Source organism: Variovorax jilinensis, from assembly GCF_030316885.1.
Lineage (GTDB): Bacteria > Pseudomonadota > Gammaproteobacteria > Burkholderiales > Burkholderiaceae_C > Variovorax > Variovorax jilinensis.
Genome location: NZ_JASZYQ010000005.1, coordinates 109988 through 163420, shown reverse-complemented (window position 1 = coordinate 163420; position 53433 = coordinate 109988). Strand labels below are relative to the sequence as shown.

Annotated in this window: 62 protein-coding genes (2 of these 62 only partly in view); 30 read left to right on the top strand and 32 right to left on the bottom strand. The window is 69.2% G+C overall.

Annotation, left to right across the window (positions count from 1 at the left end; translation table 11 throughout):
• The 3 genes from QTH87_RS19090 to QTH87_RS19080 form a co-directional block, all read right to left on the bottom strand.
• A protein-coding gene (locus QTH87_RS19090) for an urease subunit gamma (RefSeq protein ID WP_286611524.1) crosses the window boundary here: on the bottom strand, positions 1-2 show a 2-nt sliver of it. 301 nt of this gene lie to the left of the window's left edge; a 2-nt sliver of its 303-nt coding sequence is all that appears in the window; only part of the start codon is in view: it crosses the left edge, with 2 bases visible at positions 1-2; its stop codon lies off the left edge, out of view.
• Positions 3-117: 115 nt separating this feature from the next.
• Complete coding sequence (locus tag QTH87_RS19085; protein ID WP_286611522.1) at positions 118-1404, bottom strand: DUF1576 domain-containing protein; 1287 nt, start codon at positions 1402-1404, stop codon at positions 118-120.
• Entirely contained in the window at positions 1391-2428 is a 1038-nt protein-coding gene (locus QTH87_RS19080) for an urea transporter (RefSeq protein WP_286611520.1), read from the bottom strand. Before QTH87_RS19080 ends, QTH87_RS19085 begins: the two co-directional genes overlap by 14 nt.
• A 153-nt stretch (positions 2429-2581) precedes the next feature.
• Between QTH87_RS19080 and QTH87_RS19075 the strand changes: the two genes are divergently transcribed.
• Positions 2582-3103 (top strand): GNAT family N-acetyltransferase, encoded by a 522-nt coding sequence (locus tag QTH87_RS19075; protein ID WP_286611518.1) that lies wholly within the window; start codon positions 2582-2584, stop codon positions 3101-3103.
• 34 nt (positions 3104-3137) lie between these two features.
• Here QTH87_RS19075 and QTH87_RS19070 read toward each other — a convergent pair whose 3' ends face one another.
• The 3 genes from QTH87_RS19070 to QTH87_RS19060 form a co-directional block, all read right to left on the bottom strand.
• Positions 3138-4475 carry a lytic murein transglycosylase gene (locus tag QTH87_RS19070; RefSeq protein WP_286611516.1) on the bottom strand — a complete coding sequence of 446 codons (1338 nt, stop codon included), beginning with the start codon at positions 4473-4475 and terminating at the stop codon, positions 3138-3140.
• Positions 4476-4578: 103 nt separating this feature from the next.
• Positions 4579-4872, bottom strand: a complete 294-nt coding sequence (locus tag QTH87_RS19065; protein ID WP_286611514.1) for a hypothetical protein — start codon at positions 4870-4872, stop codon at positions 4579-4581.
• Between the two features lie 118 nt (positions 4873-4990).
• Positions 4991-6013, bottom strand: a complete 1023-nt coding sequence (locus QTH87_RS19060; RefSeq protein WP_286611512.1) for a DUF2272 domain-containing protein — start codon at positions 6011-6013, stop codon at positions 4991-4993.
• A gap of 102 nt (positions 6014-6115) precedes the next feature.
• Here QTH87_RS19060 and QTH87_RS19055 point away from each other — a divergent pair, with 102 nt between their 5' ends.
• Positions 6116-6601 carry a GNAT family N-acetyltransferase gene (locus tag QTH87_RS19055; protein WP_286611509.1) on the top strand — a complete coding sequence of 162 codons (486 nt, stop codon included), beginning with the start codon at positions 6116-6118 and terminating at the stop codon, positions 6599-6601.
• On the opposite strand, the gene QTH87_RS19050 is transcribed toward QTH87_RS19055, so the two are convergent.
• From QTH87_RS19050 to QTH87_RS19040, 3 genes are read right to left on the bottom strand one after another with little or no spacing between them, the layout of a single operon-like run.
• Complete coding sequence (locus QTH87_RS19050; RefSeq protein ID WP_286611508.1) at positions 6559-7140, bottom strand: nucleoside 2-deoxyribosyltransferase; 582 nt, start codon at positions 7138-7140, stop codon at positions 6559-6561. The genes QTH87_RS19055 and QTH87_RS19050 overlap by 43 nt on opposite strands.
• A gap of 35 nt (positions 7141-7175) precedes the next feature.
• The gene (locus QTH87_RS19045) at positions 7176-7568 is read right to left on the bottom strand and encodes a nuclear transport factor 2 family protein (protein ID WP_286611506.1); all 393 of its coding nucleotides are present in this window, start codon (positions 7566-7568) and stop codon (positions 7176-7178) included.
• 29 nt (positions 7569-7597) lie between these two features.
• The gene (locus QTH87_RS19040) at positions 7598-8191 is read right to left on the bottom strand and encodes a DUF4124 domain-containing protein (protein WP_286611505.1); all 594 of its coding nucleotides are present in this window, start codon (positions 8189-8191) and stop codon (positions 7598-7600) included.
• Positions 8192-8325: 134 nt separating this feature from the next.
• Here QTH87_RS19040 and ydiK point away from each other — a divergent pair, with 134 nt between their 5' ends.
• The gene (gene ydiK / locus QTH87_RS19035) at positions 8326-9441 is read left to right on the top strand and encodes an AI-2E family transporter YdiK (protein WP_286611504.1); all 1116 of its coding nucleotides are present in this window, start codon (positions 8326-8328) and stop codon (positions 9439-9441) included.
• Positions 9438-10028, top strand: coding sequence for a BRCT domain-containing protein (locus QTH87_RS19030; RefSeq protein ID WP_286611502.1), 591 nt, complete (start codon positions 9438-9440; stop codon positions 10026-10028). The genes ydiK and QTH87_RS19030 overlap by 4 nt, the downstream gene beginning before the upstream one ends.
• On the opposite strand, the gene QTH87_RS19025 is transcribed toward QTH87_RS19030, so the two are convergent.
• The 5 genes from QTH87_RS19025 to QTH87_RS19005 form a co-directional block, all read right to left on the bottom strand.
• Positions 10025-10393, bottom strand: a complete 369-nt coding sequence (locus tag QTH87_RS19025; protein WP_286611501.1) for a hypothetical protein — start codon at positions 10391-10393, stop codon at positions 10025-10027. The two genes, QTH87_RS19030 and QTH87_RS19025, sit on opposite strands and share 4 nt — an antisense overlap.
• Positions 10394-10541: 148 nt before the next feature.
• Positions 10542-10754: a hypervirulence associated TUDOR domain-containing protein gene (locus tag QTH87_RS19020; protein ID WP_286611500.1), complete on the bottom strand. Its 213-nt coding sequence runs from the start codon at positions 10752-10754 to the stop codon at positions 10542-10544.
• A gap of 106 nt (positions 10755-10860) precedes the next feature.
• A complete protein-coding gene (locus QTH87_RS19015; RefSeq protein ID WP_286611497.1) occupies positions 10861-11283 on the bottom strand; it encodes a PaaI family thioesterase in 423 nt (140 codons plus the stop codon).
• A gap of 34 nt (positions 11284-11317) precedes the next feature.
• Positions 11318-12202 (bottom strand): DMT family transporter, encoded by an 885-nt coding sequence (locus tag QTH87_RS19010; RefSeq protein WP_286611494.1) that lies wholly within the window; start codon positions 12200-12202, stop codon positions 11318-11320.
• An 81-nt stretch (positions 12203-12283) separates the two neighbouring features.
• On the bottom strand, positions 12284-13435 hold the full coding sequence (locus tag QTH87_RS19005) for an HPP family protein (protein WP_286611492.1): 1152 nt from the start codon (positions 13433-13435) through the stop codon (positions 12284-12286).
• A gap of 363 nt (positions 13436-13798) precedes the next feature.
• Between QTH87_RS19005 and nirB the strand changes: the two genes are divergently transcribed.
• Both nirB and nirD read left to right on the top strand, forming a co-directional pair.
• On the top strand, positions 13799-16318 hold the full coding sequence (gene nirB / locus QTH87_RS19000; protein WP_286611491.1) for a nitrite reductase large subunit NirB: 2520 nt from the start codon (positions 13799-13801) through the stop codon (positions 16316-16318).
• Positions 16319-16335: 17 nt separating this feature from the next.
• On the top strand, positions 16336-16683 hold the full coding sequence (gene nirD / locus QTH87_RS18995; RefSeq protein ID WP_286611490.1) for a nitrite reductase small subunit NirD: 348 nt from the start codon (positions 16336-16338) through the stop codon (positions 16681-16683).
• Between the two features lie 5 nt (positions 16684-16688).
• Here the strand turns inward: nirD and QTH87_RS18990 are convergent, their stop codons facing one another.
• Positions 16689-17150 carry a GAF domain-containing protein gene (locus QTH87_RS18990; protein ID WP_286611487.1) on the bottom strand — a complete coding sequence of 154 codons (462 nt, stop codon included), beginning with the start codon at positions 17148-17150 and terminating at the stop codon, positions 16689-16691.
• Positions 17151-17292: 142 nt separating this feature from the next.
• Between QTH87_RS18990 and QTH87_RS18985 the strand changes: the two genes are divergently transcribed.
• From QTH87_RS18985 to QTH87_RS18975, 3 genes are all read left to right on the top strand, one after another.
• Entirely contained in the window at positions 17293-17709 is a 417-nt protein-coding gene (locus QTH87_RS18985) for a DUF1801 domain-containing protein (protein WP_286611486.1), read from the top strand.
• 97 nt (positions 17710-17806) lie between these two features.
• Positions 17807-18553 (top strand): dienelactone hydrolase family protein, encoded by a 747-nt coding sequence (locus QTH87_RS18980; protein ID WP_286611485.1) that lies wholly within the window; start codon positions 17807-17809, stop codon positions 18551-18553.
• A 4-nt stretch (positions 18554-18557) separates the two neighbouring features.
• A complete protein-coding gene (locus QTH87_RS18975; protein ID WP_286611484.1) occupies positions 18558-19040 on the top strand; it encodes a cyclic nucleotide-binding domain-containing protein in 483 nt (160 codons plus the stop codon).
• A 30-nt stretch (positions 19041-19070) separates the two neighbouring features.
• On the opposite strand, the gene QTH87_RS18970 is transcribed toward QTH87_RS18975, so the two are convergent.
• Positions 19071-19820, bottom strand: coding sequence for a metallophosphoesterase family protein (locus QTH87_RS18970; RefSeq protein ID WP_286611483.1), 750 nt, complete (start codon positions 19818-19820; stop codon positions 19071-19073).
• A 167-nt stretch (positions 19821-19987) separates the two neighbouring features.
• On the opposite strand from QTH87_RS18970, the gene QTH87_RS18965 reads away from it, so the two are divergent.
• Positions 19988-21115 carry a PKD domain-containing protein gene (locus tag QTH87_RS18965; RefSeq protein ID WP_286611481.1) on the top strand — a complete coding sequence of 376 codons (1128 nt, stop codon included), beginning with the start codon at positions 19988-19990 and terminating at the stop codon, positions 21113-21115.
• Positions 21116-21130: 15 nt separating this feature from the next.
• On the opposite strand, the gene QTH87_RS18960 is transcribed toward QTH87_RS18965, so the two are convergent.
• The gene (locus tag QTH87_RS18960) at positions 21131-22135 is read right to left on the bottom strand and encodes a Solitary outer membrane autotransporter beta-barrel domain (RefSeq protein ID WP_286611479.1); all 1005 of its coding nucleotides are present in this window, start codon (positions 22133-22135) and stop codon (positions 21131-21133) included.
• 81 nt (positions 22136-22216) lie between these two features.
• Between QTH87_RS18960 and QTH87_RS18955 the strand changes: the two genes are divergently transcribed.
• Together QTH87_RS18955 and QTH87_RS18950 are read left to right on the top strand one after the other, a co-directional pair.
• Positions 22217-22636, top strand: a complete 420-nt coding sequence (locus QTH87_RS18955) for a DUF1801 domain-containing protein (protein WP_286611477.1) — start codon at positions 22217-22219, stop codon at positions 22634-22636.
• Between the two features lie 64 nt (positions 22637-22700).
• Positions 22701-22928: a hypothetical protein gene (locus QTH87_RS18950; protein WP_286611469.1), complete on the top strand. Its 228-nt coding sequence runs from the start codon at positions 22701-22703 to the stop codon at positions 22926-22928.
• On the opposite strand, the gene QTH87_RS18945 is transcribed toward QTH87_RS18950, so the two are convergent.
• Entirely contained in the window at positions 22925-23677 is a 753-nt protein-coding gene (locus tag QTH87_RS18945; RefSeq protein WP_286611467.1) for an alpha/beta fold hydrolase, read from the bottom strand. The genes QTH87_RS18950 and QTH87_RS18945 overlap by 4 nt on opposite strands.
• Positions 23678-23749: 72 nt before the next feature.
• Here QTH87_RS18945 and QTH87_RS18940 point away from each other — a divergent pair, with 72 nt between their 5' ends.
• Positions 23750-24934, top strand: a complete 1185-nt coding sequence (locus QTH87_RS18940) for an amylo-alpha-1,6-glucosidase (protein ID WP_286611465.1) — start codon at positions 23750-23752, stop codon at positions 24932-24934.
• Positions 24935-24954: 20 nt separating this feature from the next.
• On the opposite strand, the gene QTH87_RS18935 is transcribed toward QTH87_RS18940, so the two are convergent.
• Positions 24955-25923, bottom strand: a complete 969-nt coding sequence (locus QTH87_RS18935; RefSeq protein WP_286611463.1) for a LysR family transcriptional regulator — start codon at positions 25921-25923, stop codon at positions 24955-24957.
• A 162-nt stretch (positions 25924-26085) separates the two neighbouring features.
• Between QTH87_RS18935 and paoA the strand changes: the two genes are divergently transcribed.
• From paoA to QTH87_RS18885, 10 genes are all read left to right on the top strand, one after another.
• The gene (gene paoA / locus QTH87_RS18930) at positions 26086-26727 is read left to right on the top strand and encodes an aldehyde dehydrogenase iron-sulfur subunit PaoA (protein WP_286611462.1); all 642 of its coding nucleotides are present in this window, start codon (positions 26086-26088) and stop codon (positions 26725-26727) included.
• Positions 26724-27674, top strand: coding sequence for an FAD binding domain-containing protein (locus tag QTH87_RS18925; RefSeq protein WP_286611460.1), 951 nt, complete (start codon positions 26724-26726; stop codon positions 27672-27674). The genes paoA and QTH87_RS18925 overlap by 4 nt, the downstream gene beginning before the upstream one ends.
• Positions 27675-27677: 3 nt before the next feature.
• Positions 27678-29870: an aldehyde oxidoreductase molybdenum-binding subunit PaoC gene (paoC, locus tag QTH87_RS18920; RefSeq protein WP_286611459.1), complete on the top strand. Its 2193-nt coding sequence runs from the start codon at positions 27678-27680 to the stop codon at positions 29868-29870.
• A gap of 31 nt (positions 29871-29901) precedes the next feature.
• Complete coding sequence (locus tag QTH87_RS18915; protein ID WP_286611457.1) at positions 29902-30459, top strand: flavodoxin; 558 nt, start codon at positions 29902-29904, stop codon at positions 30457-30459.
• On the top strand, positions 30456-31295 hold the full coding sequence (locus QTH87_RS18910) for a formylglycine-generating enzyme family protein (RefSeq protein WP_286611455.1): 840 nt from the start codon (positions 30456-30458) through the stop codon (positions 31293-31295). Before QTH87_RS18915 ends, QTH87_RS18910 begins: the two co-directional genes overlap by 4 nt.
• Positions 31296-31424: 129 nt before the next feature.
• Positions 31425-31910 (top strand): (R)-mandelonitrile lyase, encoded by a 486-nt coding sequence (locus QTH87_RS18905; RefSeq protein WP_286611453.1) that lies wholly within the window; start codon positions 31425-31427, stop codon positions 31908-31910.
• Positions 31907-32305 (top strand): carboxymuconolactone decarboxylase family protein, encoded by a 399-nt coding sequence (locus tag QTH87_RS18900; RefSeq protein WP_286611452.1) that lies wholly within the window; start codon positions 31907-31909, stop codon positions 32303-32305. Before QTH87_RS18905 ends, QTH87_RS18900 begins: the two co-directional genes overlap by 4 nt.
• Positions 32302-33294: an aldo/keto reductase gene (locus QTH87_RS18895; RefSeq protein WP_286611451.1), complete on the top strand. Its 993-nt coding sequence runs from the start codon at positions 32302-32304 to the stop codon at positions 33292-33294. Before QTH87_RS18900 ends, QTH87_RS18895 begins: the two co-directional genes overlap by 4 nt.
• Before the next feature lie 18 nt (positions 33295-33312).
• On the top strand, positions 33313-34296 hold the full coding sequence (locus QTH87_RS18890) for an aldo/keto reductase (RefSeq protein WP_286611449.1): 984 nt from the start codon (positions 33313-33315) through the stop codon (positions 34294-34296).
• Positions 34297-34305: 9 nt separating this feature from the next.
• The gene (locus QTH87_RS18885; protein ID WP_286611447.1) at positions 34306-35127 is read left to right on the top strand and encodes an SDR family oxidoreductase; all 822 of its coding nucleotides are present in this window, start codon (positions 34306-34308) and stop codon (positions 35125-35127) included.
• Positions 35128-35154: 27 nt separating this feature from the next.
• Here the strand turns inward: QTH87_RS18885 and QTH87_RS18880 are convergent, their stop codons facing one another.
• Positions 35155-35946 (bottom strand): SDR family NAD(P)-dependent oxidoreductase, encoded by a 792-nt coding sequence (locus QTH87_RS18880; RefSeq protein ID WP_286611446.1) that lies wholly within the window; start codon positions 35944-35946, stop codon positions 35155-35157.
• A 131-nt stretch (positions 35947-36077) separates the two neighbouring features.
• On the opposite strand from QTH87_RS18880, the gene QTH87_RS18875 reads away from it, so the two are divergent.
• The gene (locus QTH87_RS18875) at positions 36078-37133 is read left to right on the top strand and encodes an NAD(P)-dependent alcohol dehydrogenase (RefSeq protein WP_286611445.1); all 1056 of its coding nucleotides are present in this window, start codon (positions 36078-36080) and stop codon (positions 37131-37133) included.
• Here the strand turns inward: QTH87_RS18875 and QTH87_RS18870 are convergent.
• On the bottom strand, positions 37130-38644 hold the full coding sequence (locus tag QTH87_RS18870) for an FAD-dependent monooxygenase (protein WP_286611443.1): 1515 nt from the start codon (positions 38642-38644) through the stop codon (positions 37130-37132). The two genes, QTH87_RS18875 and QTH87_RS18870, sit on opposite strands and share 4 nt — an antisense overlap.
• A gap of 187 nt (positions 38645-38831) precedes the next feature.
• Between QTH87_RS18870 and QTH87_RS18865 the strand changes: the two genes are divergently transcribed.
• Positions 38832-39443 (top strand): Dps family protein, encoded by a 612-nt coding sequence (locus QTH87_RS18865; protein WP_286611442.1) that lies wholly within the window; start codon positions 38832-38834, stop codon positions 39441-39443.
• Positions 39444-39452: 9 nt separating this feature from the next.
• Here the strand turns inward: QTH87_RS18865 and QTH87_RS18860 are convergent, their stop codons facing one another.
• Genes QTH87_RS18860 through QTH87_RS18825 form a run of 8 tightly spaced genes read right to left on the bottom strand, consistent with a single transcriptional unit; the run spans position 39453 to position 47540 of the window.
• Entirely contained in the window at positions 39453-40604 is a 1152-nt protein-coding gene (locus tag QTH87_RS18860) for an acyl-CoA dehydrogenase family protein (protein ID WP_286611835.1), read from the bottom strand.
• An 11-nt stretch (positions 40605-40615) separates the two neighbouring features.
• The gene (locus tag QTH87_RS18855; RefSeq protein WP_286611440.1) at positions 40616-41446 is read right to left on the bottom strand and encodes an SDR family NAD(P)-dependent oxidoreductase; all 831 of its coding nucleotides are present in this window, start codon (positions 41444-41446) and stop codon (positions 40616-40618) included.
• Positions 41447-41493: 47 nt separating this feature from the next.
• A complete protein-coding gene (locus QTH87_RS18850) occupies positions 41494-41913 on the bottom strand; it encodes a MaoC/PaaZ C-terminal domain-containing protein (protein ID WP_286611438.1) in 420 nt (139 codons plus the stop codon).
• Positions 41914-41927: 14 nt separating this feature from the next.
• Complete coding sequence (locus QTH87_RS18845) at positions 41928-42368, bottom strand: MaoC family dehydratase N-terminal domain-containing protein (protein WP_286611435.1); 441 nt, start codon at positions 42366-42368, stop codon at positions 41928-41930.
• Positions 42369-42381: 13 nt separating this feature from the next.
• Complete coding sequence (locus QTH87_RS18840) at positions 42382-43566, bottom strand: lipid-transfer protein (RefSeq protein ID WP_286611433.1); 1185 nt, start codon at positions 43564-43566, stop codon at positions 42382-42384.
• A gap of 25 nt (positions 43567-43591) precedes the next feature.
• On the bottom strand, positions 43592-44410 hold the full coding sequence (locus QTH87_RS18835; protein ID WP_286611431.1) for an enoyl-CoA hydratase/isomerase family protein: 819 nt from the start codon (positions 44408-44410) through the stop codon (positions 43592-43594).
• Positions 44407-45969 (bottom strand): class I adenylate-forming enzyme family protein, encoded by a 1563-nt coding sequence (locus QTH87_RS18830; RefSeq protein ID WP_286611429.1) that lies wholly within the window; start codon positions 45967-45969, stop codon positions 44407-44409. Before QTH87_RS18830 ends, QTH87_RS18835 begins: the two co-directional genes overlap by 4 nt.
• Positions 45966-47540 (bottom strand): acyl-CoA synthetase, encoded by a 1575-nt coding sequence (locus QTH87_RS18825; RefSeq protein ID WP_286611427.1) that lies wholly within the window; start codon positions 47538-47540, stop codon positions 45966-45968. The genes QTH87_RS18830 and QTH87_RS18825 overlap by 4 nt, the downstream gene beginning before the upstream one ends.
• Positions 47541-47664: 124 nt before the next feature.
• Here QTH87_RS18825 and QTH87_RS18820 point away from each other — a divergent pair, with 124 nt between their 5' ends.
• On the top strand, positions 47665-48675 hold the full coding sequence (locus QTH87_RS18820; protein ID WP_286611425.1) for an AraC family transcriptional regulator: 1011 nt from the start codon (positions 47665-47667) through the stop codon (positions 48673-48675).
• 93 nt (positions 48676-48768) lie between these two features.
• The gene (locus tag QTH87_RS18815; protein ID WP_286611423.1) at positions 48769-49659 is read left to right on the top strand and encodes an alpha/beta fold hydrolase; all 891 of its coding nucleotides are present in this window, start codon (positions 48769-48771) and stop codon (positions 49657-49659) included.
• 4 nt (positions 49660-49663) lie between these two features.
• On the opposite strand, the gene QTH87_RS18810 is transcribed toward QTH87_RS18815, so the two are convergent.
• Positions 49664-50368, bottom strand: coding sequence for an SDR family oxidoreductase (locus tag QTH87_RS18810; RefSeq protein ID WP_286611421.1), 705 nt, complete (start codon positions 50366-50368; stop codon positions 49664-49666).
• 206 nt (positions 50369-50574) lie between these two features.
• Between QTH87_RS18810 and QTH87_RS18805 the strand changes: the two genes are divergently transcribed.
• The 3 genes from QTH87_RS18805 to QTH87_RS18795 are packed head-to-tail and all read left to right on the top strand — an operon-like array spanning position 50575 to position 52189.
• Positions 50575-50835 (top strand): hypothetical protein, encoded by a 261-nt coding sequence (locus QTH87_RS18805; RefSeq protein WP_286611419.1) that lies wholly within the window; start codon positions 50575-50577, stop codon positions 50833-50835.
• A gap of 51 nt (positions 50836-50886) precedes the next feature.
• Entirely contained in the window at positions 50887-51222 is a 336-nt protein-coding gene (locus QTH87_RS18800) for a YnfA family protein (RefSeq protein ID WP_286611417.1), read from the top strand.
• Positions 51223-51277: 55 nt separating this feature from the next.
• A complete protein-coding gene (locus QTH87_RS18795; RefSeq protein ID WP_286611416.1) occupies positions 51278-52189 on the top strand; it encodes a hypothetical protein in 912 nt (303 codons plus the stop codon).
• Here QTH87_RS18795 and mnmH read toward each other — a convergent pair.
• Together mnmH and phnE are read right to left on the bottom strand one after the other, a co-directional pair.
• The gene (gene mnmH, locus QTH87_RS18790; protein ID WP_286611414.1) at positions 52179-53246 is read right to left on the bottom strand and encodes a tRNA 2-selenouridine(34) synthase MnmH; all 1068 of its coding nucleotides are present in this window, start codon (positions 53244-53246) and stop codon (positions 52179-52181) included. The two genes, QTH87_RS18795 and mnmH, sit on opposite strands and share 11 nt — an antisense overlap.
• A protein-coding gene (gene phnE / locus QTH87_RS18785) for a phosphonate ABC transporter, permease protein PhnE (protein WP_286611412.1) crosses the window boundary here: on the bottom strand, positions 53239-53433 show its 3' end. It continues 615 nt past the right edge of the window; the window shows 195 of its 810 coding nt (coding positions 616-810); its start codon lies beyond the right edge, outside the window; the stop codon is at positions 53239-53241. The genes mnmH and phnE overlap by 8 nt, the downstream gene beginning before the upstream one ends.

Sequence of the window (53433 nt, the reverse complement as noted above, 5' to 3'; positions counted from 1 at the left end):
ATGGGATTGGGTCTCGGAAGAAGGGTTTGCGGCGAACTCGAGCGCAGCAAAATCCCGATCGAATGTAGGAAGGTGCTTGCAGTCCGTCAAGCGATTCGACTGGGAGTGTACGAAGCCTCATCGCTTCGGGTCGCCGGACGGCGGCTCGCGACGCAGCGCAACGATCACCGGGGTCAGCACCGCCGCCACCAGGCCGGCCGCAAAGCCGTTGTTGTAGAGCACGAGGCCGCCGTGCAGATCGCCCACGCTGTGCGCCGCCGACGAATGGATGAATCCCGCGACGATGCCCCAGTGCCAGCCGAAGCGGCCGGCGATGGGCGCCAGCGTCGTGCCGAACAGCGCGGCCAGCACCATCGAAGGCGCATCCACCGCCCAGGGCTTGAACAGCGAGCCGGCGAAGACGCCGAGCATGACCGGCAGGATGTTCCTCGCGTGCTTGCCGGCCGCGGCGAAGCCGGCCACCGACAGGATCGCACCGAGGGTCGGACCGTTCAGGTCGCCGCCGACCAGCAGGACGTAGGCGGTCGCGATCACGCCCGCCACGCCCATGTTCAGCAGCGCCGGACCCAGGCCCTCGGTGCCGATGAAGTCCGAGGGCGCCTGGCCGGCCTGTTTCATGATGCGCCCCACCCCGGCCAGCGCATGGCGGTCCAGCCGGAACGCCCAGCCGGCCAGTCCGGCGAAACCCGCGAAAAGGAAGATCGCCAACGGCAGGTTGTGGCCGGTGGTCCAGATGAAGACCGGCTCGGGCACGAAGCCGTAGGCGCGATAGAGCGCGACCACCAGCGTGCCGAGGATGCCGGCCGTGAAACCCATGTTGTAGAGGCTGTAGCCCTCGTGGGCCCTGAACAGGCGGGCCGCGACCGGCGCCAGCACGAAGCCCATGACCAGGCAGGTCAGTGCCGCGAGCGGCAGGCTCAGCGTGCGCGGCAGGTAGGTGCTGAACGCGATCTCGGAAAAGATCGGCGCCAGCGCCGTGCCGAAGAAGGCGGTGTTGATGTGCGTCGCGAAGCGCTCGCGCCTGAACCGTGCATAGAGCCACACGCCGGCGACGATGAACCACACGTTGGCGACGTTCTTGCCGAACAGGCCGAAGCCGAGCACCAGGAACAGCGCCGCCATGGCGGAACCGTTCATCGCGGCGCCCGCGCGCCAGTACACCCCGCAGCTCATGAGCGTCAGCAGGCCGGCGTTCACGAGCGCCGCGCCGATGCCGCCGACCCCCATGTAGTCGGTGATCAGCGTGTCGCGCGAGAGCAAGATATCGGCCAGTCCGTCGAGGATGCGGGCCGGCGAATCGAACAGGAAGCCGGCCGCCACGAAATAGGCCGCATAGAGCGCGACGATGCGCAGCACGCGCCGGTCGGCCGCATCGACGGCACGGGTCGGATCAGCCGCCGTCATGGCCGCCCGACATACGGCGCCGGTTGTCCTCCGCGGTGGTCGCCTCGGCCGGCGGCACCGGCACCAGGGCCTTGAAGCCGTGCTGGCCGATCAGCATCGCCCAGGTGACGATCACGAAGGTGGAGGTGAACACCGGCATGCCGATGGGCGACAGGAAGATGGCGACCGAGGCCCAGAGCCAGGTGCTCACCACGATGCCGAAGACCGCATAGAAGAAGCTGCGCACGGTGAGCACCAGGAAGAAGCCGCCGAGCGCCATGGCCGTGAGCACGGCGTTGTAGCCGTAGAGGCCATCCCGGATCGCGCCCTCGGGGGCGCCGAAGGCAACCGCCACGAGCTCGGAAACGATGGCCCCGATCAGCGCCATGCCGGCGCTGATGCGCGAGTTGATCGCGATGCCGATGAGGATCAGGTAGCCCGCGATCCAGTTGTCCTGGAAGAAGATCTGGCCGATCGAGTTGCCGATGCCCATGTACCAGGTCGGCAGCACGTAGTCGGTCACCATCGCGTACTGCTCGGGCGATACCGGCTTGGCCAGCGGCCCGGCGTCGATGCTGCTGAACTTGAGGACCGCGAACAGGAACAGCCAGCCCACCAGATTGAACGGCATCGTGAGTGCCGCCACCTTGTGCGGACCCATGAGCGCCGAGATGCTCGAGAACGCGATCGCCGCCAGCGCCGCCGCGCACGCGATGTAGACCAGCATGTGCGCCGAGGGAAAGCTGCCGCTTCGGAAGTCCTCGCTGGTGAACGCGACCAGAGCGACGCCCACCAGCGCGCTGTTGAAGCCGAACAAGCCGTTGCGGATCAGTGAACGGTCGGCCTGCAGCAGGCAGGCCGTCGCGGTGCCGACTATGACGCCGATCACCAGGATGGTCCCGTAGACCCACGAGTTGTAGAAGATGGCGCCCACGATCACGAGGCCGGACAGCGGGTTGTTCTGGAACACCACCTGCCCCACGCCGCGCAGGGCCCAGTCGATGAACCCCCACGTCGGATGGTCCTGGAATCTGGAGAGCTTCATGGAGGTTCCGGTAAGGCGCACCGGTACGGCGCGCGGGCGGCGGGAAGTGTTCGACGGGGTCGCCGGGTTGTCAATGCCTACGCACAAGTCGGGCCCCCGCGAGCGACCTATATTCGAGCCTCCGCAAGCCCGTCGGAACAAGGGACTTCAACCATGCGCCTGCTCCACTGCACCGAAGAACTCCACTCGGACGCGATCCTCGCGATCCTCAACGACGCCATCGTCAACTCCACCGCGCTGTACGACTACAAGCCGCGCACCGCCGAGCAGATGGCGGCCTGGTTCTCGACCAAGCGCGCCGGGGGCTTCCCGGTGATCGGCGCGGTCGATGCAGAGGGCAAGCTGCTGGGCTTCGCGAGCTACGGCAGCTTTCGCGCCTTTCCGGCCTACAAGTACACGGTCGAGCATTCGGTCTACGTCGATGCCGCGCACCGCGGCGCCGGCCTGGGTCGCACCCTCATGGAGGCGATCATCGACGCCGCGATCGAGCGCGACATGCACGTGATGGTCGGTGCCATCGATGCGGCCAACGCCGGCAGCATCGCGCTGCACGAGCGCCTGGGCTTCACGCACAGCGGCACCGTGCGGCAGGCGGGCTTCAAGTTCGGACGCTGGCTGGATGTTGCCTTCTACCAGCGCATCCTCGCGACGCCAGCCGCGCCCGTGGACGGCTGAGCTCCGACGCCCGGTTCGATCCGCCGCGTGGCGCTCAGGGCGCGACCAGCCGCTGCAGCAGCTCGGTGGTCGGATAGCCATCGGCAGGCAGGCCCTGCTCGAGCTGGAAGCGGCGCAATGCGCCGCGCGTGGCCGGGCCCATGGTGCCGTCGGGCTCGCCGCTGGCGAAGCCGCGCTCGTTCAGCGCCGTCTGCAACGCGCGCAGCTGGCTGCGCGTGAGCGTCGTGACTTCGCGCGGCCACGCTGCCTGCACGCCGGGCCCGCCGCCGATGCGCTGCGCCAGCAAGGCCACCGCGAGCGCGTAGCTGTCGGAATTGTTGTAGCGCAGGATGGTGCGGAAATTGGGTCCGACGAGGAAGGCGGGTCCGCGCGCCCCGGCCGGCAGCAGGATCGCGCTCTCGTCGAAGGCCGGCAGCGGGCGGCCGTCGATGGTGCGCACGCCTTCGGAGGCCCATTGCGCGCTGGTCTGGCGCAGCGCCGCATCGGCGCGCGCGTAGTCGAAGCCCGCCGGCAGCCGCACCTCGACGCCCCAGGGCTGGCCGGCCTTCCAGCCTGAACGCGCGAGGTAGTTGGCGGTCGAGGCCATGACATCGGCCATGCTGCCCCAGATGTCGCGCCGGCCGTCGCCGTCGGCGTCGACCGCATAGGTGAGAAAGTTCGACGGCATGAACTGCGTCTGACCCATGGCACCGGCCCATGAACCAACCATGCGTGCGTGATCGATGTCGCCGCTGTCGATGATGCGCAACGCCGCCAGCAGCTCGCCGCGCGCCCAGTCGCGGCGCCGCCCGTCGAAGGCCAGGGTGGCGAGCGCATCGATGGTCGGGATGCTGCCGTAGTTGCTGCCGAAATTGCTCTCGACGCCCCAGATCGCCACCAGGATCGTGGGCGGCACGCCGTAGCGCGCGGCTGCAGCCTCCGCCTGCGGTCGCACCTCGGCGAGCTTCTGCTGGCCGCGCGAGATGCGCTGCGGCGAGGCGGCACCATCGAGGTACTCCCACACCGGCCGCGTGAACTCGGGCTGCGCGCGATCGAGCTCGACCACGCGTGGCTGGAACTGCACCTGATCGAAGGCGTCGCGCAGCGTGGACTCGCCGATGCCGCGGGCGCGCATCTCGGCACGGAAATCGGCCACCCATTGCGCAAAGGCCTGCTCGCGCTGGGCCTGGCTGACTTCGGGGGCCGCGGCTGCCGGGGCGGTCGCGGGTGCTGGCGCGACGGCGGCCGGCAGAGGCGTCGGAACCGCCGCGGGCGCTGCAGGGGCCGGGGCCGGCGGTACGGGCGGCGCCGAGGCGCAGCCGGCGAGCAGGCTCAACGCCAGCGCGGCGAGGACCGCGTGCCCTCGAAAGTCCGATCGGTTCGGGATGTGCATGCACTGCATTGTCCCGCCTGCACGCAACCGATCGGCGTCAGCCGTTGGCGCGCTGTGCTGGCGGCGGCACGGCAAGGCCGCCTTCGTGGCCTCTCGGCAGCGCTCAACCGCCCTTGCCCTGCCCTTCGAGCCTTCGCCCCGCATCGAGGGCGTAGACCACCGACTTGTCCTCGGCCTGCTTGTGGCCGGCGTGCGCAGCCCCGCCGTCACCGGGCAGGTGACCGGCGCCGTAGACCTCGCGTTCGAGTCGCTTGGCGCGCTCGGCATACATGCGGGCCAGTGCACCATGATGCTCGGCCGCCGCCTGGTGCTCGATGCGTGCGAGGTGGGCTTCCTCGAGCAGCGTCATGACACGGCGCAGGTGGCCGTTGCGGTTGGGAAGGAAAAAACTGAACATCCGATCCTCCTGCGGAAAGCGAAAGCTTTCCAGGATCAGGTTGTAGCTCGGTTTGCATGCATCGCGCTCGTAGTCCGGGGCCCCTCGTGGAGGTAGGCCGTCCGGCTGATGCCGGATCTCAGCGCCACTGAAGCAGCAGCGACCACGGCTGCCGGCTCAGGTGCCGGTCGACGCAATTCGCGGCGCCGGCGACGCAGCCGTCGGGCAGATAGCTCCGATCGAGCAGCCGCGTTCCGGGCGCGAACGCCAGCCGTCTCGATGTCACGGACTGCAGCACGTTGCCGCCGACGGCATCGAAGCCCGCTTCGTCCACCGCCACCACGACATCGCAGTGCATGGGCAGCGCCCCGCCCGCGGCCCCGCGCCGCACCAGCGCCTCTCCGATGCGCTCGAAGCTGTCGAGTCCGGACACACTGCCGCGCGCCTGGCAGACCAGATCGCCGACGCGCGGTGGCGTCCGGGTCAGATCGCAGGCGCGCAGCGCGTAGGCCGTGCCGCGGCCGGCCGCCTCGTCGATGCCCGCCTGCCATGCGGCGCCCGCGTAGTCGGCGTGGGCCTCGGAAAACGCGAACTCGTGCGGGCCAAGCCGGGCTTCGCGTGCCAGCCAGCTCACGAAGGCGGCCGACCACGGCGTGTCGATCACCGCGACGCGGGCCAGCGCGGCCTCGACCGCGCGCAGGTCCTGCGTGGCGAGCCCCTGGTCAGGGCCGACGCCCAGGCCCTGCAGCGCGCCCGTCGTGGCCTGCCGCAGGGATTGCTGCAGCAGCACACGCTCGGCCGGGCGCAGGCCGCCGAAGCGCACGAGGTACGGCAGCCGATCGTCGGTCGGGTCCACGGCCCGCCAGTAGTCCAGCACGCGCTGCCACGGCGCCTGGGCGAGCGCCGACGCGCGCACATCCTCGGCTTCGGACAGGCCCGACGCGACCAGCCGCCCTTCCGCGTCCAGCGACTGGCCGCCGAAAGCCAGGTGCTCGCGCCGGGCGGCCGCGGCCAGCGCCAGCGCGCGGTCCGATGGGGGACGCGATCCTCCCGTGTCGAGACATGCAGCATCGGTGGAGGCGAACGCGGGCGCGCCCGGGCTCAGGACCAGGAACGTCGCGCCGACAGCAAGCAGGCGCCGCAGCGCATGGAAGGAAGCCATGCGGCAGGAGGATAGTCCGGCTGCGCGGCTATGCTCGCGGCTCGCCGGGTCCCGCCTTTCGATTCGCCCTCCACCCGTTCACCACGACACCTGCTGCCACCCATGCGCCGCCTCGCCACGCCCACCGACATCGAAGCCGTCTTCGCGATCTACTCGCACCCCGAGGTCGTGCCCTTCCTGACCTACGACCCGATGCCGCTCGAGGCCTTCGGCGAGGTGTATCGCGATCTGCTCGCGAGCGGGTGCTTCTACGTCTGGGAGACCGCGGGCGAGGTCGCGGGCTTCTACCGCGCCACGCGCTATCCGGGTCGCGTGAGTCACGTCGCGCTGCTCGGCACGCTCGCGGTCGACCCGCGCCGCCATGGCCAGGGCATCGGTCGCGCGATGGTGGAAGACGCGATCGCGCGGCTGCGCGCCGACGGCATCCGGCGCATCGAGCTCTATGCCGAGAGCGACAACGCGCAGGCGCTGCGCTTCTACGGCCGGATGGGTTTCACGATCGAAGGCACGCTGCGCGATTTCTACAAGCGTGCCGACCAGTCGCACTACGTCGACGAGCACGTGCTGGGGCTGCTGCTGCTCGACTGAAGCCGCGCCGCCAGCCGGCGCAGCGCCGCCTCCGCGCTCGGCTCGATGTCGGCCGAGCGCGCGAGCATCAGGTTGAGCCGCTGACCCAGGCCTTCGACCATGAGGCCGCTGGCGCGCTCGCGCGTGATGCCCGCGGCATCGCGGCTGCACGGAATGGCCGCCGCGACGCGCTCGGCATAGCTGCCATCGGGCACGCCGTACGCCACCACCGGCTTGCCGAGCGCGATCGCGAAGCCGACCTCGAACACCGTGCCGGAATCGGGTTCCTGGCCGCGGAAGTTCGAAAGATTCGCGATCACGCCGTCGGCCGCGCGGATCAGCGCGATGTTGCCTTCGTAGATGCGCGCGGCGCGCTCGTCGTCGCTGCCGCCCGCCTCGAAGTCGCCGTCCGAGGGCGGCACGCCGATCAGGCCGCAGGCGCTGCACAGCGCACGCAGCGAGTCGAAGCGCGCGGCACAGTCGGGCAGGAAGACGTCGGGGCCGGCCAGGTAGACGCGCGGCAGGGTCTGCGGATGGTCGGCGGCAAGGTCTGCGGTCATGGCAGGGCGAGGCGGGCGGCACGCCGCCGGGAAGCTCAGCGCTGCGCCTGCAGCATCGCGCCCATCTTCTGGTGGATCAGGTTGATCGCCTTGAGGGGCCGCAGCATCACCTTGAAGTCGACGATCCGGCCCTGGTCGTTCCAGCGGATCATGTCGACGCCGTTGACCTCGATGCCGTCGATGACGACCTGGAACTCGAGCACGGCATCCTGCGGGCCGACCACCTCGCGCACGTAGCGGAAGGTGTCGTTGAAGAACACCGACAGCGCGGCCCCGAGGTACTTCTGCGTGATGGCCTTGCCCACCTGCGGCGTGTGGACCACGGGCGAATGGAAGGTGGCATCGTCGGCGAGCAGTGCTTCGAGGTCCGAGGCCCGGCGCGATTTCACGAGGGCGTGCCAGGCGGCGAGGGTGTCGATCTTGGTCATGGAGGGGTCCTGTGCAAAGTGGGGTGCGGTCAGTGCGGCCTGTTCACCGAGGCATGGTGGACATAGAACACCACGGGCTGCGACTCGATCAGCACGTTGCCCGAACGGTCGACCACGGCAACGGCCAGCGTGTGCGAGACGGTGCCGGGCTGCGCCGTCGCGCTCCAGTCCGCCGCCGTGAGGTGGATCGCGCCGCGATGGAAGTCGCGCGGTACCAGCTGCCCGTCGAGCCGGACCCGGAAGCGGTCGCCGGCGCCACGGCGCAGGGCCGGCGTGGCCTGCACGCGGATGTCGATGGCCCCGGTGTTGGAATGGAAGGTGCCCTGGTTCGCGGGCGAGACGATGGCGAGCGCGCTGTACGCCGGCGCCTGGGCAGCCGGCGCGGACGAGGGCGCCGGCGGCGGCGTGGTCTGGATCACCACGGGTGGCGGCAGATCGATCTGCACCGCGCCGGGCGAAGGCTGGTCGGAGAACACCGGCCCCGCCTTGTCGCGCGACTCGTAGATCGGTGCCTGCGCCGCAGCGGGCAGGCTGGCGGCGGCGAGCGGCAGCGCAAGCGCAAGGACACGCGCGCGGGTCAGCGCCCGGCGCAGCGGGCACATGGCTTGGAAATTGCGGTTCATGCAGGCTCCAGAGAGATGCCGCATTCTGACGCAGCCCGCGACGCCGGGCCGGCACGGTCGCCTTCGCATACGATCGCCCGCAGGCGCGCTGAAACGAGCGAGGCGCCGAGAACAAGCCAACGAGGAGTGACACCATGACCGAGACGCGCCTGGATCTGGCCAAGAACACGCTGGTCGTGCTCACTATCGTGCTGCTGATCGGCTCGACCCTGTGGATCCTCAGGCCCTTCCTGGGCGCGACGATCTGGGCCGTCATGGTGGTGGTCGCGACCTGGCCGGCGCTGCTGTGGTTCGAGGCCAGGCTCTGGAGGCGCCGCAGCCTGGCAGTGCTCGTGATGGTCCTGATCCTGCTGCTGCTGTTCGTGCTGCCCCTGACCATGGCGATCTCGACCATCGCGGCCAACGCCGACGAGGTCGTGGCCTGGTTCCGCGGGCTGATCGCCAAGGGCCCGCCGCAACTGCCCGAATGGGTCGGCGGACTGCCCTTCGTCGGGCCGAAGATCACGACGGCCTGGGAGGAACTCGTGGCCTCCGGCGTCGCGGGCGTCGAGGCCAAGGTCACGCCCTACGCATCGCAGGTGACGGGCTGGCTGTTCTCGCAGGCCGGCGTGGTCGGCGCCCTGACGCTTCAGTTCCTGCTGACGGTGGTGATTGCCGGCCTGATGTACGCGCAGGGCGAGGGCGCGGCCCACGAAGTACGGCGCTTCGGCCGCCGGCTGGGCGGCCAGCGCGGCGAGGACGCCGTGGTGCTGGCCGGCAAGGCCATCCGGGGCGTGGCGCTGGGCGTGGGCGTGACCGCCATCGTGCAGGCCGTGGTCGGCGGCATCGGGCTGGCGATCGCCGGCGTGCCCTTCGCAGCCCTCCTCACGGCCGTGATGTTCATCCTGTGCATCGTCCAGCTGGGCCCGACCCTGGTTCTGGCACCGGCCACCATCTGGGTGTTCTGGCACGGGGACACGGGCTGGAGCATCTTCCTGCTGGTGTGGACCCTCATCGTCGGCACCATGGACAACTTCCTGCGACCGATGCTGATCCGCCGCGGCGCCGACCTGCCGCTGCTGCTGATCTTCGCGGGCGTGATCGGCGGCCTGCTCGGCTTCGGCCTGGTCGGCATCTTCGTCGGGCCGGTGCTGCTGGCCGTGTCGTACACCCTCATGAACGCCTGGCTCGACAGCGCCGAAGCGCCGCCGCCGGCCACCACCGCACCCCTGCCCCTCCCCCTGCCCACCACTCCCGGACCGACCCCATGAGCACCTCTGCCCACCAGGAAGCGATCGAACAACTGCTCGGCATCGTCAACGGCCTGGTCGCCGACGACGACCTGCACGACCTCGAGATCGAGTTCCTCAAGGTCTGGCTGTCCGGGCACCAGGACATCGCGCGCATGTGGCCCGGCGCCGCGATCGGCCGCGCGATCGACACCGTGCTGGCCGACGGCCACGTGAGCGAGGAAGAACGCGCCTACCTGATGGCGACGCTCAAGGAACTGGCGGCGAACGACTTCGCGCTGACCGACTCGGCCGCTGCGGCCGCCATCGCGATGCCGATCGACGACACGGCACCCGTGGCGCTGCGCGACGCCGTGGTCTGCCTGGCGGGCGATTTCCTGCACGGCACGCGTGCCGCCTGCGAGCGCCTGCTCGAGCAGGCCGGCGCATGGCCGGTGCGCAGCGTGAGCAGCAACGTGCACTACCTCGTGATCGGCAGCAAGGTCGGGTCCGACTGGCTTGCCGCGCCCTGCGGCCGCGAGATCGAGGAGGCGGTGGCCCTGCAGCAGGCCGGCCACCGCATCGCGATCGTCTCGGAACGGCGCTGGATCGAGAGCCTGGAGGCCTAGCGCACCGTCGACATGACGGTCGCGCGGCAGCGCGGCTGCTCGTGCGGCGGCAACAGCACGCAGTTGTTCAGCGCACGCTGCTGCATGTCGCTCAGGCGGGGCGGATTGCCGCGCCGCGGCGGTGGCGGCGGCGGCTGATGCCAGTTGTTGCCATGGCGCGGCGGCTGGTAGCTCCAGCGCTGGTTGTGCCCGCCCCAGCCGCGGTTCCAGCCACGCTGGTTCATGCAGCGGTCGAAATTGACGCCCGGGCGGCTGCAGGCGCGGCGGTCCTGCTCGAAGTGATTGCTGTTGTTCCACTGGGCCATGGCGGACGAGGACGCGAGGCCTGCGAAGGCCAGCACGACGGCGGGAAGCAGTTGTTTCATGCCCCGGATTCTGCGCCAAAGCTCCCTCGCTCGCGTCGGAGATGCGCGATCGAAGCGACCACCCGATCTCTGCGGTCGCTGCTTCCGATCCTGCGACGAGCCTCGGGGGCCGTCTGCCGCCCGTTGCATGTCGTCTACGCGTCCGGCTTCAGCCCGAGCGCCTGAGCGCCTCGGCCTTGTGGATCGCGCGCTTGCCGCTCTTGCTGCTTTCGACCTCGAACTGCGGCTCGGCCCTCGATGCCTTGGCGGTATGCCCCTTGATTCGCACCGTGCCCTTGACTTCGCGCACCACCTTGCCCGTGGTCATGCCCTGCGAGGTCTCCCACTCGACCTTCTCGCCCACCTTCGGTTTGGATTTCATGCCTGCTCCCTGCACGGCAGTGGCCGGTGCTTTCAGCGAGACTAGGCATTCGCCGTCTCGAGGCTGTAGGCCGCCAGCCAAGGACGGCGTCGCCCGATCGCCGGCTTCAGCGCCGCACGTTGACGATCGTGGCCTGCATCAGCGCGATCACCTTGTAGTCCTCGCCGGCACCGGGGAAGGCACGGACTTCGCCGCTGCACACCGTCAGCAGCCTGCCCGCGCTCTGGACCCGGCCGATGGCCAGGAAGCGCTCGCCCAGCGCGGGCCGCATGAGGTTGATCTTGAATTCCGCCGTGACCACCTCGAAGCCCGGCGGCGCCTTGGTCAGGCCGGCATAGCCGCAGGCGCTGTCCACGATGCTCGTGGTGGCGCCCGCGTGCAGGTAGCCGTGCTGCTGGGACAGCGTGGTCGAGAACGGCAGTGCAACATGCACTTCGCCGTCGGCCACCAGGACCAGGCGGGCGCCGATGGTGACCATCAGGCCCTGGGCATTGAAGCTGTCGGTGACGCGTTGCTGGATGTCGGTCATGCGTAGTCGCTGGAAGAAGTGGAAATTCGGAAGATCATGCGGCGCCGGCGCCGCGCGCCGGCTTCAGCACCACCAGCAGCAGCGCGCCGCCGCAGCAGGCCATCGAGGCGAGTTCGAGCGGGCCGAGCGGCTCGCCCCGGAAGGCAGCGCCGGTCGCCATCGCCACCATCGGCACCATCACGGTCGAGAGGCCCGACACCGCCGCCGGCAGGCGGTCGACGAGCGAGAACCAGGTGATGTTGCCAAGCGCCATCGGCACGATGGTGATGTAGGCGACGACCAGCAGCGTGGTCGGCGAGGGCAGGAAGGGCTCGCGCGTGCCGAGCAGCAGCGCGGCGATCGAGATCGGGACCGCGGCAATCAGCAGCTGCCAGCCGGTCGAGACGATCGGCGGCACCGTGAGACCGGCGCGCTTGAGGATCAGCGTGCCGCCGGCCCAGCCGATGCCGGCCAGCAGGCCGAGCGCGAAGCCCAGAGGCGCCGAGGCATAGGCATCGCGCGCCGCATAGGCCAGCAGCGCCACGCCGCAGCTGGCCAGCAGCACGCTGCACCACAGCCGGGCCGAGGGCTTCTCGCCCAGGAACAGCCACGAGATGAGCGTCGCCCACAGCGGCATCGTGAAGCCCAGCACGGCGGCCTGCCCGGAGGGAATGAGGACGGCGGCAAACGTGCTGCCGACGTTCCAGACCACGAGGTAGGTCAGCGCAGCCAGCACCAGGCCCCGCCGCTGCCGCCGCGGCACGTGCAGCGACAGGCCTTTGAGCCGCGCGACGAAAAGCAGCAGCGCGCCGGAGCCGACCAGGGACACGGCGCGGAAGGTCCAGACCGAGGTCTCGCGCACCGCGAGCGGAAACAGCGTCCAGTTGGTGCCCCACACCAGCGTGAGCACCACGACCATCCACAGCAGTCTCTTTTCCAAACCCGTCTCCACGATGTTGCGACGCATTGTGCAGTGCACGGTCGGTCGCGCCCGGCGCGATGCGGCGCGGGAGGCGTTCGCTCAGCCGGCAGCGCGCGTGATGCGGTACAGCGCGCGCACCACGTCCGACTCGGTGACGATGCCGACCAGCCGCTTGTCGTCGTCGATGATCGGAATGTGGTGGTGGCCGCCTTCGGCGAACAGCGGCACCAGCTCGCTCAGGTGGCGCGACGCGCTCGCGACCCGCACCTCGCGCGTCATGATCTGGCCCACGGTCTCCGGCTTGTCGGAATGCACGCGGCCTTCCGGTCGCAGCACCGCGCGCAAGCGGGCGCCGAGGCCCTCGCGCCGGTCCAGGTTGGCCAGCCGCATGAAGTCGGCCACGGTCACGATGCCCGCGATGCGGCCGACCCGGTCGACCACCGGCAGCGCCTTGATGCGATGCTGGCGCAGCAGGCTCCAGGCCCGCTCGAGCGACTCGCCGAACTGCACGCTGACCGGCGCCGTCGACATGATGTCGGCACAGCGCAGGTCGCCGAAGTTGCGCTTGTAGGCGGCCCCTTCGGCGAAGCGGAGCAGCTCTTCGAGGTCGTCGCGGCTGACGTCGAGCACCTGGTTGTAGTGGGCCAGCGCCGCGTCCAGATCGGCGCCCGTGAAGCGGCTCGGCGCGGCATTCGCGGGCGCGGGCGGCGCCTGTACCTGGCCATGCGGATAGCGGCGGCCCGTGAGTCCGTTGTAGACCACGCCGGCCGACACCAGCAGCACCGACGTGGCGAGCATCGGGAACACCGCGAAATGCCAGCTCGATGCGCCGAGCGCCGCGAGCAGCGCCGAGGCACCGCCCGGAGGGTGCAGGCAGCGCAGGCTGAACATCACGGCGATGGCCGCCGCCACCGCGGCCGCGCCGGCCCAGGCCGGATCGACGATCAGCATCGCGCAGCAGCTGCCGACCAGCGCGGAGATCGTGTTGCCGCCGATCACGCCCCAGGGCTGGGCCAGCGGGCTGGCGGGCAGCGCGAACACCAGCACCGCGCTGGCGCCCAGTGGCGCCGCCATCCAGGGTCCGGGCAGGCCTTCGACGCTGCCCCACCAGCGGCTGGCAAGCGCGGTGAACAGGATGCCGATGCCGGCCCCCATGAAGGCCCGGGCCCGTTCGCGCCCGCCCACCCGCACCCGCGCCGGCCTGAAGCTGCGCAGGAAGGCCAGCAGCGTGTCTTTCCGTGTCGTGATCATCCCCGCATCATGCCAAGGGGCACCCGTGTGGCGCACCAGGATGCGACATGTGCGCCACTTCGGCGCGTCGCGGCCGAGGTCAGGCGCGCAAAGCAGCCATTTGCCGGCTGCCAGGCGCCAGAACGGCGGATTTCGGCGGGCACGAATGTTGCTGCAACGCTCTCACTGCTCCGCGACGCCGATGTCGCGGAGCGCCTCCGCTAACGATGGCGGGATCCGAGCGAGTCGAAAGCTTCCACGCTGCCGGCTTGCCTGTTCCAACCCGAATCCGGTCCGCGCGGGGGCCCCATTGCCACAGGCTGATCCACTCGGCCGCCTGGCGGTCTTGCACCCCTTCGCTGGCCGACATGTGCAGGATCCGACATGAAGATCGCAGTCATTGGCCACGGCATGGTGGGCCACAAGTTCCTCGAGCAACTCCACGAGCTCGGCCTTTCGCAGGCCAAGGTCACCGTGCTGTGCGAAGAGCCTCGCCCGGCCTACGACCGGGTGCACCTGTCGGAGTTCTTCGCCGGCAAGAGCGCGGACGACCTGTCGCTGGTCGAGCCCGGCTTCTTCGAGCGCACCGGCTTCACGCTGCGGCTGGCTGCGAGGGCGGCCAGCATCGAGCGGCGCAACAACACCATCACGACGGCGGACGGCGAAGTCGTGCCCTACGACAAGCTGGTGCTGGCCACGGGCTCTTCGCCCTTCGTGCCGGCCGTGCCCGGGCGCGACCGGCCGCATTGCTTCGTCTACCGCACGATCGAGGACCTGGAGGCCATGAAGGCCAGCGGCGCGCGCTCGAAGACCGGCGTGGTGGTCGGCGGCGGCCTGCTCGGGCTGGAATGCGCCAAGGCGCTGCGCGACATGGGCCTCGAAACGCATGTGGTCGAGTTCTCGCCGCGGCTCATGGCAGTGCAGGTCGACGAGGGCGGCGGCCGCGCGCTGCGCAGCAGCATCGAGGACCTGGGCCTGCACGTGCACACCGGCCGGAACACGGTGGAGATCACCGATGGTGCGACCGCGCGGCACCGCATGGTGTTCGCCGACGGCACCCACCTCGAGACCGACATGATCGTGTTCTCGGCCGGCATCCGCCCGCGCGACGAACTGGCCCGTCAGTGCGTGCTGGCCGTGGGCCCGCGCGGCGGCGTGGCGATCGACAGCCACTGCCGCACCAGTGACCGCGACATCTACGCGATCGGCGAATGCGCCTCGTGGAACGAGCAGACCTTCGGCCTGGTCGCGCCGGGCTACGACATGGCACGCGTGGCCGCTCGCCACATCGCGGGCCAGGACGACGCGGCCTTCACGGGCGCCGACATGAGCACCAAGCTCAAGCTCATGGGCGTCGACGTCGCGAGCATCGGCGATGCGCACGGCAAGACGCCGAAGTCGCGCGCCTACCAGTACATCAACGAGCACAGGCAGATCTACAAGAAGATCGTGGTCAGCGAGGACGGCAAGCAGCTGCTGGGCGCGGTGCTGGTCGGCGACGCGGCCGAGTACGGCACCCTGCTGCAGATGGCGCTCAACGGCATCGCGCTGCCGGCCGACCCCGAGTTCCTGATCCTGCCCTCGAGCGACGGCAAGGCCCGGCCCGGCCTCGGCGTGGACGCCCTGCCCGACAGCGCGCAGATCTGCTCGTGCAACAACGTGACCAAGGGCGCGATCTGCGCGGCGGTCGGCGAAGGGGCCTGCACCGTCGCCGACATGAAGGCCTGCAACAAGGCCGGCGCCACCTGCGGCGGATGCGTGCCGCTCGTGACGCAGATCATGAAGATGGAGATGTCCAGGCGCGGCATGGCCGTGAACAACCACCTGTGCGAGCACTTCGCCTATTCACGCCAGGAGCTCTATCACCTGGTGCGCGTGGGCGAAATCCGCAGCTTCGACGACCTGCTCGCCAGGCACGGCAAGGGACTGGGCTGCGACATCTGCAAGCCCACCGCGGCCAGCATCCTGGCCTCGTGCTGGAACGAGTTCGTGCTCAAGAAGGACCTGGCCAGCCTGCAGGACAGCAACGACTACTTCCTCGGCAACATCCAGAAGGACGGCAGCTACTCCGTGGTGCCGCGCATGCCCGGCGGCGAGGTCACGCCCGAGGGCCTGATCGCGGTCGGCCAGGTGGCGAAGAAGTACGGCCTCTACACCAAGATCACGGGCGGCCAGCGCGTGGACCTGTTCGGTGCCCGCATCGAGCAGCTGCCGCCGATCTGGGAGGAACTGATCGCCGCCGGCTTCGAGTCCGGCCACGCCTACGGCAAGTCGCTGCGCACCGTGAAGAGCTGCGTCGGATCGACCTGGTGCCGCTTCGGCGTGGCCGACAGCGTGGGCCTCGCGGTCGAGCTCGAGAACCGCTACAAGGGCTTGCGCGCACCGCACAAGATCAAGTTCGGCGTCTCGGGCTGCACGCGCGAATGCGCCGAGGCGCAGGGCAAGGACGTCGGCATCATCGCCACCGAGCGCGGCTGGAATCTCTACGTCTGCGGCAACGGCGGCATGAAGCCGCGCCATGCCGAGCTGATCGCCTCCGACCTCGGCAAGGAAGAGTTGGTCAAGCTGATCGACCGCTTCCTGATGTTCTACGTGCGCACCGCCGACCGCCTGCAGCGCACCAGCACATGGCGCGACAACCTCGAGGGCGGCCTGGACTACCTCAAGGGCGTGCTGATCGAGGACACGCTGGGTCTGGCCGCCGAACTCGAGACCCAGATGCAGCACGTGGTCGACACCTACCAGTGCGAATGGAAGACCGCGGTCAACGATCCCGCGACGCGCCAGCGCTTCCGTTCCTTCGTCAACAGCGAGAAGCCCGACGAGCACATCGTGTTCGTGCAGGAACGCGGCCAGATCCGGCCGGCACGCGTCGAAGAGCGCGGCGAGCCCGAAACCGTCTGAACGCAAGAGGCCCCACGATGAACACCGCCACCGACACACTGCACTGGACCGCCGTCTGCTCGACGACCGAGATCCTGCCCGACACCGGCGTGTGCGCCCTGGTCGAGGGGCGCCACGTCGCGATCTTCCGCGTCGGCCGCGCGCAGGACTTCTACGCCATCGACAACGTCGACCCCAAGGCCGGCGCGAGCGTGCTCTCGCGCGGCCTGGTGGGCAGCATCGGCGAGCGCATCGTCGTCGCCTCGCCGCTCTACAAGAATCACTTCGACCTGCGCAGCGGCGAATGCATCGAGGCGCCCGAACATTCGGTGCGCGCCCATGCGGTGCGCGTCGATGAGGGTCGCGTGCTGGTGGCGCTGGCCTGAGGCACTCAGTCGCGCGTGAGCACCGGCGAGAGGATGGCGGCCGCCTGCTGCAGCAGCTCGAATTCCTCGTTCGCCAGTGTCATGCTGCGCATGTCGAAGTGCGACAGCGTGCCCCACAGTTCGCCCGACCGGTGGTCGAGCAGAGGCACGCTGTGGTACGACACGACGAAGCCGCGCAGCGCATGGCCGATCAGGCGCGGATCGGCGAGCGAGTTGTCGGTCCGGAAGGCCGCATCCCGCACCACGTACTGGCAGAAACTGCGGCTGAAGGGAACGACGGCCATGAACTCGGGCCGGATGCGGCCGGCATCGTCGTGAAGCAGCACGTTGTGCAGCAGCGGACCCGAGAAGCGATAGACGGCACTGAAGCGATGCGGCACACCCTGGTTGAGATAGGCGAGCGCGGCAGCGGCGCCGCCTGAAGCCACCGCTTCTGAAACCGCTTCGATGCTTCGAACGGGTGTCATGCACCCATCCTAGCGAGGAAGCGCCTCGGCGTCCTCGGGATTTCCCTGCTGCGGACCCATCGACGCGGCATCAATGAAACGCCAGGTAACGCGCGATACACGGCGCGTCGGATGCCGCGTGCCCGGCACGATACTTCCACTCGTGAAGCAACACGCAACGAAGCCCGAGCTGCTCGCTGGCGGCAACCCCCGCATCCCCAAGGCCGATGGCGACGCCGCCGTGCAGGCCTACATCGCAGCGATGCCCGGCTGGAAGAGCGCCATCGGGCGTCGACTCGACGAACTGATCGTGCGTACCGTGCCGGACGTGCGCAAGGCCGTGAAGTGGAACTCGCCCTTCTACGGCATCGAGGGCCAGGGATGGTTCCTCGGCTTCCATGTCTTCGCGCGCTACGTCAAGGTGAGCTTCTTCCAGGGCACGTCGCTGCAACCGCCGCCGCCAGGGGGCAAGGGCAAGGACGCGCGCTGGATCGACATCCACGAAGACGACCTCGACGAGGCGCGCTTGGCCGCATGGATCCGCCAAGCCGCCGCGCTGCCCGGTTGGGGCAAGACCTGACGGCCGCGGGCCCTGGCGCCCGATACGATTCGCCTGCCCTCGGCGCGCACGCCTCACGTCGCCGGACACCTTCTGCACGGCAGACGAAAGGAACCCCATGATCGAACGCGACCTCGACCTCCAGACCCGGGACGGCGCGATGAACACCTTCGTCGTTCACCCCGACGAAGGTGGCCCCTTCCCGGTGGTGCTGTTCTACATGGATGCCCCTGGCAAGCGCGAGGAACTGCACGACATGGCGCGCCGCATCGCGGCCGTCGGCTATTTCGTCGTGCTGCCGAACCTCTACTACCGCACCGGCCGCGACTACTGGCTGCGCGAGCGCACCGACGAGGGCTTCGCCGAGATGTACGGCCACATGGCCACGCTCGATCGCGACACCACCACCTGCGATACCGCGGCGATGCTGGCATTCGTCGACGGCGAAGCGCAGGCCGACGCATCGCGCATCGGCGCCGTGGGCTACTGCATGAGCGGGCCGTTCGTGGTCTGGGCGGCCGGCGCGGCGCCGGACCGCATCCACTGCATCGCGTCGATACACGGCGCGAACATGGTCACGGAGGCGCCCGACTCGCCGCATCGCAGCGTCGGCGCGGTCCGTTGCGAGGCCTACTTTGCCTGCGCCGAGATCGACAAGTGGGCGCCGCCCGCCGACATCGCGCAGCTGCAGGCCGCGCTGCAGGCCGCAGGGACGCCGCATCGCATCGAGTGGTATCCCGGGGTCGAGCACGGCTTCGTGTTTCCCCAGCGCGCCATCTACGACAAGCCGGCCGCCGAGCGCCATTGGGAGCGCCTGTTCAGCCTCTTCCGACGTCGGCTGCACGACGAAGTTCGCCTACCATAGGCGCATGGACGAACTGCTCGAGCACTGCGCCCACCTGCCCGAGCTGCGGCTCGCGGAGGGCGACATCGTGGTGCGCGAAGGCGACATGGGCGACGGGCTCTGGATCCTCGAATCGGGCGCGCTGCAGATCTACAAGAACGGCGTGCCGATCAACCAGCTGACCCGCCCCGGTGCCGCGGTCGGCGAGATCTCGCTGCTGCTCGACGCCCCCTACACCGCCACGGTGGTGGCCAGCGAGCCCAGCGTGGTGCGCTACGCGGCCGAGGGTCGCGCGTTTCTCATGAGCGACCCGGTCATCATCCGCATGATCGCCGTGGGCCTCGCGGAGCGGCTGGCCTTCGTCACCACCTATCTCGCCGACCTCAAGAACCAGTACGGCGACGCGCCCGGCATGGCGATGGTCTCGGAAGTGCTCGTGCAGCTTGCGCACCATCACGGCCCGGCCGCACGTCCGGGTTCGGCCCGCGACCCCAACCCCGACTACTGACGCCCCGCCCGCCGGCGGCGCCGGGCACCGTCAGAACACCGTGCGCGGCGGCGCCGCCGCGGCGGCCAGCGCCAGCGTCTCGTCGCCCATGATCGAATGCCAGGTCGCAGTGCCGGCCTCCAGGTCGATCACGATGTGGGCCGGCACCGGCCCGATCTGCTTGCCCGCATTGAAGACCCAGGTGCCGCCGATGCGGTCGGCCCAGGCGCCCTTGGGCGTGAAGGGCGGCTCGTGCACATGGCCGGCCAGCACGAACTCGGGCCGGTAACGCGCGATCCAGGCGCCGAGGTCGACGTCGCCATAGTCGCGCCGGCCCGTCCAGCAGGTGGGCGAACCGGCGGGCGGCCAGTGATAGATCCAGATCCAGCGTGCCGCGCGCCGGGGTGCCTCCTCAGCCAGTTGCCGTTCGAGCGCCGCCTTGCCTTGCGGACCGTCCCACCAGGGGCAGACCGTGACCAGCGTGTCGCCGAGCACGACCGAGTCGCCGTCGATCGCCACGCCGGGGCGTCGGCTTTTCGGCAGCCACACCGCCGCGCGTTCGCCCTGGGCATCGGCACCGGTCAGATCGTGATTGCCCGACGCGAGCACCAGCGCCTGGCTCGGCTTCATGAGCGAGAAATAGCGCAGCAGGACCACCGACTGCGCATCGAGCGGCACCGGGGAGCTCACGTCCAGGTGATCGCCCGCCAGGACCACGACATCGAAGCTCGGCGCTGCGCGGACCACCCAGTCGAGCTGCGGCAAGGCGTAGTGAAGGTCCGAAACGAGGAGGATGCGCACGAGGAGAGTAGCAGCGACGGAGCACGCATTGTCGGGGCATCCGCGCGCATTCCGCGAATACGTGTGGTACTTCACGGCATCGATGCTTCATCGTGGGGCATCTGCATGCAGATGGTGAGGGCGGGCACTACATTGGCGCGGTTCTTAAACGATAAGTACCGTTACTTATGCAATCTTTTGCTCAGTCCCTCGTCGCCAGTGCCGTACTCCTGTCCCTGGCCGCCTGCGGCGGCGGCGGCAGCGGCGGTGGATTCGCCATCCCGACCGCGGCAACGACGCCAACGACCCCGGCAGCCACCGCGCCGGCGGCCCCGACGGACCCTGCGCCGCCCGTGGCGATGGACCCGGCACCACCGGCAGCCACCAACACGGCACCGGTCGCCAACGCAGGGAGCGCACAAAAGGTCGGCTCCGGCACCGCCGTCACGCTCAGTGCCGCTGCCAGCACGGATGCCGAATCCGACGCCCTCAGCTATCTCTGGACGCTCAGCAGCAAGCCGGCCGGCAGCACCGCCGCGCTGAACGACGCCAAGGCCGTGTCGCCGCGCTTCACGCCCGATCTGCCCGGCACCTACATCGCGACGCTGGTCGCTAACGACGGCAAGGCGGACAGCGCCGCCGTCGACGTCACGATCACCGTGGAGGCGGTGGTCGCCTTCGATGCGCTGACGCCCCTGCCACCGAACATGCCGAGCCTCGGCTTCCAGGCCACCTCCACATCGAGGCTCGGCGACCGCATCGCGCTGAAGGCCGGCTCGCCGCGCACGCTCGACAGCATCGCGATCGCGATGAGCAGCTGGGCCTGCGAGTCCGGCGGATGGTCCACCAACGACTGCGTCACCACGCCGAACGCCACCTTCAGCCACCCGATCAGGCTCAAGGTGTTCGACAGCAGCGACAAGCTCGTCGCCGAGCGCGTGCAGGCGTTCGACATCCCGTACCGCCCCTCGGCCGCCTCCGGCTGCACGGGCGGCAGATGGAAGGCGCCCGACGACAAGTGCTACAACGGCTTCGCGGCGCAGATCGTGTTCGACCTGAGCAGCCTCAAGGTGACGCTGCCCGACGACCAGCTGTCGTTCGAGGTGTCGTACGACACGAACACGTACGGAGCGAGCCCGAAAGGGAGCCCCGGCCCGTACGACTCGCTCAACGTCGGTCTCTACGCACCGACCGCCGGCCCCTCGGTCGGCACCGACCGGGATCCGGGCACCGTGTACCAGAACGACGTCGCGACCGACCTCGGAGGTCCCCCGGGCTACGGGATCATGGCGAAGGTCCTGACGATCGCGCCTTGAGCGAAGCGGGCGGGCTCAGTACTGCAGGCTGAGCCCCAGCGTCCAGCCGCGCACCCCGGGGCCGAACAGATAGCCGGCGGACAAGCGCAGGCGTTGCAGGTCGCCGGGGCCCAGGGCCAGCGGCCACTCGACGCCGCCCCCGAGTTCGGCCACCGCATCGAAACCCAGCGCATCCCGGTTGGCACCGAAGAAGCCGGCGTAGTCGCCATAGGCGACCCAGCGCAGCGGCCGGTCCCATGCCCGCAGGCCACTGGACATCGTGTACTCGGCTCGCACGGAATAGATGTTGACCGCCTCGCTGAACTCCTGGACGCGGTCGGTGGCGTCGAAGCTGCCGATCCACGACCGCGCCACGTGGCCCCGCAGGCTCAGCTGGCCGTCGGTCCCGCCGCCGGTCCATGCGAGCCCCAGACTCGGGGTCGCGAGCCAGGCGTTGGTCTGCCAGTTGAAGACCAGGCCGTCGAGCGCCGGTCGCAGGAGCACGCCGCTGCCGCGGTAGCTCGCGTTGTTGTCGAGGCGCGCGACGCCCAGGTCCAGGGCAGGCTCGAGCGTGAAGCCGTTGCCGAGCCGGACCTTCGCGAGCAGCCCGCCGGTCACGCTGTAGGCCGACCATCGGCTGTCGACGCTGCCAACCGGCGCGAACGCCGGACCGAGCGGCAGTTGCTGCTTGAATTCCAGATAGCCGCCCGAGATCCGGCCATAGAGGTCGGCGTCCGGCGAGATCGCGAGCCAATGCGCCTGATAGGGAGCGCGGATCACATTGAGCGTGGGTCGCGGCGAACCCGGCTCATCGGCATCGATGCGGTAGCTGGCGGCGCTGAAATCGGGCGACACCGACAGGTTGATCATCTGCGCGTAGCCCGATCCCAGCCGTGCGCTCTCGACCTGGCCCCGCACCTGGTCGGCCAGCAGTTGCGCGCCGGCCGGGCTTCCGATCAAGATCGCGAGGCCGGCAATGAATGAACACTTGCAGCGGTTCGAGAGGGCCATCGAAGGCAGCGAGAGACAGTCCGACCCCATGAAGCCGCTCCTGTGAAGGACGCCCGAAGGCGAGGAATGCAAGCTGCGCATGATCGCATCCAAAGGCCTACCATGCGGCCCATGACGAAATCCGAAGCGAGCGCCGGCCCGCCGGCCTCGGAACTCATCTCCAGAAAGATCGCCGACCTCGGTGATTGGCGCGGACCGACCCTGGCCAGGATGCGCAAGCTCGTGCACGAGGCCGACCCTCGGGTGGTCGAGGAATGGAAGTGGTCGACGCCAGTCTGGTCGCACGACGGCATCCTGTGCACCGGCGAGTGCTACAAGAAGGCGGTCAAGCTCACCTTCGCCAAGGGCGCCTCGCTGAAGGACCCTGCCGGGCTCTTCAACGCGAGTCTCGAAGGCAAGGTGCGCCGCGCGATCGACATCCATGAAGACGAGGAAATAGACGCCGCCGCCTTCAAGGCGCTGATTCGCGAAGCCATCGCCCTCAACGGCGCAGGCGGCGGCAAGGCTGTTGCGAAGAAGCCGAAGGCCTGAGACTTGACGCCGAATCCGAAGCAGAATCCAGGCTTCACTTCGGACTCGCGGCAGGATCACCACCATGGAAGCGGAAGAACTCAACGCGAGACTGCGCGCCCTCGAGTTGCGCGCCGTCGCCCAGACCGCTGCGATCGCGGTTCTCCTGCAGGAGGCGCCCAACGCCACGGCCAAGCTTCACCTGGTTGCCGAGCATCTGGTCGACGCACCGCCGGTCCCGCTGTCCGACGCAGACCTGGTCAAGGTCGCGGCCTACATCCAGGCCATGACCGGCGGTCCGTGGATGGACTAGGGCCCGTTCACAACCCAGTCCCACACCCGGTCCGGCGCCTCGACCATCAGGTTGTGGCCATGCGGCCCGAGGTCGCGCGCCTCCGGGTCGAGGGCCCGCAGCTGCTCGTTCGTCATCATGGGGTCGTGGCCGCCGCGGCCCAGGTGGACCGGGCAGCATGCCACGGCCATCAGCTGGGCAAGGGGCGGCTTGCCGACCGCATGTCCGCGCGGGTCCATCGCGAGGCGCCAGCCGTCGCCGTCCTGCACGACGCCACGCGCGACCACGGGCGAACCTGCATCGACCAGCCCCGCGAGACCGGCAACCTTCAGGTAGCGCTCCCGGGCCTCGGCCTCGGTCGCGAACAGCCGTGCCGGCTGCGTCCCCAGGGCGTCCATGCGGCGCAGGTCGTCGTCGCTCCACGCGGCCTTGATGCCGAGGCCGAAGACCCGCTGCGGCGCGACGCCGAACCAGCCGGTCGCCAGTGCCAGCGCGATCACGCCGCCCATCGAATGGCCCAGCACCACGAGTCGGCCCGCGGGGTCGATCTCCGGCAGCGCGGCGCGCGCGACGGTGGCGGCGATCTGGCCGATGGCATAGCTATCCAGGCGATCCGATCGGCCGTGCCCCGGCAGGTCCAAGGCCAGCCAGCGGCCGTGCCAGCGATCGTCGGCCTCGGCGCACAGCGGCGACCAGACCGCCGCCGTCGCGCCCATGCCGTGCAGCAGGAGCAGCAGGTCGGGGCCTTGGCCGCCTCGTTCGATGTACATGGGTGATGCCTCCGTTGCGTTTGCCCGGGCGACGATACCGGAGCCCCTGCGCGATCACATAGTATTTCCTCCATGAAGACACTCGATGCGCCAGCGCGCGCACTGATCGACCGCTGCGCGCAGGCCTCGCTCGCGCTGCTGGAGCGCAACCTCACGCCGCACGGCATCCTGGCCGCGAGCCGCACCGAGGCCGCGGTGGCACGGCGCTACACGCGGATCTTCGGGCGCGACGCGGCGATCTGCGTGATGGCGATGTGCGGCAACGGCGTGGCCGCGCTCGAGCAGGGCGCGGTGGCCAGCCTCGACGCGCTGGCGGCGCAGCAGGCCGGCAATGGGCAGATCCCGAAGTACGTCGATCCCGAAGGCCAGGATGCCGACTTCTGGTATCTCGGCTGCATCGACGCCACGCTGTGGTGGCTGATCGCGGTCGACCACGTGCGCCGACACGGCAGCGTCGGCGCCGCGCACTGGGAGGCCGAAGTGCAGCGCGCGCTGGCCTGGCTGCTGGCGCAGGAACACCAGCACTTCCGGCTGCTGCAGCAGAACGAGGCCAGCGACTGGGCCGACATCATGCCGCGCTCGGGCTACGTGCTCTACACCAATGCGCTGTGGTTCGACGTCAAGCGCCGCTTCGCGCTCGACCATGCCGAAGACACGCAGCATCACTTCAACCATCTTTTCAATCCCTTCCAGCGCGACCTGCCCGAATACCACCGGGCCCGGCTGCTGCGCCACTACGCGCGCCGCGGCCGGCAGGATCCGGGCCTCTACCTGAGCTTCGTCAATCTCTCGTTCGTCGGCGACGAGGGCGACGTGTTCGGCAACGTGCTGGCGATCCAGAGCGGACTCGCCGGCTCGGAGATGTCGAGTCGCATCGTCGACACCATCGTGGCGGCGAGGGCCGCCGAGCCCTGGCCGGTCCGGGTGGTGCTGCATCCGCTCACGCGCGATCACGAGCTGTGGCGAACCTACATGGCGCGCCACCAGCAGAACATCGTCCACCAGTACCACAACGGCGGCATCTGGCCCTTCGTCGGCGGCTTCTGGGTGATGGCGCTCGCAAAGCTCGGGCGCGATGCGCTCGCCGCCTCGGAACTCGCACGGCTCGCCCAGGTCAACGCGCAGGACGACTGGCGCTTCACCGAGTGGTTCCACGGCCGCTCGCTGGCGCCCATGGGCATGGCCGGCCAGAGCTGGAATGCCGCCACCTTCCTGCTCGCGCAGCGGGCGCTTGCCGGGGACGCACGGGCCTGGTGAGGTCGCCGGGAGAAGGCCGGTCAGACCGGTGCCACCTTCCTTCCCTCCATCTCGGCAATTGCCAGTTCCTCGGGTGTCAGCACGAAGGCCGCGTGATCGGCCAGCAGCTCGATCGCCACGTCGATGAATGCACGCACGCGTGCCGGTTGCGCGGCCCGGCTGCCGTAGTAGACGAACACGCTCGACTTGTCGGCGATGTGGTCCACCAGCAGCGGCACGAGGCGGCCCGCACGGATGTGGCCGGCGGCCGCCACGTTGGTCATGAGCCCGATCACATGGCCCGCCAGCACGGCCTCGGTCTCCAGCACCTCGTCGTTGACCGTGAGCGCCGGCACGATGTGGTGCTCGATCAGGCTGTCGCCGCTCTTCACGTACCAGGGAAGCACGCGACCGGTGCCTGCGTTTCGGAATGCGCTGCACCGGTGTCTCGACAGGGCGCCGAGGCTGTCCGGCGCGCCATGGCGAGCGAGGTAGGCGGGCGCGGCACAGATGATCAGCTGCAAGGGGAACAGGCGTCGCGCAATCACGCCTTCGGCCGGCGAGGACCCGATGCGGAAGCCGACGTCGACCCGGTCCTCCACCCAATTGCCGATGCGGTCGTCGAGTTGCACGTCGGGTTGCACGTCCGGATAGCGGCGGCAGAATTCGTCGAGGAGCGGCCAGAGCACAGGGGCGAACACCGAATGCGGACCGACGATGCGCAGCGGTCCGGCGACGCCCTCCTTGACCTGGCGGGCCATCTCGAGCGCGCGCTGCATGCCAAGGAGCGGCGGCTGCGCGGCCTCGAGAAACTGACGGCCCTCGTCGGTCAGCGACATGCTGCGCGTGGTGCGATGAAAGAGTCGCGCGCCCAGATGCTTCTCCAGTTGCGCGAGCGCCTGACTGGCTGCCTGGGGCGTCATGCCCTGGGCGGCGGCGGCCTGCCGCAGGCTGCCGAGCTCCGCGGTCTTCACGAAGGTGGCAATGGAACGCAGTTCGTTGATGGGCATGAAGACTCCTTCGGCAGGGCGCGATTATTGCGGTGCGGCCCGCAAATGCCGGGCTGACGCCCCCTTGATTGGCAAGGTCTGCTTGCGAGTGCTGCAAGGTCGCGGGGTCTAGTGCGGACCGAGACGGCTGCCTAAAGTCGGTTCAAAGGAGCGGTCCACGCCATGAACATGCCCGATGAATTCACGATCTCCCGCCGCAGCCTGCTCCAGGCGGGTGCGGCTTCCGCGGCGGTGCCTGCGCTCGCATCCGCGCGGGCTTCCGCGGCCCCGGCACCCGCTGCAGCTGCCGGCCTCCCCGTTCCGTTGACCCTGGTGGTGAATGGCCAGACGCGACGTCTGAGCCTCGACACGCGAACGACCCTGCTCGACGCCTTGCGCGAGCACCTCCATCTCACCGGAACGAAGAAGGGCTGCGACCACGGTCAGTGCGGCGCCTGCACCGTGATGCTCGACGGACGGCGCATCAATTCCTGCCTCACGCTCGCAGTCATGCACGAGGGTGCGACCGTCACCACCATCGAGGGGCTCGGCCAACCGGGCCACCTGCATCCGATGCAGGCCGCATTCGTCAAGCACGACGGCTACCAGTGCGGCTACTGCACGCCCGGGCAGATCTGCTCCGCGGTCGGGGTGCTGCAGGAGATCCGGCAGGGCATTCCCAGCCACGTGAGCGGCGACCTCACGGCCGTGCCGCTGCTGTCGGTGGCCGAACTGCGCGAGCGCATGAGCGGCAACATCTGCCGCTGCGGGGCCTACAGCAACATCGTCGAGGCCATCGGCGAAGCCGGCGGGATGAAAGCATGAAGGCCTTCACCTACGAACGCGCCGCCTCGCCGTCGGAGGCGGTCGCCGCAGCCGCGCGCACGCCCGGCGCGCGCTTCATTGCCGGCGGCACGAACCTGCTCGACCTGATGAAGCTCGAGATCGAGACACCGAGCCACCTGATCGACGTGAACGGCCTCGGCTTCGACAGGATCGAGCCCACGCCGGAAGGCGGACTGCGCATCGGCGCGATGGTGCGCAACACCGACCTCGCCGCCGATGCGCGGGTGCGGCGCGACTATGGCGTGCTGTCCCGGGCGCTCCTGGCCGGAGCGTCGGGCCAGTTGCGCAACAAGGCGACGACTGCAGGCAACCTGCTGCAGCGCACCCGCTGCCCCTACTTCTACGACACCTACCAGGCCTGCAACAAGCGGCAACCCGGCAGCGGCTGCGCAGCGATCGGAGGCGTCACGCGCCAGCATGCCGTGGTCGGCTCCAGCGATGCATGCATCGCGACCAACCCGAGCGACATGGCGGTGGCGATGCGGGTGCTCGACGCCAGCGTCGAGACCCTGCGCGCCGACGGGACGCGCCGAACGATCGCGATCGCCGATTTCCACAGGCTCCCCGGCAACACGCCGGACATCGAGACTGCGATGACCCACAACGAGCTCATCACGGCCGTGACGCTGCCGGCACCGGCGGGCGGCAGGCACGTCTATCAGAAGGTGCGCGACCGCGCTTCCTATGCCTTCGCGCTCGTCTCGGTCGCCGCCATCGTGCAGCGCGATGGCACGGGACGCGTCGCAGTCGGCGGCGTGGCGCACAAGCCGTGGCGCATGGAGGCCGCCGACCGCGAGCTGCCGCGCGGCGCCAGGGCAGCCGCTGCTGTGCTCTTGGCCGATGCAAAGCCCACCGAGCACAACGCCTTCAAGTTGACGCTCGTCGAGCGGACGCTCGATGCGGTGCTGACCGACGCGAGGAACTGAACAATGAAATTCGACACCCCCGCCACGACGAACCCGATCGATCAGCTCAAGGTGATCGGCAAGCCGGTCGACCGCATCGACGGCCCGCTCAAGACCACCGGCACTGCACCCTACGCCTATGAGCGCCACGACGTCGCGCCCGATGCAGCCTACGGCTGCATCCTGGGCGCCGGAATCGCCAAGGGCCGCATCACGGCCATCGACCAGACGCGGGCCAAGGCAGCGCCGGGCGTGATCGCCATCGTGACCGCAGAGAACGCCGGCAAGCTCGAGAAGGGCAAGTTCAACACCGCCCGGCTGCTCGCCGGGCCCGGCGTCGAGCACTACCACCAGGCCGTCGCCATGGTCGTCGCCGAGACTTTCGAACAGGCCTGCGCCGCGGCACAGTTGCTGAAGGTGAGCTACGCCCGCGCCGAAGGCGCCTTCGACCTTGCGGCCGCGAAGGCGTCGGAACGCAAGACCGTCGACAGGGACAGCAAGGTCGGCGATTTCGCTGCCGCCTTCGCGCGGGCCGAAGTGAGCCTGGACCAGACCTACAGCACGCCCGACCAGTCGCACGCCATGATGGAACCGTTCGCCACCACGGCGGCGTGGCGCGGCGACCGGCTCACGGTATGGACGTCCAACCAGATGATCGACTGGACGGTGACCGACCTCGCCACCACGCTCGGCATCCCCAAGGAAAAGATCCACCTGATGTCGCCCTTCATCGGCGGCGGCTTCGGCGGCAAGCTGTTCCTGCGCGCCGACACGGTGCTCGCCGCCATCGGCGCCCGCATCGCTAAACGGCCGGTCAAGGTGGCGATGCAGAGACCTCTCATGGCCAACAACACCGTGCACCGGCCCGCAACCATTCAGCGCATCCGGCTCGGCGCCGGCAGGGACGGCAGGCTGACCGCCATCGGCCACGAGAGCTGGTCCGGCAACCTGGTCAACGGCAAGCCTGAAAACGCGGTGCAACAGACGCAATGGCTCTATGCCGGCGCGCACCGCTTGACGGGAACGCGCCTGGCCGTGCTCGACCTGCCGGAAGGCAACGCGATGCGCGCGCCCGGCGAAGCGCCTGGCCTGATGGCGCTGGAGATCGCCATCGACGAAATGGCGGAGCGCCTCGATCTCGACCCCATCGCGTTCCGCGTGCTGAACGACACGCAGGTCGATCCGGCCAAGCCCGAGCGTCGCTTTTCGCAACGCAACCTCATCGAATGCATGCACACCGGCGCAGAACGATTCGGGTGGACGCAACGCAGCGCCAGGCCCGCGATGCGACGCGAGGGCCGCACGTGGATCGGCATCGGCATGGCAGCGGCGTACCGCGGCAATCAGGTCACCCGGTCAGGCGCACGCGTGCGCCTCGACGGCCGGGGCGTAGTGACGGTGGAGACCGACATGACCGACATCGGCACCGGCAGCTACACGATCATCGCGCAGACCGCGGCCGAGATGATGGGCGTTGCGATGGACCGCGTCGTGGTGCATCTGGGCGATTCTTCGTTCCCCGTGTCGGCGGGTTCCGGCGGGCAGTGGGGCGCCAACTGCTCCACCGCCGGCGTCTACGCGGCCTGCATGAAGCTGCGGGAGGCGGTAGTCCAGCGCGCGGGCCTGCCGGCCGATTCCGCATTCGCCGACGGCATGGTGCGTGGGGGTGGCCGCAGCGTGGCACTGGCCGAGGTGGCCGGGGAAAGCGGCTTCTCGGTCGAGGACGCCATCGACTTCGCCGATCTGGCAAGGCAATACCAGCAATCGACCTTCGGCGCGCATTTCGTCGAGGTCGCGGTCGATGCGTACACGGCCGAGATCCGCGTCCGCCGGATGCTCGCGGTGTGCGCGTCGGGCCGCATCCTGAACCCGAAGTCGGCCCGCAGCCAGGTGATCGGCGCGATGACCATGGGCGTGGGCGGCGCGTTGATGGAGGAACTCGCCGTCGACAACCGCCTCGGCTTCTTCGTCAATCACGACCTCGCGGGCTACGAGGTGCCGGTGCATGCCGATATTCCCCATCAGGACGTGATCTTTCTCGACGAGACCGATCCCATGTCGTCGCCGATGAAGGCCAAGGGCGTCGGCGAGCTCGGCCTTTGCGGCGTCGGCGCCGCGATCGCCAACGCGGTCTACAACGCCACCGGCGTGCGCGTGCGCGACTATCCGCTGACCCTCGACAAGCTGATCGGGCGCATGCCGTCGATCGCGGCGTGAAGCCGAAGCCATGGAAGAAGCACGTCGTGCATTGATCACCGGGCTGGCGGGTCTTTCGCTCGTTCAGGTGGCGCAGGCCTCCCGTGCGACCGACGGGCGACCCGCCCGCCCGGCAGCGCCCGCACTCGTCGCGTACTTCTCGCGCTCGGGCAATACGCGCGTGGTGGCCGGGCTGATCCGGCGATCGCTCGACGCCGACCTGTTCGAGATCGTGCCTGCGGCGCCGTACCCGGACGACTACCTGAAGACCGTCGAGCAGGCGCACCGGGAGCGCGACCGCCATATCGAGCCGGAGCTGAAAGCGAAGGTGCCCGACATCGACCGCTACGTGACGGTCCTGCTCGGCATGCCCGTCTGGGGCGAGACCGCGCCGGCCGTCATCCGCAGCTTTCTTTCATCGCACGACCTGTCGGGCAAGACCGTCATCCCGTTCATCACGCATGGCGGCTACGGACTGGGCAGCAGCGAAAGCGTCATTGCGAGACATGCGCCGGGCGCCAGGCTGCAACCTGCGTTCTCGATGCAGGCCGATCAGGAGCGCGAGACGATGAACCGCGTCCATGCCTGGCTCGGAGCGGGCGCTTCGTGACGTCAGGCAACTTCCTGTCGGCCGGCGCCCTGCTCGCAGCATCCCTGCTTGGCTTCATCGCGTCGAGCCGCGCGCAGCCGGCACATCAGGTCGAGCCCAACAGTGTCGGCATGGCATTCGTTCGGGTTCCCGCCGGCACCTTCGCCATGGGGTCGACCGCACACGACGCCGATGCAGCGGCCAACGAAAAGCCATCGCACCGCGTGACGATGAGCCGACCTTTCGATCTCGGTCAGCACGAGGTCACGCAGGCGCAATGGGAGGCCGTCATGGGCAGCAAGCCCTACGTGCTTTCGCGCTCGAACCCGTACTACGACCTGCCCGGCATGGCCGCGCGCATCACCCGGCCGAACCATCCGGCGACCGTGTCATGGAACGACGCGCAGGACTTCGTCGAGCGGCTCAATCTAAAGGAAGGCGGCGTGCGCTACCGCCTGCCAACCGAAGCGGAATGGGAATTCGCCGCTCGGGCGGGCACCACGACCTCCTATTCGTTCGGCAACGATGCGGGCGAGCTCGGCCGCTACGCGTGGCATGGCGAGAGCTTTGCCACGGGGGGCACGCACCCGGTCGGCCAGAAGCTGTCCAATCCCTGGGGGCTGCATGACGTCCACGGAAACGTGTGGGAGTGGGTGCAGGACCGGTACGACCCCCGCGGCTACGCAAGCAGCCCTGTCATCGATCCTCAGGGGCCGGCCGACGGCACCGAGCGCGTCGTGCGGGGCGGCAGCTGGCACAGCACCGGTGATGGCTGGCGCTCTGCATCGCGCCGCGCCTACGCGCCCGACTACCGTGGCATCAGCATCGGACTGCGCGTGGTCCGTGAGGTCGACTGAACACGCGGGATTGGCAACCCCTCCTTGTCGGTCCTTCAAGACGACGCGGTCTAGTTGTCGCCGATGCCAAGACCTACATTGACCCCTCCGATCAGCCAACCGTGCTGATCGCAGTTCAAGGAAGCATGCATGAAATCTCTCGCCATGACCGCCATTTCACTGTCGATGGCCGCCTCGGCCATCGCGCAGGACGACAAGGGCCAGAACGGCCTGCAGATCGCGCGCAATGGTTCGCAGCAATCGACCAAGGGGCCGACCGACTTCTTCTCGGGCACGGTGCGCATCGATCCGCTGTTCCCGAAGCCGAACGGCCCGACGCGGGCCACGGGCTCGTACGTGACCTTCGAGCCCGGTGCCCGCACCGCCTGGCACACGCACCCGGTCGGGCAGACGCTGGTGGTCACGGCCGGTGCCGGCCGCGTGCAGCGCTGGGGCGACCCGGTACAGGAAATCCGGCCTGGCGACGTCGTCTGGATTCCACCGGGCCAGAAGCACTGGCACGGCGCAGCGCCCACCACCGCCATGACCCACATCGCCATCACCGAACTGTCGGACGGCAAGGCCGTCGACTGGCTCGAAAAGGTCAGTGACACGCAATACGAAAGCCCACGATGAAATCCGTCTTCGCCTCGCTTGCAACGCTTGCCGTTGCACTCACGACCGCCAGTACCGCATCGGGCCAGACGCCGGGGCTCGGCAAGGCACCGACAGTTGCGCAACAGCAGTTCGGGGAGATCTCGCCCAAGTTCGCGCAGCTCACCGACGACGTCCTGTTCGGCGATGTCTGGGAGCGGCCCGGCCTGTCCAAGCGCGACCGCAGCCTGGTCACCGTGAGCGCCCTCATCGCGATGAACCGGCCCGATCAGCTGCGGCCGCACATGGTCCGGGCGCGCGACAACGGCGTGACGCAGGAAGAGCTCATCGAATCGATCACGCACCTTGCGTTCTACGCAGGCTGGCCGAGCGCGGTGACCGCGATCGGGGTCGCGAAGGAGGTGTTCAGGAAATGAGAATGCGCAAACTCGGCAACAGCGGCATCGAGGTCTCGGCCATCGGCCTCGGCTGCATGGGCCTGAGCTTCGGCCTGGGACCGGCGACCGATCGCAAGGAGGCCATCGCCGTCATCCGTTCGGCGGCCGAAAGAGGCGTCACGCTCTACGACACCGCCGAGGGCTATGGTCCCTTCGTCAACGAGGAACTCGTGGGCGAGGCGCTGGAGCCCTTCCGTGACGACGTCCTGATCTGCACCAAGTTCGGCTTCAAGATCGACGAGAGGAACGAGACGGTTGGACTCGACAGCCGCCCCGATCACATTCGAGCCGTCGTCGAGGCCTCGCTCAAGCGCCTTCGCACCGACCGAATCGACCTCCTCTATCAGCATCGCGTCGATCCGGCCGTGCCGATGGAAGACGTTGCCGGCGCCGTGAAGGATCTGATCGCAGAGGGCAAGGTCAGGTACTTCGGCTTGTCGGAGGCGAGCGCTCAAAGCATCAGAAGGGCACACGCCGTGCAGCCCGTCGCGGCCATCCAGGATCACTACTCGCTGTGGATGCGTGAGCCCGAGACCAAGAAGTTCGCGCTCTGCGAGGAGCTCGGCATCGGGCTCGTGGCATGGGGTCCGCTGGGCCAGGGCTTCCTGACGGGCGCCATCACGAGGGACATGCGGTTCGACGATCCGAGCGACCTGCGCAAGGACTTCCCTCGCTTCACTCCCGATGCACTGGAAGCCAACTTCAAGGTGGTCGACTTCCTCGAGAGGCTCGGAGCGCGCAAGGGCATCACGCCGGCACAGATCGCACTGGCATGGCTGCTGGCACAAAAGCCATGGATCGTTCCGATTCCCGGCGGCACCAGGGCTGCGCACATCGACGACAACCTTGCCGCCGCCGATGTCGAGCTGACGTCGCAAGACCTGCGCGAGATCGACGAGGCGTTCGCCACCATGAGCATCCAGGGGGCGCCCCTGTCACCCGGCCTGGACGCAGCCATCGATCGATAGTCACCCAAGGAACACAAGATGAAAACCAGACAACTCGGCAACAGCGGGCTCGAGGTCTCCGCCCTCGGGCTGGGCTGCATGGGCCTGAGCTACGGCTACGGGCCTGCGACAGACACCGCGGATGCAGTCAAGCTGATCCGTGCCGCTGTCGAGCGGGGCATCACCTTCTTCGACACGGCGGAAGCCTATGGGCCGTTCGTCAACGAAGGCGTGGTCGGTGAGGCGCTGGAACCGATTCGCGACCAGGTCGTGATCGCCACCAAGTTCGGCTTTCGTGAAGGCGACACGGCCAAGGGTCTCGACAGCCGGCCGGAGCGCATACGGCAGGTGGCCCACGAGGCACTGAAGCGCCTCCGCACCGATCGCATCGACCTGTTCTACCAGCACCGTGTCGATCCCGAGGTGCCCATGGAGGACGTGGCCGGTGCCGTCAAGGAGCTGATCCGCGAAGGCAAGGTCCACCACTTCGGCCTGTCGGAAGCCGGTGTCGAAAGCATCCGGCGTGCCCATGCCGTGCAGCCGGTCGCTGCGCTCCAGAGCGAATACTCCCTGTGGTGGCGGGAACCGGAGGAAGAGATCCTTCCCTTGCTCGAAGAGCTCGGCATCGGCTTCGTCCCGTTCAGCCCGCTCGGCAAGGGCTTCCTGACCGGGGCGATCGACGCCCACACCGCCTTCGACGCCACCGACTTCCGAAACACCGTTCCGCGCTTCGCGCCCGAGGCCCGCGAGGCGAACCGCGCACTGGTCGACGTGCTGGCAGTCATCGCGGCCCGCAGGCAGGTCACGCCGGCCCAGCTGGCACTGGCGTGGTTGCTCGCCCGCAAGCCATGGATCGTGCCGATCCCCGGCACCACCCGACTGCACCGCATCGAAGAGAACACCGCAGCCGCCGCAGTCGAGTTGTCTGCGCAAGACCTGGCGGACATCGAGGCGGCACTTGCCGCCGTTCCGGTCCGGGGTGCGCGCTACTCGGCGGACCGCCAGAAGCTCGTAGGCAACTAAGGAATCGCCATGACCAACGTCACTGTCGTCATCGGTGCCGGATCGATCGGCCAGGCCATCGCGCGCCGCGTCAGTGCCGGCAGGCATGTGCTGCTTGCCGACCTGCGCCCAGCCAACGCCGAGGCGGCAGCCAGGGTACTCGGCGAAGCGGGGTTCGAGGTCACGACCGCCACGGTCGACGTGTCTTCGCGCGCATCGGTCGAAGCGCTGGTCGAGACGGCCGTCGGCCTGGGCGACCTGAGCGGGGTGATCCACGCCGCCGGGGTCTCGCCCAGCCAGGCATCGCCCGCGACCATCCTCTCGGTCGACCTGTACGGCACCGCGCTGGTCCTGGAGGCGTTTGGCGATGTGATTGCAGCCGGCGGCTCGGGCATCGTCATCGCCTCCATGTCTGGCCACCGCCTGCCATCGCTGACGCCCGAGCAGGACCAGGCGCTGGCGACCACGCCGACGGACGAGTTGCTGGCCCTGCCGATGCTGCAGCCGGACCGGGTGACCGACGCGCTCCACGCCTACCAGATCGCCAAGCGCGGCAATGCCCTGCGCGTGATGGCGCAGGCCGTTCGCTGGGGTCGGCGCGGCGCGCGGGTCAACACCATCAGTCCCGGGATCATCGTCACGCCGCTTGCCAGGGACGAACTGAGCGGTCCTCGCGGCGCGGGCTACCGCCGCATGCTCGAAGCCTCGGCGGCAGGGCGCGCCGGGACGCCCGACGAGGTCGGGGCCCTCGGCGCATTCCTGATGGGGCCGGAAGGCGCGTTCATCACGGGCAGCGACTTCCTGATGGATGGCGGTGTCACTGCGGCCTACTGGTATGGCGAGCCGGCGTAGGCCGCAAGCCGGTGGCTCGCGGCGCGGCTAGAACGCGCTCTTGGTGCAGCCGCCGTCGACGCGCAGCGCCGCGCCGGTGGTGCCGGACGCCAGCGGGCTGGCGACGTAGGCCACCAGCGTGGCGATCTCCTCGGGCGTCTCGAAGCGGCGGATCAGCGAGGTCGGACGGGCCTTCTCGAAGAACTGCTTCTCGTACTCCTCGAAGCTCTTGCCGTCGGCCTTGGCCAGCGCATCGACGAAGTCGCCGACGCCGCGCGACTTCGTCGGCCCCGGCAGCACGCTGTTGACCGTGATGCCGGTGCCGGCCACCGATTCGGCCAGGCCGCGCGAGACCGCGAGCTGCGCGGTCTTGGTCATGCCGTAGTGGACCATCTCGGCCGGGATCTGGATCGCGCTCTCGCTCGAGATGAAGATGATGCGGCCCCAGTCGGCCTTTCGCATCGCCGGCAGGCAGAGCCGCGCGAGGCGCACGCCGCTCAGCACGTTGACATCGAAAAAGCGGGTCCAGTCGCTGTCGGGAATGTCCTCGAAGGGCTTGGGCTCGAAGATGCCGAGGTTGTTGACCAGGATCTCGATGCCCGGGTGCTTCGCGACCAGCGCCTCGGCGGCCTCGGCCGTCGAAAGATCGCCCGCGAAGCCGAGCACCGCGCCGCCCGGGCCGGGCGTGATCTGCGCGACCGCGGCGTCGACCGAGGCCTGCGTTCGGCCGTTGACGATGACGCGTGCGCCCTCGGCGGCCAGTGCGGCGGCGATGGCATGGCCGATGCCCGCTGTGCTGCCGGAGACCAGCGCGAGCCTGCCTGTGAGTTGGAGATTCATGGGAGTGGAGGAAGTGGCGGGTTGTGGATCGAAGCGCCCGAATATTGAACGCGGCCCGGCGGCCGTCAAGGCCGTTTTGCGGCAATCCACACCGCCACGTCGGGAACCGCGTTCGGGTAGGGTCGGCGACCATGACCATCGCCCATGCCTACGCCGCCCAGTCGGCCACCACGCCGCTCGCCCCCTTCAGCTTCGAGCGCCGCACGCCCACCGCGCGCGACGTCGCGATCGACATCCTGCATTGCGGCGTCTGCCACTCCGACCTGCACACGGCGCGCAGCGAATGGGGCCCTGCCGCCTACCCCTGCGTGCCGGGCCACGAGATCGTCGGGCGCGTCAGCGCGGTCGGCAGCGAGGTGTCGAAGTTCAAGGTCGGCGACATCGTCGGCGTCGGCTGCATGGTCGACAGCTGCCAGCATTGCCAGCCCTGCGCCGACGGCCTCGAGCAGTATTGCGACAACGGCATGACAGGCACCTACGACAGCCAGGAACAGGTCTCGCGCGCCAACACGCTGGGCGGCTACTCCGATCACATCGTCGTCTTCGAGAAGTTCGTGCTGCACGTGAAGCACGACGAAAAGGACCTGGCCGCGGTTGCTCCGCTGCTGTGCGCGGGCATCACGACATACTCGCCGCTGCGCCAGTGGAAGGTCGGCCCGGGCCACAAGGTGGGCATCGTCGGCCTCGGCGGGCTCGGCCACATGGGCGTGAAGATCGCGGCCGCGCTCGGCGCCCACGTGGTGCTGTTCACCACCTCGCCCGGCAAGGCCGCGGATGCCCTGCGCCTGGGCGCCAAGGAGGTGGTGGTGTCGAAGGACCCGCAGGCGATGGAGGCCCAGCGCAACAGCTTCGACTTCATCCTCAACACGGTCGCGGTCCCGCACGATCTCGATCCCTTCCTGGCCGCGCTCAAGCTCGACGGCACCATGACGCTGGTCGGCGCGCCGGGCACGCCGCATCCTTCGCCGGGCGTCTTCGGCCTGATCCTGAAGCGCCGCCGCCTGGCCGGCTCGATGATCGGCGGCATCGCCGAGACGCAGGAGATGCTCGACTTCTGCGCCGAGCACGGCATCGTCTCCGACATCGAGCCGATCCGCATGGCGCAGATCAACGAAGCCTACGAGCGCATGCTGCGCAGCGACGTCAAGTACCGCTTCGTCGTCGACATGTCGACGGTGCGCGACTAGGGCGCCAGCGACCGCAGCAGCGCGAGCAGCGCCTCCGGATCGCCATCGGCCGCACAGGCCGCCACGTAGGCGTCGGGCCGGACCAGGTAGATGTACCCGGGGTGGTAGCCCGCCGCAGCGGCTGCCTGCACGGAGACCGCGATCGAAGTCAGCGCGTCGGGCAAGGCGACCGGCGCGGCCTCGACCGCGAGCAGCACGAAGCGGCCGCCGGCCAGCGCTTCGTGCAGCCGACCGGCACCCGCTGCGCCAGTGTCGTGCTGCAGCCCGATGTCGGGCGCGCGCTCGCCTGGTGCCGGGTGGCATGAGGCGCCATGCCGGGCCTGCGTGAGCGGGCTGTGGGGGTAGTGCAGATCGGTCTCCGAGAGCTGGTCGACCATGTGCTGGCGCAGCGCCGGGATGCGCCCCAGGCTGCCGACCGCAAGCCGGCGGATTTCCTGCAGCAGCGGATTGCGCAACAGCGCCATTCGGGTCATGGTGCCTGCATTGCGCAGGACCTGGTCGCCGATGGCGCTGCGCTCGGGCGAATAGCTGTCGAGCAGCACAGGCGCCGCCCGTCCGTGCCAGACCAGGGCCAGCTTCCAGGCCAGGTTCAGTGCATCCTGCATGCCGGTGTTCATGCCCTGCCCGCCCGCGGGACTGTGGACGTGGGCGGCATCACCGGCAAGGAAGACGCGCCCGTGGCGGTATTCCCTGACCTTGCGCTCGTTGATGCGGAAGTGGCTCAGCCAGACCGGGCTGTGCAGTCGCTGCCCGGCCGGGCCTCGGTCGTCGACCAGGCGCTGCACCTCGTCGAGCGTGGGCTCCTCTGGCGCCTCGCCCGCGGCCGCCGGTCCGCAGTCGGCGATGACACGGAAGCGCCCGCCCGCCATGGGGAACAGCGCGAGGATGCCATCGGGCGCCCAGCAGATCGAGATGCGGTCGGTCGACAGGTTGCCGTCGATCGCGACGTCCGCCAGCAGGAAATCGGAAGGCTCGGTCTCGCCCTCGAACTCGACCCCGAGTGCATGGCGCACCGTGCTGTGGGCGCCGTCGCAGGCCACCAGCCAGGCGCATTCGAATGCCTGCTCGGTGCCGTCAGGGCCACGCAGTTGCGCCCGGATGCCGCCCTCGCGCTGGGCGAACGAGAGCAGTTCCACCTGCCGCTCCACGGTCGTGCCGAGGGCCGCGAGTTGCGCAGCGAGCAGCCGCTCGGTCTCGCTCTGCGGCAGCATCAGGGCGAAGTTGTAGGCGCTGCGCACCGCGGCGAAGGGGATGCGGATCAGTTCCCGGCCATGGTCCTCGAGGATGCACGCGGCCTCGACCTTCAGGCCCGCTGCCACGAAGACGTCGGCGCAACCCTCGATGTCGAGCAGTTCGAGCGTGCGCGCCCAGATGACCAGCGCCTTGGACTTGTCGGTGGGCGCGGGGGCGCGGTCGACGATGCGTACCGCCACGCCGCGGCGTCGCAGCGCCAATGCCATGGTGAGGCCGACGGGGCCGGCGCCGACGACCAGCACGGGGTGTTGCGTCAATTCGTTCTCCTCGAAGCTGTGCCAAGGATGGTACGCGGCACGCCTCCGGTTGTTGCTGGCTCGTTCGGATGTCTCGCCAGGCGTTTCGGCGCCTGCGCGCGCCCGCAGCGTATCGGCCGCCCGGCCTACACGGGAGGCAGCGCCGCAGGCCTACAACCGGGGCATGTCTTTCTGATGGAGTCCTCCCATGGCCAGTACGCGCCCCAAGCAATCCACCACCCCCGGCCGCAGCGCCAAGCAACGCAGCGAGGTCGTGCCCGACCTGCAGCAGCCCAGCCACGAGACGCAGAAGTTCGGCGAGATCGTCAAACTGCCCAACGGACTGTCGGAGAAGGTCTGCAAGGACAGCGTCGCGCTGCTCAATCAGTGCCTGGCCGACACGATTACCCTGCGCGACATGTACAAGAAGCACCACTGGCAGGTGGTCGGTCCGACCTTCAACCAGCTGCACCTGATGTACGACCAGCACTTCGAGGCCCAGGTTCTGCTGGTCGACATCCTGGCCGAGCGCATCCAGCTGCTCGGCGGCATCTCGCTCGCAATGGCGGCCGACATCGCCGAAACGACGAAGATCAAGCGTCCCCCGCGCGGCCGCGAGCCGGCGGCGGTGCAGATCCGGCGCCTGGCCGAGGCCCACGAACAGATCATCGTGTCGGCCCGAGAAGCAGCCGAGAAGGTCGACAAGTGGGGCGATGCGGGCAGCAACGACGTCTTCGTGAGCAACGTGCTGCGGACCAACGAGCTGCAGGTCTGGTTCCTGACCGAACACCTGGTGGCGGCGTCGCCGGTCACGGCCTAGGTCCGCTCGTCAGGCAAACAACCGGCGCGCGATCAGGTCCTTCATGATTTCGGTCGTGCCGCCGTAGATGCGCTGCACCCGCGCATCGGCATACAGCCGCGCGATGGGGTATTCGGCCATGTAGCCGTAGCCACCGAACAGCTGCAGGCATTCGTCGAGCACCTTGCCCTGCTGCTCGGTGCACCAGTACTTGGCCATGTAGGCTGCCTCCTGGTCGAGCGTTCCGTCGAGCAGCCGCTGGATGCAGTCGTTGACGAAGCTGCGCACGACGTGCGCCAGCGTCGCGCATTCGGCGAGCTTGAAGCGGGTGTTCTGGAAGTCCGACACCGTCTGGCCGAAGGCCTTGCGCTCCTTCGTGTAGGCCACGGTGAGTTCCACCGCGCGCTCGATCACGGCCGCAGCCGGCACGCACAGCATCAGCCGCTCGTAGGGCAGCTGGCTCATGAGCTGTACGAAGCCCTGCCCTTCCTCGCCACCCAGCAGGTTGCCGGCTGGCACGCGCACGCCGTCGAAGAACAGCTCGGCCGTGTCGGACGCGTGCTGGCCGAGCTTCTCGAGCCGGCGCCCGACCCGAAAGCCCGGCAGCTTGTCGGTCTCCATCACGACCAGCGAGACGCCGCGGCTGCCGGCGTCGCCGGTGCGCACGGCGACCACCAGCAGGCTGGCGGTGAAGCCGTTGGTGATGAAGGTCTTGGCGCCATCGACCACGTAGTCGCCGCCATCGCGCCGCGCCCGCGTGCGCAGCGCCTTGAGGTCGGAGCCGCAGCCCGGCTCGGTCAGCGCGATGCCGGCCAGCAGTTCGCCGCTGGCCAGGCGCGGCAGCCAGCGCTGCTTCTGTTCCTCGGTGCCGTAGTCGATCAGGTAGTGGGTGACCAGGTTGTGGACCGCGGTGTTGGCCGGCATCTCGGCGCGCGCGAGCTCGTCCTGCACCACGAGCTGGTAGGCACGGTTGGCGCCGCCGCCGCCGTGGCGCTCCTCCACCTCGGGCAGCAGGAAGCCCAGCGCCCCGAACGGCCGCCAGACCTCGCGCGGCACGTAGCCCTGGCGCCGCCAGCCGTCGAGCTGCGGCGCCATCTCGGTCGTGACGTAGCGCCGCACCTGGTCGCGGAAGGCATCGACGTCCTCGTCCATCCACGCATGGCGATGCAGGCGCGGCAGCAGGGCTTCGGCGCTCACAGCCCCGTGATCCCGCCGGTGCACATCAGGGTCTGGCCGCTGATGTAGTCGCTCTCGGGGATGGTCAGCAGGTAGACCGCTCCCGCAGCCTCGTCGGGCGTGCCGCCGCGGCCCAGCGGAATGCTGCGCTCCATCATCGCGAGCAGGTCGGGGTTGACGCCGACCTTGATGTCCTTGCCGTCGATGCGCTCGGTGGCGCCGTCGGCCGCATCGCCGGTCAGGCGCGTCTTGATGAGGCCGAAGGCCACGCAGTTGACCGTCACGTTCATGCGGCCCCACTCCTTGGCCAGCGTCTGCGTCATGCCGACGATGCCGGCCTTGGCGCCCGAATAGTTGATCTGGCCGGCGTTGCCGAACAGGCCCGCGACCGACGAGATGTTGACCACCTTGCGCACGTTGCGATGGCCGACCTCGAGTTCGCTCTTCGACAGCGCCCTGATCACGGGCTGGGCCGTGCGCAGGATGCGGAAGGGCGCCGTCATGTGGACGTCGATCATCGCGTACCACTGCTCGTCGCTCATCTTCTGGGTCACGTTGTCCCAGGTGTAGCCGGCGTTGTTGACGATGATGTCGAGCCCCTTGTATTCGTTGACCGCGGCGCCGACGAAGCGCTCGGCGAAGTCGGGCGCGGTCACGCTGCCGATGCAGGCAATGGCCTGGCCGCCGGCCTCGCGGATCTCGGCCACCACCTCGTTGGCCGGGCCGGCGTCGAGGTCGTTGACCACCACGCGGGCGCCTTCGGAAGCGAACTTGAGCGCAATGGAGCGACCGATGCCGCGCCCCGAACCGCTGACCAGGGCGATCTTGCCGTCGAGCTTGGATGTCATGAAGTCTGTCCTCGATTGAATGAATGAAGTCGTGAGATGCGGCAAGGTCAGGGCAGCGCCACCAGCGCCTCGCCCGCGATCTTGATCTGGCCGTATTGGTTGCTGCTGTGCAGCTCGATGCGCACGCAGCGCTCGCCGCCGACCTCGAGCTTCTCGACCACGCGGCCGCTGCAGCGCATGGCGTTGCCCAGGTGCGTGATGCCCTGGAAGCGGGCGTCGAAGCGGCGCAGCCGGCTCTGCGGGGCCCAGCGCGTGACGACACGGCCGACCCAGGCCATGCCGAGCATGCCCTGCGCGAAGACGTCGGGCATGCCCGAGCGGCGCGCGACGTCGGTGTCGATGTGAATCGCGTTGTGGTCGCCCGAGGCGCCCGCGAACAGGGCCAGCGTGGTGCGGTCGACCGGCGCGAGCTGCAGCGCGGGCAGTTCGTCGCCGACCTGGACGGTGTCGAAGGTGGGTGTGCTCATGGGTGGGGCGCCTTTCAGTTTCTGCACACGAGAACGCTGCGCATCTCGGCCACGAGCTCGTCGCGCTGGTTGGTGGCGCGCGAGGTCTTGACCACGAACTCGAGCGCGCCGTTCTTCTTGTCGTAGATGTCGGTCACCTGGCTGCGCACCGTGACCGTGTCGCCGACGCAGGCCGGCGCGTGGTAGCTGAAGCTCTGCTCGCCGTGCAGCAGCCGGGCGATCGGGATCTTCAGTTCCTCGATGAGGCGGAAGGCAGCGCCCGAATCGAGCTCGGCCGCGAACAGGAAGGTCGGCGGCGCCGGCAGGTCCGGGTAGCCGGCGTCGCGTGCGGCGGCGGCGTCGGTGTAGACCGGGTCGGTCTCGCCGATCGCCTTGGCGAAGAACTGCAGCCGGCTGCGCTCGATCGGCAGCACCGAGGCCGGGAGCTCGTGGCCGATCCATTTCTTGTCGATCATGTCGTGATGCTCCTCAGACGCGCTCGTAGAGCGTGACGACGCAGGCGCCGCCCAGGCCCAGGTTGTGCTGCAGCGCCAGCCGCGCGCCCTCGACCTGGCGCCTGTCGGCCGTGCCGCGCAGCTGCTGGACCAGCTCGGTGCATTGCGCGAGTCCGGTGGCGCCGAGCGGATGGCCCTTCGACAGCAGGCCGCCCGAAGGATTGGTCACGACCTTGCCGCCGTAGGTGTTGTCGCCGTCGACGACGAACTTCTCGGCACCGCCGACCGGGCACAGGCCGAGCGCCTCGTAGCTGATCAGCTCGTTGTGGGCGAAGCAGTCGTGCAGCTCGACCACGTCGATGTCCTCGGGGCCGACGCCCGCGGCCGCATAGACCTGCTGCGCGGCCGCGCGCGCCATGCTGAAGCCCACCACCTCGCGCATGTCGCCGGCCTCGAAGGTCGCGGGGCCGTCGGTCGTCATCGCCTGGGCCGCGATGCGCACGCTGCGGTCGAGGCCATGGCGCTCGGCGAAGGCCTCGGAGCAGACGATGGCCGCTGCGGCGCCGCAGGTCGGCGGACACGCCATCAGCCGGGTCATCACGCCGGGCCACATCACCGGCGTGTTCATCACCTCTTCCTCGGTGACCGGCGTGCGGAACAGCGCCAGCGGGTTGTTGGCCGCGTGCCGGCTGGCCTTGGCGCGGATCTTCGCGAAGGTCGACATCGAGGTGCCGAACTCGTTCATGTGCGCGAGGCCCGCGCCTCCGAAGTAGCGCAGCGCGAGCGGGATCTCGCCGTGGCCCACGAGCGCGTCGGTCGAGGCATCGAAGCGCTCGAAGGGGCTGGGCCGGTCCTTGAAGACCGCGCCGAGCGCGCCCGGGCTCATCTGCTCGAAGCCCAGCGCGAGCACGCAGTCGGCCGCGCCGCTGGCCACCGCCTGGCGCGCGAGGAACAGCGCGGTCGAGCCGGTGGAGCAGTTGTTGTTGACGTTGACGATCGGGATGCCGGTCATGCCGACCTCGTAGAGCGCGCGCTGGCCGGCCGTGGAGTCGCCATAGACGTAGCCGACGTAGGCCTGCTGCACCTGCTCGTAGCCGATGCCGGCGTCCTCGAGCGCGGCGCGCGTGGCGGTGGCCGCCATCTCGTAGTACGGCGCATGGTTGCCGGGCTTGGCGAAGGGGATCATGCCGACCCCGGTGACGAAGACTTGATGTGTCATGTGTTCTTTCCTTCGGTTCTGTGTTTCAGGTGGTGTTGGCGGACGCGCGCCCGAAGCGCGGCGCCCGCTTGTCGATGAAGGCGCTGACGCCCTCGCGGCCGTCGTCCGAGCGGGCCGCGCGCAGCAAGGCCTCGCGCTCGAGCGCCAGGTGGGCCTTCAGGTCGCCGCCGTACGCGCCGTCGCACAGGCGCTTGATGCCGGCCAGCGAGCCGGTCGCACCCTGCGCCAGGCCTTCGGCGAGCGCAAGGGCCGCGCTCGCCAGCGCCTCGGGCGCGTACAGCTCGTCGACCAGGCCCCAGGCCAGGCATTGCTCGGCCGCGAGCGGCCGGTTGGTCATGAGGATGTTCTTGGCCCGGGCCGGACCGGCGCGCCGCACCAGCTGGAACGAGGCGCCGAGGTCGGGGCTCAGGCCGATCGCCGAATAGCCGCCGCGCAGCTTCATCGCGGTCGAGGCCAGCACGATGTCGGCGCTCAGCGCGACCGCAATGCCGGCGCCGCCGATCGGGCCCTGCAGCGCGCTCACCACCGGCAACGGCAAGGTCGCGAGCGCATGGATCGCGGGATGCATGAGGTCGAGCATCTCGCCGACCAGGCGATCGAGATCGGCGCGCCGCTCGACGAATTCCTCGATGTCGCCGCCGGCACAGAACTGCCGCCCGCGTGCCGACATCAGCACGGCGCCGATCTCGCCGCGCTCGGCCAGGCGCTGCGCCTGCGCGATCGCATCGGCGAGCAGGGGACCGGAGGCGCTGTTGAGCGCATTGGCCGCCTCGGGCCGGTTGAAGACCAGGTGCCCGACACGGTTCTCGACCCGCCAGAGGATGGGGGCTTCGTTCGACCTCATTCCTTCACCTCGTAGCGTTCCACCAGCAGGAACTTCTGCACCTTGCCGGTCGCGGTGCGCGGCAGCGGCTCGGGCTGCACCAGCACCTTCTTGGGCGTCTTGAAGCCCGCGAGGCTCTGGCGGCACCAGCGCGTGACGGCTTCGGCATCGACCGTCGCACCTTCGGCGCCCACGATCACGGCCGTCACGGCCTCGCCCCACAGCGAATCGCGCAGGCCGATCACGGCGCAGTCGGCCACGCCGGGGCAGCCGAGGATCGCGGCCTCGACCTCGCCCGCATGCACGTTCTGGCCGCCGGTCACGATCACGTCCTTCAGCCGGCCGTTGATCGACAGGTAGCCTTCCTCGTCGAGGCTGCCCAGGTCGCCCGTATGCAGCCAGCCGTCGCGGAAGGTCTCGGCGGTCTTCGCCGGGTTGTTGAAGTAGGAGCTCACGGTGCCCGGCGAACGGCCGATGACGGCGCCGGTCTCGCCGGGCGGCAGGTCGCGGCCGTCGGGGTCGACCACGCGCACCTCGGCGAACAGGATCGCGCGGCCGACCGAGCCGGGCCGGTGGGCGCGGTCCTCGGGGTTGCTGACCACCAGCGCGCCGGTCTCCTGCATGCCGTAATACTCGTAGAGCCGCGGGCAGATCCGCTCCGCCACGCCATCGCGCACCGCGGGCGGCAGCAGCGAGCCCGCGAACACGATCGCGCGCAGCGAGCCGAGGTCGGTGTCGGCCAGCGTGGGCTGCGCGAGCAGCATCGCGCCCATGGTCGGCACCAGGTTCGTGATGGTCACGCGCTCGCTCGCGATCAGCGCCAGGGTCTGGGCCGGATCGAAGTTGGTGATGACGTTGCGCACGCCGTGGATCACGGCCCCCGCCAGCCAGGCGAAGCCCACGCGACCGAACATCGGGAACAGGGTCAGCACGACGTCGGCGTGCGTCATGTCGAAGGCCTGGAAAAAGCTCGCGAGGGTGCTGTTGTTGTACTGGCTGATCGCGTAGCACTTGGGCAGGCCGGTGGTGCCCGAGGTGAGGTTGTAGTAGTAGGCGTCGTGCTCGTCGATCTCTACCGCGGGCTCGGCCGCATCGGCGCCTGCGAGCAGCGTCTCGTAGCCGAGCGCCGCCGCCGCATCGCCGTCGCCGAAGCCCACCAACGCGCGCACCGCGGGCAGCTCGGCACGCACCCGCTCGGCCACCGCCGCGAACTTGCGCTCGAACAGCAGCGCGTCGGCGCCGATGTCCTGCATCAGCGCGATCATCTCGACCGGCGCCAGGCGGTAGTTGAGCGGAATGCCCACCAGCCCCGACTTGGCGAGCGCGAAATAGATCTCGGCCACCTCGGCGCGGTTGGTGCTGAGGAAGGCCACGCGCTGGCCCTTGGCAAGGCCCAGCGACATGAGGCCATTGGCCAGGCGATTGCAGCGCGCGTTCGATTCGGCGAAGGTGTAGCGGCGGCCCGTCGGCACGCAATGGAAGGCTTCCTTCGTCGCGTGGCGCAGCGCGGCATTGGTCAGCAGCTGGCCGACCCGCATCTGGCCCAGCGCACGGTGGGGCATGGTGATCGCCGCGCTCATGCCACGTGCCGTTGCCGGCCCTCCCAGAAGGGCTTGCGCAGTTCGGTCTTGAGCACCTTGCCGGCGCCCGACAGCGGCAGCGCGGTGCGGAACTCGATGCTGCGCGGGGCCTTGTAGCCCGCGATCAGCGTCTTGCAATGCTCGATCAGCTCGGACTGCGCGATCTCGACGCCGGCCTTGCACACCACCACCGCGTGCACCGTCTCGCCCCACTCGTCGCTCGGGATGCCGATCACCGCGCAGGCGGCCACCGCGGCATGCTGGGCCAGCGCATTCTCGACCTCGACCGAGTAGACGTTCTCGCCGCCTGTGATCACCATGTCCTTGATGCGGTCGACCACGTAGATGAAGCCGTCATCGTCCATCCGGGCGCCGTCGCCGGTGTGCATCCAGCCGTCGCGCAGCGCGGCCGCGGTCTGCTCGGGCTGGTTCCAGTAGCCCTGCATCACGTTGGGACCGCGCACGATGACCTCGCCAACCGTGCCGCGCGGCACCTCGACGCCCTGCTCGTCGACGATCCGGACCTCGGTGCAGAAGGTGGCCCGGCCCGCCGAGCGCAGCTTGCCGAGCTTGCGTCCCTCGGCCGTGTGGTACGCCGGCGGCAGCACGGTGGCCACCGGCGACAGCTCGGTCATGCCGTAGGCCTGCGCGAAGGCCACGCCCGGAAAGGCCGCGAGTGCCCGTTCGAGCACCGCCTCGGACAACGGCGATGCACCGTAGAAGATGTGCGTGAGGCTGCCGAGGTCGCGCGGCTTCTGCATTGCCGGATGGTCGACCACCATCTGGATCATCGTCGGCACCAGCAGCACGTGGCTCACGCGGTCGCGCTCGATGGCGTCGAGCACGGCTTCGGGATTGAAGGCCGGCAGGATGGTGTGGGTGTTGCCCTCGAACCAGTGCGGCATCGCGACGCCCATGTCGGCCAGGTGGAACATCGGCGCCGCGTGCAGGTAGACCCCGCCCTGGCTCGCGAAGCCCTCGGCCCGGATCGCCAGCCCGCTGCTGCACAGGTTGCCGTGGCTCAGCATCACGCCCTTGGGAAAGCCAGTGGTGCCGCCGGTGTAGAAGATGCCCGCCAGGTCGTCGTCGCGGCGGCGAACGTCCTCCGCCGGGGTGGCACTGGCGATCAGCGCCTCGTAGCCGTGCATGCCCTCGGGCACAGCGCCGTCGCCGCAGTAGATCACTTCGCGCAGCGTGCGGGCCTGGTCGCGGAACTGCGCGACCAGCGGGCGGAAGGTCTCGTCGACCAGCAGCACGGTGGAGCCCGAGTCGTTCAGAGAGTAGACGATCTCGGCCGCCGACCAGCGGATGTTGCAGGGATTCAGCACGCCGCCGCCCCACGGCACGGCCATCTGGTATTCGAGGTAGCGATCGGAATTCAGCGAAAGCATCGCGACCCGGTCGCCGGTCTGCATGCCGAGCGCCTGCAGGGCGCCTGCGAGCCGCGCGACCCGACGCGCGAAGGCCTCGAAGCTCTGGCTGCGGTCACCGCAACGCGACGCGATGCGATGTGGATGCTGCTGCACCGCGCGGTGCAGGGCCTGGGTCAGGTACATGGTGCTTGTCTCCATCCGGACCGAGGGAATTCCGCGGCCTCTTCGTTGTGAGGCCCATGGTAAAAATCGCCGGCCCCCGGCGCGATGGCGCTTCGCTTCGATCCGATGGCAAAACACCTCACCACGTCCACCGCCTGCGATGCTGCGCCCTCCCGTCACGGTTCCGATCGCCTTCGTGCGCGGCATGGTGTCCGGCGTCGAGGGCCGTGGCCATGCGCGCGAGCCGCTGCTGGCCGAAGCGGGCATCGCGCCCGAGCTGCTGCACCAGGCCGGCGCCCGCGTGACGGCCGACCAGTACGTGGCGCTGTTCCGCCTGACCGTGGACCGGCTCGACGACGAATGCCTCGGATTTCTCTCGCGCCGGGTCAAGCGCGGCAGCCTCGCGCTGGTGGCGCGCTCGGCCGTCAGTGCGCAGACGCTCGAGGTGGCGATCCGACGCTGCGCCCATGCCTTCCGGCTGCTGCAGGACGACGTCGAGCTGGTGCTGGTGCGCGAGGACTCGCTGGCCGGGCTGACCCTGCGCATGATCGACGCGGACGCTGCGACGCGCCCCTTCCTCCATGAACTGCTGCTGCGTGTCTTCTGGCGCCTGCTGGCATGGTTCGCAGGCGGGCAGCTGCCGGCCGCGCGCTTCGACTTCTCGATCGACATGCCGAGCTACGCGGGCGACTACGGCAAGGTCTTTCCGGGTCCGCTGCGCTTCGGCCAGCCCCGCTCGGGCGTCTACTTCGACGCCTACCGCCTGCAGAGTCCGGTGCGCCGCAACGAAGAGGCACTGCGCGCCTTTCTGGCCGACGTGCAGGCGCAGGTGATCGTGCCGCGCCGCGGCGACGATCTCGTCAGCGCCGGCGTGCGCGACTACCTGCAGCGCACCCAGCCAGCCTGGGCCGACCTGCCGGCCACCGCCGAGGCGCTGCACATGGCCAGCTCCACGCTGCAGCGCCGGCTCGCGGTGGAGGGCACGTCGTTCCAGGCGCTCAAGGACGAACTGCGACGCGACCTCGCGATCGTCCGCCTCAACACCAGCACGGTGCCGCTGCAGGCGCTGGCCGACGAGCTCGGATTCGCCGACGGCCCGGCCTTCCAACGCGCGTTCAAGGGATGGACCGGGAGTTCGCCGGGAGCCTACAGAAGGCGCGGATTTGAGTAGGATGGCAAAGCGAGGCTCTCATGCGGCCCTTCGCCTTCGTACCTGGACGCGCGCATTGATCTCGACCGCTCACAACTGCCACTGGGTTCCCACATGAGCAGCATCGAATCGACCACCACCATCGCCCGGACGCCACGGGGCCCGATCGAGTACGCCGTCGTCGGCGAAGGCATTCCGGTGCTCGTGATCCATGGCAGTCCCGGCGGCATCGACGCCGCCGAGCTCATGGCTCGCTTCCTGCCGAAGACGCAGTTCAAGGCGATCCTCGTCTCGCGCCCCGGCTACCTGCGCACCCCGCTCGACGACCGGCTCACGATCGACCAGCAGGCCGACCTGCTGGCCGCGCTGCTCGACGAGCTCGGCATCGCCAGGGCCGCGGTCTACACCTGGTCCGGTGGCGGACCCGCAGGCTACCGGCTGGCCGTGAGGCATCCGGGCAAGGTCATGTCGCTGGTCGCCTTCGCCGCGGTCAGCCAGGCCTATCGCGACACCCACACATCGGCCGCCGAGCGCCTGATGTTCACGACATCGGCGGGCCGCTGGCTCATGCGCGTGCTTGCTGCGCATCAGCCGAAGCAGTACATCGCCGGCGCCCTCAGCAGCGAAGGAGACCTGAGCAAGGAACAGCTGGCGGCGCAGGTCGCTGCGGTGTTCGCCGACGACACGAAGCGCCAGTTCGTTCTCGACCTCGGCCCGACCGCCGAGCAAGGCAAGGACCGGCGTGGCGGCTTCGACAACGATCTCGCGCAGTTCGGCCGTATCGAGTCGCTCGAGCTCGAACAGATCGCCGCGCCCACGCTGATCGTCCAGGGCACGGTCGACACCGACCTTCCACCCGGGCAGAGCTACTTCGCCGCCGAAACGATTCCCGGCGCCGCACTGCTCAAGCTCGAGGAAGGCACCCACCTGGCGCTGTACACGAACGCCGACGCCGCGGCCGCGCAGCAGCGCGTCATCGCGTTCCTGCAAGAGCACGCGTCCTGAGGCGCTAGAGGGAGCGCATCAGGCCGCCATCGACCCGAATGTTCTGCCCCGTGATGTACGCACCGTCGTCCGAGGCAAGAAAGGCGATGGTCGCGGCGACCTCCTCGCTGGTGCCGTAGCGCTGCATCGGCACGCTCTGGCGGCGCTCTTCCTTCGCGGGCAGGCTGTCGATCCAGCCGGGCAGCACGTTGTTCATGCGCACGTTGCTGGCGGCGTACTGATCGGCGTAGAGCTTGGTGAATGCGGCGAGCCCGGCGCGGAACACGCCCGAGACCGGGAACATCGCGCTGGGCTCCACGGCCCAGGCCGACGAGATGTTGATGATCGCGCCGCCCTTCTGCCGCTCCATCACCGGCGTGACCAGCCTTGCCGCGCGAACCACGTTCATCAGGTAGATGTCCATGCCCGCGATCCACTGCGCGTCGGTCAGTTCCAGCAAGGGTGACTTGGGACCGTGGCCGGCGCCGTTCACGAGCACGTCGATGCGGCCCCAGCGCGCCATGGTCAGCTCGATCAGGTGCGCAAGGTCCTCGTTCGACTGGTTGGAACCGGTGACGCCGATGCCGCCCAGTTCCTTGCCCAGCGCCTCGCCCTTGCCCGAGGACGACAGCACGGCCACCTCGAAACCGTTCCCCGACAGCCTGCGGGCGGCTGCGGCACCCATTCCGCTTCCGCCGCCCACGACCACTGCAACTTTTTTTCCCGACATCGGTTCTTTCCTTCGCTGATGAACGCTCGAACGACCCGCGCGGGACCTGCCCGCCGGACGCGACGTTCGACATCGTAGCCACCGTCCGGCTGGCAGGCACCGCGCTTTGAGAACCGCGCGCACGCGGGTACTCTCGAACTCCTTCCATCTTCGTTTCGCCCGCTCGTCGCGACACGCGACGCCACCCCTCTCGTCGATTCATCCAAATGAAGTCCTGTTCCTCCTTCTTCGCCGGCGCCGCCACTGCAACGCTGCTCATGGGCTGCGCAGCCGCCTATGCACTCTCGCATCCGAACTTCCAGAACGCCGACGATGCGCTGCAGGTCGCGATCAACCACATCCGCGGCGCCCAGCAAGTCAACGGCCCGACCTTCGGCGGCCATGCGGCGCGCGCGATCGAGCTCATTCAGCAGGCCAGGACGGAGGTCGGCATCGCCGACGAATATCACCGCGGCGTGCGCTATTGAAGGCCCTCGAGCCGCACCGCGGCTGAAGGGAGCCCTGATCACAATCCCCACATGGACCTCCTCAGAACCTTCGCCCTGTTCATGTTCACCGCGCTGGCCGAGATCGTCGGCTGCTACCTGCCCTATCTCTGGCTCAGGCAGGGGCGTTCGGCCTGGCTGCTGCTGCCCGCGGCGGCTGCGCTGGCCCTCTTTGCCTGGCTGCTCTCGCTGCATCCGACTTCGGCGGGGCGCGTGTATGCCGCCTACGGCGGGGTCTACATCGGGGTCGCGATCCTCTGGCTCTGGGCGGTCGACAAGGTGACGCCCACGGCGACCGACTGGATCGGCGCCGGAGTCAGCCTGCTCGGCATGTTCATCATCATGGCCGGGCCGCGGCTGGCGCGCTGACGACCCGCGCATCAGGCATACTGCCTCCCCTTTCAACTCGCCAGAACCCCACTGAATGGACAAGGAAGTCGACCCCCGGGTCCTCGCCGTGATCGATGAGAAGCGACTCTCGGGCCCCCGACTCACGCCGGTCGAGATCGTCGCCAAGATGGGCGTCTTCGACGCCCGCGACAAGCCCTACGAATACGCCTGGCTGGCCACCGGCGACAACGTCATCGCCACCATCTGGGCCGAGTACGTGAGCGTCGGCGACGGCGACCGCTGGTTCTACCTCGAGTCGCTCGACACGCAGCAGCGCGCGGGCGGCGGCACGCGCTCGCCCAACCAGGTCCAGCGCGCCAAGGACCGCCTCGCGCTGCTCAAGAAGACCTTCGACGCCGGCACGGGCTTTCGCACCGTGCTGCAGACCAACCGCATCGCCATCGCCGAGCTCGAGACCAACAAGAGCGCCAAGGTATCGACGCGCGTGCGCGACGAACTCGAATGGCACGTGGCGAGCTGGGAAGCCGAGGAGCACCTGGCGATCCTGGTGCGCGGCCCGCGCGGCTGGAGCCCCAGCGCAGCCGAGGTGCAGGCCGCGCGGGCACGCGGCGGTGTTCCGGCCGAGATCGACCCGGGCCTCGCGGCCGCCAGCCAGGCCTCGCAGGACGAGCTGCATGCCGCCGCCATGGCCTACGTCGTGCGCCACTTCGGCGGCTACGGCTACAAGCCCGAGGACGTCAGTGCCCAGGGCCTGGGCTGGGACATCCAGGTCTCGAATGCCAAGGGAGCAATGCTGCTCAAGGTGGCGGTCAAGGGCACCTCGACCGCGCTGCCGGCCATCGAGCTCACGGAGGCCGAACGCGCCGGATCCGGGCGCGACCCGCTGTGGCGGCTGCTGGTGGTGGCGGACGCACCGAGCGCAGCCGCGCAGCACAAGATCTACAAGCCGACCGAGATGGCGCAGGCGCCCGGCTTCAAGGGCTAGGACAGCCTCGCACCGCTGCGGCCACTGCGGCGATGCCCGAATCGCCGAGATCCGGTGCCGCAACGCGCGTGCGCTCGGCCCAGCGCCTGAAATGCCGCGCCTGCGAACGCTCGTAGTGCGGGTCGTAGTGCAGCGTCATCAATTCCTCGAACAGCGGCGCGAGTTCGCGCGTGCGGGCCCATTGCTGCCAGCGCTCGACCGTCGCCTTGCCTTGCAGCTCCTTGAGCCGGCCGAGCTGCTCGGCCAGCGCCTCGGGGTCGTCGCCGAGGTAGGCGTAGTCGCGCAAGAGGAACGACAGCCGCGCAGCCGGATCGGCATCCACCTCGATGCATTCCGATTCGCGCATGCGCGTCACCAGCGGAATCGGCAGCGAGAGCCGGCCGATGCGCGCGCTCTCGCCCTCCACGTACAACGGACGCGACAGATCCAGCGCATCGAGGCAGGTCGCGATGCGGGTCTCGAACTGCTTCTGCGATGGCTGCGGCACGCCCGGCAGGGCGCCGAGCAGCGAGCCCTTGTGGCTCGCGCAATGCTCGAGGTCGATTACCTGCTCGCCGGCCTCCGCCAGCGCCTGCAGCACGCGCGTCTTGGCGCTTCCGGTGGCGCCGCAGATGACGCGCAGCCGCAGCTGCGGGCAGATGGCCGCGATCTGCGCCAGCACATGGTGGCGAAAGCTCTTGTAGCCGCCCGCGAGCTGCTGGGCGTCCCAGCCGACCAGCCGCAGCCAGTTGACCATCGAGCCGCTGCGCAGCCCACCGCGCCAGCAATAGACCAGCGGGCGCCACTGCGCCGGCCGGTCGGCGAACTGCTCGCGCAGGTGACGTGCGAGATTCGCCGCGACCATGGCGCCGCCGACGCGCCGGGCCTCGAAGGCGCCCTGCTGCTTGTAGATGGTGCCGACGATGCGGCGCTCGTCGTCGTCCAGCACCGGGCAGTTGATCGCGCCGGGGATGTGGTCGAGCGCGAACTCGGCCGGCGAGCGCGCATCGATCAGCGCGTCGAAGCTCGGGATGTCGGCCACGCGCATCGGCCGGTAGCGCCTGTCGTCCTCATGCATGGGCCGGCCCCAGGCCGCGGCGCAGCCGCGCGCTCGCGAAGTCGACCAGCACCACGAGCGCGAACATCGCCAGCAGCACGGTCATGGCCTGTGCCTGCTGGAAGATCGAAAGGTGGAAGTAGAGCAGCTGGCCGAGGCCGCCTCCGCCCACGAAGCCCAGGACGGTGGCCATGCGGATGTTCATCTC

Coding starts and splice junctions, on each gene's coding strand:
- QTH87_RS19055 (WP_286611509.1), top strand. CDS start 6,116: ATGCGCCGCCTCGCCACGCCCACCGACATCGAAGCCGTCTTCGCGATC.
- QTH87_RS19065 (WP_286611514.1), bottom strand. CDS start 4,872: ATGTTCAGTTTTTTCCTTCCCAACCGCAACGGCCACCTGCGCCGTGTC.
- QTH87_RS18865 (WP_286611442.1), top strand. CDS start 38,832: ATGGCCAGTACGCGCCCCAAGCAATCCACCACCCCCGGCCGCAGCGCC.
- QTH87_RS19015 (WP_286611497.1), bottom strand. CDS start 11,283: ATGACCGACATCCAGCAACGCGTCACCGACAGCTTCAATGCCCAGGGC.
- QTH87_RS18825 (WP_286611427.1), bottom strand. CDS start 47,540: ATGGAGACAAGCACCATGTACCTGACCCAGGCCCTGCACCGCGCGGTG.
- QTH87_RS18900 (WP_286611452.1), top strand. CDS start 31,907: ATGAAATCCGTCTTCGCCTCGCTTGCAACGCTTGCCGTTGCACTCACG.
- QTH87_RS18795 (WP_286611416.1), top strand. CDS start 51,278: ATGGACAAGGAAGTCGACCCCCGGGTCCTCGCCGTGATCGATGAGAAG.
- QTH87_RS18800 (WP_286611417.1), top strand. CDS start 50,887: ATGGACCTCCTCAGAACCTTCGCCCTGTTCATGTTCACCGCGCTGGCC.
- QTH87_RS18850 (WP_286611438.1), bottom strand. CDS start 41,913: ATGAGCACACCCACCTTCGACACCGTCCAGGTCGGCGACGAACTGCCC.
- QTH87_RS19085 (WP_286611522.1), bottom strand. CDS start 1,404: ATGACGGCGGCTGATCCGACCCGTGCCGTCGATGCGGCCGACCGGCGC.
- paoA (WP_286611462.1), top strand. CDS start 26,086: ATGAACATGCCCGATGAATTCACGATCTCCCGCCGCAGCCTGCTCCAG.
- QTH87_RS18940 (WP_286611465.1), top strand. CDS start 23,750: ATGAAGACACTCGATGCGCCAGCGCGCGCACTGATCGACCGCTGCGCG.
- QTH87_RS18890 (WP_286611449.1), top strand. CDS start 33,313: ATGAAAACCAGACAACTCGGCAACAGCGGGCTCGAGGTCTCCGCCCTC.
- QTH87_RS19080 (WP_286611520.1), bottom strand. CDS start 2,428: ATGAAGCTCTCCAGATTCCAGGACCATCCGACGTGGGGGTTCATCGAC.
- QTH87_RS19070 (WP_286611516.1), bottom strand. CDS start 4,475: ATGCACATCCCGAACCGATCGGACTTTCGAGGGCACGCGGTCCTCGCC.
- paoC (WP_286611459.1), top strand. CDS start 27,678: ATGAAATTCGACACCCCCGCCACGACGAACCCGATCGATCAGCTCAAG.
- QTH87_RS18935 (WP_286611463.1), bottom strand. CDS start 25,923: ATGCCCATCAACGAACTGCGTTCCATTGCCACCTTCGTGAAGACCGCG.
- QTH87_RS18980 (WP_286611485.1), top strand. CDS start 17,807: ATGATCGAACGCGACCTCGACCTCCAGACCCGGGACGGCGCGATGAAC.
- QTH87_RS18975 (WP_286611484.1), top strand. CDS start 18,558: ATGGACGAACTGCTCGAGCACTGCGCCCACCTGCCCGAGCTGCGGCTC.
- nirB (WP_286611491.1), top strand. CDS start 13,799: ATGAAGATCGCAGTCATTGGCCACGGCATGGTGGGCCACAAGTTCCTC.
- QTH87_RS18815 (WP_286611423.1), top strand. CDS start 48,769: ATGAGCAGCATCGAATCGACCACCACCATCGCCCGGACGCCACGGGGC.
- QTH87_RS18895 (WP_286611451.1), top strand. CDS start 32,302: ATGAGAATGCGCAAACTCGGCAACAGCGGCATCGAGGTCTCGGCCATC.
- QTH87_RS19060 (WP_286611512.1), bottom strand. CDS start 6,013: ATGGCTTCCTTCCATGCGCTGCGGCGCCTGCTTGCTGTCGGCGCGACG.
- nirD (WP_286611490.1), top strand. CDS start 16,336: ATGAACACCGCCACCGACACACTGCACTGGACCGCCGTCTGCTCGACG.
- QTH87_RS18990 (WP_286611487.1), bottom strand. CDS start 17,150: ATGACACCCGTTCGAAGCATCGAAGCGGTTTCAGAAGCGGTGGCTTCA.
- QTH87_RS19045 (WP_286611506.1), bottom strand. CDS start 7,568: ATGACCAAGATCGACACCCTCGCCGCCTGGCACGCCCTCGTGAAATCG.
- QTH87_RS18965 (WP_286611481.1), top strand. CDS start 19,988: ATGCAATCTTTTGCTCAGTCCCTCGTCGCCAGTGCCGTACTCCTGTCC.
- QTH87_RS18960 (WP_286611479.1), bottom strand. CDS start 22,135: ATGGGGTCGGACTGTCTCTCGCTGCCTTCGATGGCCCTCTCGAACCGC.
- QTH87_RS18835 (WP_286611431.1), bottom strand. CDS start 44,410: ATGAGGTCGAACGAAGCCCCCATCCTCTGGCGGGTCGAGAACCGTGTC.
- QTH87_RS19030 (WP_286611502.1), top strand. CDS start 9,438: ATGAGCACCTCTGCCCACCAGGAAGCGATCGAACAACTGCTCGGCATC.
- QTH87_RS19040 (WP_286611505.1), bottom strand. CDS start 8,191: ATGAACCGCAATTTCCAAGCCATGTGCCCGCTGCGCCGGGCGCTGACC.
- QTH87_RS18955 (WP_286611477.1), top strand. CDS start 22,217: ATGACGAAATCCGAAGCGAGCGCCGGCCCGCCGGCCTCGGAACTCATC.
- QTH87_RS19025 (WP_286611501.1), bottom strand. CDS start 10,393: ATGAAACAACTGCTTCCCGCCGTCGTGCTGGCCTTCGCAGGCCTCGCG.
- QTH87_RS18880 (WP_286611446.1), bottom strand. CDS start 35,946: ATGAATCTCCAACTCACAGGCAGGCTCGCGCTGGTCTCCGGCAGCACA.
- QTH87_RS19050 (WP_286611508.1), bottom strand. CDS start 7,140: ATGACCGCAGACCTTGCCGCCGACCATCCGCAGACCCTGCCGCGCGTC.
- mnmH (WP_286611414.1), bottom strand. CDS start 53,246: ATGCATGAGGACGACAGGCGCTACCGGCCGATGCGCGTGGCCGACATC.
- QTH87_RS18820 (WP_286611425.1), top strand. CDS start 47,665: ATGCTGCGCCCTCCCGTCACGGTTCCGATCGCCTTCGTGCGCGGCATG.
- QTH87_RS18925 (WP_286611460.1), top strand. CDS start 26,724: ATGAAGGCCTTCACCTACGAACGCGCCGCCTCGCCGTCGGAGGCGGTC.
- QTH87_RS18805 (WP_286611419.1), top strand. CDS start 50,575: ATGAAGTCCTGTTCCTCCTTCTTCGCCGGCGCCGCCACTGCAACGCTG.
- ydiK (WP_286611504.1), top strand. CDS start 8,326: ATGACCGAGACGCGCCTGGATCTGGCCAAGAACACGCTGGTCGTGCTC.
- QTH87_RS18875 (WP_286611445.1), top strand. CDS start 36,078: ATGACCATCGCCCATGCCTACGCCGCCCAGTCGGCCACCACGCCGCTC.
- QTH87_RS18830 (WP_286611429.1), bottom strand. CDS start 45,969: ATGAGCGCGGCGATCACCATGCCCCACCGTGCGCTGGGCCAGATGCGG.
- QTH87_RS18945 (WP_286611467.1), bottom strand. CDS start 23,677: ATGTACATCGAACGAGGCGGCCAAGGCCCCGACCTGCTGCTCCTGCTG.
- QTH87_RS19005 (WP_286611492.1), bottom strand. CDS start 13,435: ATGATCACGACACGGAAAGACACGCTGCTGGCCTTCCTGCGCAGCTTC.
- QTH87_RS19020 (WP_286611500.1), bottom strand. CDS start 10,754: ATGAAATCCAAACCGAAGGTGGGCGAGAAGGTCGAGTGGGAGACCTCG.
- QTH87_RS18845 (WP_286611435.1), bottom strand. CDS start 42,368: ATGATCGACAAGAAATGGATCGGCCACGAGCTCCCGGCCTCGGTGCTG.
- QTH87_RS18885 (WP_286611447.1), top strand. CDS start 34,306: ATGACCAACGTCACTGTCGTCATCGGTGCCGGATCGATCGGCCAGGCC.
- QTH87_RS18840 (WP_286611433.1), bottom strand. CDS start 43,566: ATGACACATCAAGTCTTCGTCACCGGGGTCGGCATGATCCCCTTCGCC.
- QTH87_RS18810 (WP_286611421.1), bottom strand. CDS start 50,368: ATGTCGGGAAAAAAAGTTGCAGTGGTCGTGGGCGGCGGAAGCGGAATG.
- QTH87_RS18855 (WP_286611440.1), bottom strand. CDS start 41,446: ATGACATCCAAGCTCGACGGCAAGATCGCCCTGGTCAGCGGTTCGGGG.
- QTH87_RS19075 (WP_286611518.1), top strand. CDS start 2,582: ATGCGCCTGCTCCACTGCACCGAAGAACTCCACTCGGACGCGATCCTC.
- QTH87_RS18950 (WP_286611469.1), top strand. CDS start 22,701: ATGGAAGCGGAAGAACTCAACGCGAGACTGCGCGCCCTCGAGTTGCGC.
- QTH87_RS18905 (WP_286611453.1), top strand. CDS start 31,425: ATGAAATCTCTCGCCATGACCGCCATTTCACTGTCGATGGCCGCCTCG.